The sequence below is a fragment of the Streptomyces sp. genome (assembly GCF_031181705.1).
Classification (GTDB): domain Bacteria; phylum Actinomycetota; class Actinomycetes; order Streptomycetales; family Streptomycetaceae; genus Streptomyces.
Window position 1 is genome coordinate 1 of sequence record NZ_JAPSKN010000021.1, and the last position, 40789, is coordinate 40789.

Annotated in this window: 38 protein-coding genes; 23 read left to right on the forward strand and 15 right to left on the reverse strand. The window is 73.1% G+C overall.

Features of this window, described 5'->3' with window-relative positions; genetic code table 11:
* The first annotated feature begins 279 nt into the window (after positions 1-279).
* Complete coding sequence (locus RIN80_RS06975) at positions 280-1329, forward strand: substrate-binding domain-containing protein (protein ID WP_309094617.1); 1050 nt, start codon at positions 280-282, stop codon at positions 1327-1329.
* A 155-nt stretch (positions 1330-1484) separates the two neighbouring features.
* Positions 1485-1907, forward strand: coding sequence for a Rid family hydrolase (locus RIN80_RS06980; RefSeq protein WP_309094618.1), 423 nt, complete (start codon positions 1485-1487; stop codon positions 1905-1907).
* Between the two features lie 106 nt (positions 1908-2013).
* Here RIN80_RS06980 and RIN80_RS06985 read toward each other — a convergent pair whose 3' ends face one another.
* The gene (locus tag RIN80_RS06985) at positions 2014-2667 is read right to left on the reverse strand and encodes a ThuA domain-containing protein (protein WP_309094619.1); all 654 of its coding nucleotides are present in this window, start codon (positions 2665-2667) and stop codon (positions 2014-2016) included.
* 87 nt (positions 2668-2754) lie between these two features.
* Positions 2755-3162, reverse strand: coding sequence for an SRPBCC family protein (locus RIN80_RS06990; RefSeq protein WP_309094620.1), 408 nt, complete (start codon positions 3160-3162; stop codon positions 2755-2757).
* Between the two features lie 113 nt (positions 3163-3275).
* Here RIN80_RS06990 and RIN80_RS06995 point away from each other — a divergent pair, with 113 nt between their 5' ends.
* Positions 3276-3680 (forward strand): VOC family protein, encoded by a 405-nt coding sequence (locus RIN80_RS06995; protein ID WP_309094621.1) that lies wholly within the window; start codon positions 3276-3278, stop codon positions 3678-3680.
* Here RIN80_RS06995 and RIN80_RS07000 read toward each other — a convergent pair.
* Together RIN80_RS07000 and RIN80_RS07005 are read right to left on the reverse strand one after the other, a co-directional pair.
* Positions 3660-4349: a helix-turn-helix domain-containing protein gene (locus RIN80_RS07000; protein WP_309094622.1), complete on the reverse strand. Its 690-nt coding sequence runs from the start codon at positions 4347-4349 to the stop codon at positions 3660-3662. The genes RIN80_RS06995 and RIN80_RS07000 overlap by 21 nt on opposite strands.
* Before the next feature lie 136 nt (positions 4350-4485).
* Positions 4486-5421: an AraC family transcriptional regulator gene (locus RIN80_RS07005; protein ID WP_309094623.1), complete on the reverse strand. Its 936-nt coding sequence runs from the start codon at positions 5419-5421 to the stop codon at positions 4486-4488.
* Positions 5422-5502: 81 nt separating this feature from the next.
* On the opposite strand from RIN80_RS07005, the gene RIN80_RS07010 reads away from it, so the two are divergent.
* The gene (locus tag RIN80_RS07010; RefSeq protein WP_309094624.1) at positions 5503-6378 is read left to right on the forward strand and encodes an NAD(P)H-binding protein; all 876 of its coding nucleotides are present in this window, start codon (positions 5503-5505) and stop codon (positions 6376-6378) included.
* Positions 6379-6423: 45 nt separating this feature from the next.
* On the opposite strand, the gene RIN80_RS07015 is transcribed toward RIN80_RS07010, so the two are convergent.
* Complete coding sequence (locus RIN80_RS07015) at positions 6424-7575, reverse strand: YihY/virulence factor BrkB family protein (RefSeq protein WP_309094625.1); 1152 nt, start codon at positions 7573-7575, stop codon at positions 6424-6426.
* Between the two features lie 110 nt (positions 7576-7685).
* Between RIN80_RS07015 and RIN80_RS07020 the strand changes: the two genes are divergently transcribed.
* The 15 genes from RIN80_RS07020 to RIN80_RS07085 all read left to right on the forward strand — a co-directional run bounded on the left by RIN80_RS07020 (position 7686) and on the right by RIN80_RS07085 (position 22485).
* Positions 7686-9332 carry an acyl-CoA dehydrogenase family protein gene (locus RIN80_RS07020; RefSeq protein WP_309094626.1) on the forward strand — a complete coding sequence of 549 codons (1647 nt, stop codon included), beginning with the start codon at positions 7686-7688 and terminating at the stop codon, positions 9330-9332.
* A 245-nt stretch (positions 9333-9577) separates the two neighbouring features.
* Entirely contained in the window at positions 9578-10855 is a 1278-nt protein-coding gene (locus RIN80_RS07025; RefSeq protein ID WP_309094627.1) for a GAF domain-containing protein, read from the forward strand.
* 175 nt (positions 10856-11030) lie between these two features.
* Complete coding sequence (locus tag RIN80_RS07030; RefSeq protein WP_309094628.1) at positions 11031-12347, forward strand: hypothetical protein; 1317 nt, start codon at positions 11031-11033, stop codon at positions 12345-12347.
* Positions 12348-12369: 22 nt separating this feature from the next.
* Positions 12370-12942 (forward strand): GNAT family N-acetyltransferase, encoded by a 573-nt coding sequence (locus RIN80_RS07035; RefSeq protein WP_309094629.1) that lies wholly within the window; start codon positions 12370-12372, stop codon positions 12940-12942.
* 126 nt (positions 12943-13068) lie between these two features.
* Positions 13069-13152 carry a putative leader peptide gene (locus RIN80_RS26545; protein ID WP_375141637.1) on the forward strand — a complete coding sequence of 28 codons (84 nt, stop codon included), beginning with the start codon at positions 13069-13071 and terminating at the stop codon, positions 13150-13152.
* A gap of 130 nt (positions 13153-13282) precedes the next feature.
* Complete coding sequence (locus RIN80_RS07040) at positions 13283-14980, forward strand: nitrite/sulfite reductase (protein WP_309094630.1); 1698 nt, start codon at positions 13283-13285, stop codon at positions 14978-14980.
* Positions 14977-15156 (forward strand): hypothetical protein, encoded by a 180-nt coding sequence (locus RIN80_RS07045; RefSeq protein WP_309094631.1) that lies wholly within the window; start codon positions 14977-14979, stop codon positions 15154-15156. The genes RIN80_RS07040 and RIN80_RS07045 overlap by 4 nt, the downstream gene beginning before the upstream one ends.
* On the forward strand, positions 15153-15863 hold the full coding sequence (locus RIN80_RS07050; protein ID WP_309094632.1) for a phosphoadenylyl-sulfate reductase: 711 nt from the start codon (positions 15153-15155) through the stop codon (positions 15861-15863). The genes RIN80_RS07045 and RIN80_RS07050 overlap by 4 nt, the downstream gene beginning before the upstream one ends.
* Positions 15864-15892: 29 nt before the next feature.
* Positions 15893-16429, forward strand: coding sequence for an adenylyl-sulfate kinase (gene cysC / locus RIN80_RS07055; RefSeq protein ID WP_375141634.1), 537 nt, complete (start codon positions 15893-15895; stop codon positions 16427-16429).
* Entirely contained in the window at positions 16426-17364 is a 939-nt protein-coding gene (gene cysD, locus RIN80_RS07060; protein WP_309094634.1) for a sulfate adenylyltransferase subunit CysD, read from the forward strand. The genes cysC and cysD overlap by 4 nt, the downstream gene beginning before the upstream one ends.
* Before the next feature lie 2 nt (positions 17365-17366).
* On the forward strand, positions 17367-18701 hold the full coding sequence (locus tag RIN80_RS07065) for a GTP-binding protein (protein ID WP_309094635.1): 1335 nt from the start codon (positions 17367-17369) through the stop codon (positions 18699-18701).
* Between the two features lie 223 nt (positions 18702-18924).
* Positions 18925-20028, forward strand: coding sequence for an aliphatic sulfonate ABC transporter substrate-binding protein (locus RIN80_RS07070; RefSeq protein ID WP_309094636.1), 1104 nt, complete (start codon positions 18925-18927; stop codon positions 20026-20028).
* A gap of 36 nt (positions 20029-20064) precedes the next feature.
* Positions 20065-20853: an ABC transporter ATP-binding protein gene (locus RIN80_RS07075; protein ID WP_309094637.1), complete on the forward strand. Its 789-nt coding sequence runs from the start codon at positions 20065-20067 to the stop codon at positions 20851-20853.
* Complete coding sequence (locus RIN80_RS07080; RefSeq protein ID WP_309094638.1) at positions 20840-21739, forward strand: ABC transporter permease; 900 nt, start codon at positions 20840-20842, stop codon at positions 21737-21739. The genes RIN80_RS07075 and RIN80_RS07080 overlap by 14 nt, the downstream gene beginning before the upstream one ends.
* Before the next feature lie 5 nt (positions 21740-21744).
* Positions 21745-22485 (forward strand): sirohydrochlorin chelatase, encoded by a 741-nt coding sequence (locus RIN80_RS07085; protein ID WP_309094639.1) that lies wholly within the window; start codon positions 21745-21747, stop codon positions 22483-22485.
* Between the two features lie 22 nt (positions 22486-22507).
* Here RIN80_RS07085 and RIN80_RS07090 read toward each other — a convergent pair whose 3' ends face one another.
* Positions 22508-23317 (reverse strand): GvpL/GvpF family gas vesicle protein, encoded by an 810-nt coding sequence (locus RIN80_RS07090; RefSeq protein ID WP_309094640.1) that lies wholly within the window; start codon positions 23315-23317, stop codon positions 22508-22510.
* A gap of 145 nt (positions 23318-23462) precedes the next feature.
* A complete protein-coding gene (locus RIN80_RS07095) occupies positions 23463-24017 on the reverse strand; it encodes a DUF1697 domain-containing protein (RefSeq protein ID WP_309094641.1) in 555 nt (184 codons plus the stop codon).
* A gap of 340 nt (positions 24018-24357) precedes the next feature.
* Between RIN80_RS07095 and RIN80_RS07100 the strand changes: the two genes are divergently transcribed.
* Entirely contained in the window at positions 24358-26607 is a 2250-nt protein-coding gene (locus RIN80_RS07100; RefSeq protein WP_309094642.1) for an MMPL family transporter, read from the forward strand.
* Between the two features lie 60 nt (positions 26608-26667).
* Here RIN80_RS07100 and mgt read toward each other — a convergent pair whose 3' ends face one another.
* The 5 genes from mgt to RIN80_RS07125 all read right to left on the reverse strand — a co-directional run bounded on the left by mgt (position 26668) and on the right by RIN80_RS07125 (position 32011).
* A complete protein-coding gene (mgt, locus tag RIN80_RS07105; protein WP_375141635.1) occupies positions 26668-27873 on the reverse strand; it encodes a macrolide-inactivating glycosyltransferase in 1206 nt (401 codons plus the stop codon).
* 50 nt (positions 27874-27923) lie between these two features.
* Positions 27924-28706, reverse strand: coding sequence for an ErmE/ErmH/ErmO/ErmR family 23S rRNA (adenine(2058)-N(6))-methyltransferase (gene erm / locus RIN80_RS07110; protein ID WP_309094643.1), 783 nt, complete (start codon positions 28704-28706; stop codon positions 27924-27926).
* Positions 28707-28971: 265 nt separating this feature from the next.
* Entirely contained in the window at positions 28972-30246 is a 1275-nt protein-coding gene (locus RIN80_RS07115; protein ID WP_309094644.1) for a sugar ABC transporter substrate-binding protein, read from the reverse strand.
* A complete protein-coding gene (locus tag RIN80_RS07120) occupies positions 30246-31079 on the reverse strand; it encodes a carbohydrate ABC transporter permease (protein WP_309094645.1) in 834 nt (277 codons plus the stop codon). The genes RIN80_RS07115 and RIN80_RS07120 overlap by 1 nt, the downstream gene beginning before the upstream one ends.
* Complete coding sequence (locus tag RIN80_RS07125) at positions 31076-32011, reverse strand: sugar ABC transporter permease (protein ID WP_309094659.1); 936 nt, start codon at positions 32009-32011, stop codon at positions 31076-31078. The genes RIN80_RS07120 and RIN80_RS07125 overlap by 4 nt, the downstream gene beginning before the upstream one ends.
* A 168-nt stretch (positions 32012-32179) precedes the next feature.
* On the opposite strand from RIN80_RS07125, the gene RIN80_RS07130 reads away from it, so the two are divergent.
* Positions 32180-33043 carry an aminoglycoside phosphotransferase family protein gene (locus RIN80_RS07130; RefSeq protein ID WP_309094646.1) on the forward strand — a complete coding sequence of 288 codons (864 nt, stop codon included), beginning with the start codon at positions 32180-32182 and terminating at the stop codon, positions 33041-33043.
* A 15-nt stretch (positions 33044-33058) separates the two neighbouring features.
* On the opposite strand, the gene RIN80_RS07135 is transcribed toward RIN80_RS07130, so the two are convergent.
* The 3 genes from RIN80_RS07135 to RIN80_RS07150 form a co-directional block, all read right to left on the reverse strand.
* A complete protein-coding gene (locus RIN80_RS07135; RefSeq protein ID WP_309094647.1) occupies positions 33059-33781 on the reverse strand; it encodes a 3'-5' exonuclease in 723 nt (240 codons plus the stop codon).
* 122 nt (positions 33782-33903) lie between these two features.
* Positions 33904-35175, reverse strand: coding sequence for an SAV2148 family HEPN domain-containing protein (locus RIN80_RS07140; RefSeq protein WP_309094660.1), 1272 nt, complete (start codon positions 35173-35175; stop codon positions 33904-33906).
* Positions 35176-35626: 451 nt separating this feature from the next.
* Complete coding sequence (locus tag RIN80_RS07150) at positions 35627-35902, reverse strand: hypothetical protein (protein WP_309094648.1); 276 nt, start codon at positions 35900-35902, stop codon at positions 35627-35629.
* Between the two features lie 181 nt (positions 35903-36083).
* Here RIN80_RS07150 and glgX point away from each other — a divergent pair, with 181 nt between their 5' ends.
* Together glgX and treY are read left to right on the forward strand one after the other, a co-directional pair.
* A complete protein-coding gene (glgX, locus tag RIN80_RS07155; RefSeq protein ID WP_309094649.1) occupies positions 36084-38210 on the forward strand; it encodes a glycogen debranching protein GlgX in 2127 nt (708 codons plus the stop codon).
* Positions 38211-38348: 138 nt separating this feature from the next.
* Positions 38349-40712 carry a malto-oligosyltrehalose synthase gene (treY, locus tag RIN80_RS07160; RefSeq protein WP_309094650.1) on the forward strand — a complete coding sequence of 788 codons (2364 nt, stop codon included), beginning with the start codon at positions 38349-38351 and terminating at the stop codon, positions 40710-40712.
* Positions 40713-40789 lie beyond the last annotated feature (77 nt).

Here is a 40789-nt window from a genome sequence, read left to right on the forward strand (position 1 = left end):
GGGACCGGTGGCGCCGGGGGTGACGGCCGACGCGACCGACGCCCGTTTCCGGCACGGACTTCGCCGGGTTCCGGCCGACTTGTACGCCCGGGTGCGGGGGTTGTTCGGGGTTTCGAAAGTTTTGCCCGGCGCGAGGCCGTGAATTCATCTGTCTTCCCGCCGTCCTGCGCCGCACCTACATTAGGAAGCGCTTTCTGCCGGGTCGGAGCCGAGCCGCGGCGGGCAGCGCTGGTCGAAACTTTCCACGGCCCTCGGGCGGGCCGGAGAGGTGGGTTCCCGATGGTGCGTACGGCGAGTGCGAGCGCGGCGGCCGGTCCGACGCTGGCGGTCGTGGCCCGCGAGGCGGGGGTCTCGGTGCCGACCGCCTCGAAGGTGGTCAACGGCCGCGAGGACGTCGCGCCCGAGACCCGTCGCCGCGTCACCGAGGCGCTGGACCGGCTCGGTTACGTGCGCAGACCCCGCTTCGACGCGACGAAGGCGCCCCGGCTCGTCGACCTGGTCGTGCACTCACTGGAGAGCTCCTGGTCGGGCGCCGTGCTGCACGGGGCGGAGGAGGCGGCGCACGACGCGGGCCTGGAGGTCGTGGTGTCGGCGGCGCTGACCCGCTCCCGGGCCGGGCGCCCCGAGCGGGGCTGGCTGGACAAGCTGGTCGCGCGGGGCTCCTCCGGGGTGCTGTTCAACCTGGCCGAGCTGAGCGCCTCTCAGTACGCCTGGCTGGAGCAGCACCGCATCCCGTTCGTGATGATCGACCCGGTGCAGGAGCCGCCGGAGGGTGTGGTGTCGGTGGGGGCGGCGAACTGGCAGGGCGGTGTGACGGCGACCGGGCACCTGCTCTCGCTGGGGCACGAGCGGATCGCCGTGGTCGCGGGATCCCGGCGCACGATGTGCAGCAGCGCCCGGGTCGCCGGCTACCGCTCGGCGCTCGCGTCGGCCGGGGTCCGGCAGCGCTCCGAGTACGTCCGGCACGCCGGGTTCGACGAGGGCCAGGCCCGGCGCCGCATGCTGGAACTCCTCGACCTGCCCGAGCCGCCGACGGCCGTGTTCGTGTGCTCGGACCGGATGGCCCTCGGGGTCTACGAGGCCCTGACCGAACGGGGGTTGCGGGTCCCGGACGATGTGAGCGTGGTCGGCTTCGACGACCTGCCCGAGGCGCGCTGGGCCTCCCCGGCGCTGACCACGGTCCGCCAGCCGCTGTCGGAGATGGCCGCGACGGCCCTGCGGTCGCTGCTGCGCATGATGGACGGACACCGCCCGGAGAGCACCCGGACGGAGCTGTCGACGCGCCTGGTGGAACGAGCGAGCACGGCAGCGCCCGGGACGCGGCGATAGGACCCCCTCCCCCGCAGCGCACGGCAGGCATCCTGACACGGGGGCGCCGAGAGCTCGCCGTACGCGGAATGCGCCTGCCGCCGCGAGGAGTTGGCAGGAAGGACAGGGCCGCCGCCGAAGCGGTGGCCGCGCTCGGCGGAAAGGACTGCCCGGTCATGACGCGCGACTCGCGCACGATCACCAATCCGGCCACGCTCCACGACCCCACCCCGTTCGGATACAGCCACGCCGTCTCGGCCCCCGGCGAGACCGTGTTCATCGCCGGCCAGTACGCCTCCGACGCCACCGGCGCGCCCGTGCCGGGGGACTTCGCGGCACAGGTGGACCTGGCCTTCGACCGGCTGCGGTCGGCGCTGGAGGGGGTGGGGCTGGGCTACGAACACGTCGTCCGGCTCGGCACGTTCGTCGTGGACCACGACCCCGGCAGGCTGGAGGTGCTCGGCAAGGCCCTGCACGCCCGCTTCGGCGACCGGCTCCCGGCACAGACCCTGAGCGGGGTAGCCGCGCTGGCCCTGCCGGGGATGCTGTTCGAGGTCGACGCGGTGGCGGTCCGCCCCACGGTGCCGGACGCCGACTGAGCTCCGCCGCCGGCCCCGGCCCGGGGCGGGTCGCCGGGGGACGGGCGTGGGACGGGCGGGGGACGGGCGGCATGCTCCGGCGGCCACCGGAGGCGGGGCGCGCTCCTCAGGGCAGGGGCAGTGCGGCCGCCCAGGAGACGCCGCCCAGCAGGTGCGCCCGGAAGGCGGGGTCCTCGTAGGCCTCCGGGGCGTGCCCCAGGGCCGTGTAGAAGACCCGGCCGCGGCCGTGGTCACGGCACCAGACCAGGGGGTGGTCCTCGCCCATGCCGCCGCCCTCGTAGGAGGACTCGTCGGCGGTGACCAGGACGCGGACCGTGCCGCGCGGGTTGGTGCGGAAGTCGTACCACTCGTCGGTGAAGTCCCAGACGGCGGGCAGGTGCCGGGTCGCCGGGTGGTCGTGGTCCTCGACGAGGGCCTGGCCGGGCTGGTGGCGCGGGTGCCGGTCGAACCAGGTGCCCAGCAGCTCGCCGTAGTACGGCCAGCCGTACTCCGTGCAGGCCGCCGCGTGCACGCCGACGAAGCCGCCGCCCGACTCCACGTACGCGGCGAGCCGCTCCCGCCCGGCCGGGGTGAGGATGTCGCCGCTGGTGGAGAGGAAGACGACGGCCGCGTAGCCGTCCAGGGGCTGTTCCAGGGCCGCCGGGTCCTCGGTGGCGTGGACCTCGAAGGCGCCGAGGGCGCGCAGGGCGGCGACACCGGCCGGGATGGAGTCGTGCCGGTATCCGGTGGTGCGGGTGTGGACGAGCAGTCGTGGTGCCATGGCATCCGAACCTAGAGGAGATCCGGGGGCGGCCGGGACGGTTCTCCGGCAGGTTCTCCGGCACCGAAAAGTTTCGCCGCCCCGGCCTCACCCCTCTTCCATCACCCGCCTGAGCGCGGCGAGGTCGGCGGACACCGCCTCCGCGTCGCGGCGGAACTCCTCGTCGCTCATCCACGGCTGCCGGCGCAGCGTGAACACCACCTCGCAGCCGGGCCCGTCGGCGATCACCCGCATCGGGTTGTGCACGGTGTGCCCCGAGGGCAACGTGACGTCGTGATCGAGCACGCCGAAGTCGTTCCTGGGCGTGAAGTCCACCACGATCCGCCCCATGGGCGACTCCCCCACCCACCGGCCGTCCACCAGGTGCAGGGAGCTCGCGAGACCGGGGGCCCAGGCGGGGACGTTGGCGGGGTCGCGGACGTAGTCGTAGACCTCGTTCAGCGGGCGGTCGACATGGACGCTCAGGTGCCTCGATGGCCGTGTCGTGGTCGTCATGGCGGCGACGCTACGGGGCCGCCGGGGCGGCGGTCTTGAACGGATCGGACAGGCGCGGGCCGGTGTCCGTTTCCTTCAAGACGGGCCGTCGCGGTCCTGCCTACGGTGGGCCCATGACCGCACGATTCGATGCCATCGGCCTGGTCGTCTCCGACATGGCCGCCTCCGTCGCCTTCTACCGCCGGCTCGGGTTCGCCTTCCCGGAGGACGCCGGGCAGCGGCCGCACACCGAGGCCCGGCTGCCCGGCGGGCTGCGGCTGATGCTCGACACCGAGGAGACGGTCCGCTCCTTCCTGCCCGGGTGGCGGCCGCCGACGGGCGGGGGCCGGACCTCGCTGGCCCTGCGGTGCGACGGGCCGGACGAGGTGGACGCGCTGTACGCGGAGCTGACGGACGCCGGGTACCACGGCGAGCTCAAGCCCTGGGACGCCTTCTGGGGGCAGCGGTACGCCGTGGTGCTCGACCCGGACGGCAACGGGGTGGACCTGTTCGCCCCGCTAGCCGGTGCGGCGGAGTAGTTCGCTCAGCGGCACGCCCGCCAGCTCCCGTACGTCGCGCGACAGATGAGCCTGGTCGGCGTAGCCGGCCCGGGCGGCCGTCTCCGCGAAGGGCGTGCCGGCCCGGGCCAGCGCGAGGGCGCGGCGCAGCCGCAGGATGCGGGCCAGGGTCTTGGGCCCGTAGCCGAAGGCGGCCAGGGAGCGCCGGTGCAACCGGCGTGCCCCGACGCCGAGTTCGTCGGCGGTGGCGGCGACCGGGCGGCCCGCGTCGAGGGCGGCGACGACCCGCCGCAGCAGCGGGTCAGGAGGCTCCGCGTCGGCCGCCCGGCGCAGCGCCAGTTCCTCCAGGCCGCTCACGGGGTCGGGGGCCGCCCGCACGCGGGCGGTCAGTCGCCGCACCTCGGAGGCCGGCCACAGGTCCGTGAGTTCCACCCGGCGGTCGCGCAGCTCGTGCGCGGGGACGCCGAGCAGCGCCGGGGCCGTGCCCGGGGGGAAGCGGATGCCCGACCAGGGGCCGCCCTCGCCGTCGGTGAGGTACGCCCGGGTGTCCGGTCCGGCGACCAGCAGCCGCCCGTCGTGCCACAGCAGGTCCATGCACCCGTCCGGCAGCACCCGAGCCGGCCCGGACCGCTCCGGGGTGTTGGTCCACAGGACCGCCCCGGCGAGCCGCGCCGCACGCTCCGCATACACGGGTGCCAGGCTACGCCGCCGGTGTACGGGACGCCGGTCCGCGTGTCCCACGCTCTACGAGGCGCACCGGGCCGGACGACAGGGACCTGGCCCACCCGGCACACGTCCGGGTCCGGTCCGGGTCCCGGCGACAGGCCTAGCCCACTCGCCCCCGGTACTCCGCCGGGCTCACCCCGTAGACCCGTTTGAACGCCGTGGACAGGGCGAACGCGCTGCCGTACCCCACCCGGCGGGCCACCGCGTCGAGCGTGTCGTCGCTCTCGCGCAGCCGGTCGGCGGCGAGGGCGAGGCGCCAGCCGGTGAGGTACGTCATCGGCGGTTCGCCGACCAGGCCGGTGAAGCGGCGGGCGAGGGCGGCCCGGGACACCCCCGCCTTGGCGGCGAGCTTGGCGACCGTCCACGGGTGGGCGGGATCGTCCTGGAGCAGGCGCAGCACCCCGCCGACGACCGGGTCGGCCAGCGCCCGGTACCAGGCCGGCGCCGCCGCCTGCGGTCGGGCGAACCAGGCCCGCAGCGCGGCGATGACCAGCAGGTCCAGCAGGCGGTCCAGGACGACCTCCTGGCCGGGCTGGTCCCGCACGATCTCCTGGCACAGGTACGGCGTGAGCGGGCAGTCCCACTCCTCGGGCGTCAGCGTGAGGAGCGGCGGCAGGGCGTCCAGCAGCCGCCCGCCGATCTCGCCCCGCAGCGGATACGTGCCGATCAGCAGGACGGTCCCGCCGTCGAGCCGGTCGCCCCAGGTGCGCACGCCGAGGTCCATCGAGCCGTTGAGGGGCCGTCCGTCGGGGTGGCGGCACTCCTGGCCGGGCAGGATCAGCGCCTGCGGTGCCGTATCGGGGGCGTCGGCGCAGGTGTACGGGTCGGGGCCGCGGGCGATGGCCAGGTCGCCGGCGCGCAGCCGCGTGCGTGCCCCCCGGTCGGGCAGGACCCACGCCTCGCCGCGCACGACGAGCATCACGGTGAGCGGCGCCCGGTCCTCCACCCGTACCGCCCAGGGCGGGTCGAAGCACGCCCTGATCATGAACGCGCCCCGTGCCCGGGGGCCGTCGAGCAGGCCTGCGAGAGCGTCCATACGGCCAGCGTAGACGCGGCCGCATGGGAACGCGCCGTTCAGCGATGGTTCCGTCCGCCGCACGGCAGTTGACTCGACGGCATGACGAACACGGCACGGAACACAGCGCGGGACGCGGCACAGAACACGGCAGGGAGCGCACGGGAGGTGACGCTGGTGGTGACGGGCGCCTCGGGCCGTACGGGCAGCCGGGTGGCGCGGGCCGCCGAGGCCGCCGGGCTGACCGTGCGGGCCGCGTCACGGGCGACGGGGTTCGACTGGTGGGACGCCTCGACCTGGGCGCAGGCCCTGCGCGGCGCCGACGCGGCCTACCTCGCCCTCCCCTCGGACGTCGGGGCGCCGGGCGCCGCGGAGGCGGTCGGGGCGCTCGCGCGGGAGGCGGTCGGACTCGGGGTGCGGCGGCTGGTGCTGCTGTCCGCGCGGGGCGAGGACCAGGCCCTGCCCACCGAGGAGGCGCTGCGCGCCTCGGGCGCGGACTGGACGGTGGTGCGGGCCGCGTGGTTCGCGCAGAACTTCAGCGAGGGCCCGCTGGCGGCGGAGCTGCGGGAGCGCGGCGAGCTGGTGTTCCCGGCCGGCGAGGTGCGCGAGCCGTTCGTCGACGTCCGGGACGTCGCGGACGTGGTGGTGACCGCGCTGACGGCCGCGGACCGGTACGTGGGCCGCACCCTCGCGCTGTCCGGCGGGCGGCTGCTGACCTTCGGCGAGGCGGTCGCGGAGATCGCCGCGGCGACCGGGCGGCCGCTGACCTACCGGACGGTCCCGACACGGGACTACGGGGAGTCTCTGGCCGCCTTCGGGGTGCCGCCGCTGGAGGCCGAGGCCCTGACGGGGATCTTCGGCACCCTCCTCGACGGCCGCAACTCCCACCTCTCGCACGGGGTGCGGGACGTACTGGGCCGGGCGCCCCGGGACTTTGCGGACTTCGTGCGGGAGGAGGCGGCGGCCGGCATCTGGTAGGCGTGAGACCGGCCGGCACCTGGAAGACCCGAGACCGGCGGCCCGTCACTTCTCGGCGGGCGGCTGCCCCTCCCCGGTGCCCTGGCCGTTCTTGGCGTGCGTGGACCTCACCTGGGTGCGCAGCCGGGCCGTGACGTCCTCCGGGGGCAGGAAGCGGGACCAGCGCTCGGGGAACTCGGACGGCATGTCCGGGTCGGACTCGCCCCGGGCGGCGGCGCGCGCCACGTACTCGGCGACCTGCGCCTGCCGCAGCCGCTCGTTGGCCTCGCGGGCCGCGGCCGTCGCGGCGGCCGGCCAGACCCGGTCGATGGCGGCGTTCACCGCGGCCCCGACGAGCACGGCGAACGCGGACACGCCGATCCACAGCAGCACGGCGACGGCGGCGGCGAGCGAGCCGTAGATCGTGGCGCCCTCGACGGTGTTCTGCAGGTAGATCCGCAGCAGGAAGCTGCCCAGCACCCACATGCCGAGCGCGACCAGCGCGCCGGGCACGTCCTCGATCCACGGGGAGCGCACCGGCACGGACACGTGGTAGAGCGTGGTGAGGAAGGCGATCGACAGCAGTATCACCACCGGCCAGTACAGGACCTGCACCACCGTCGTCGACCAGGGCAGGATGTCCACCACCGCGTCCGGGCCCGCCACCATCAGCGGCAGCGCGACCGAGCCGATCAGCAGGGCCACGATGAACAGCAGGAAGGCCAGCAGGCGGGTCTTGACGATGCCCCGGACGCCGTCGAGGCCGTACATCACGGTGATGGTGTCGATGAAGACGTTCACCGCGCGGGAGCCCGACCACAGCGCGATCAGGAAGCCGAGGGAGATGACGTCGACCCGGCCGCCCTTCATCACGTCGTGCAGGATCGGCTCGGCGATCTCGCGCACGCCGCGGTCGGACAGCACCGTCCGCGAGGCCTCCAGGAGGTTGGTGCGCAGGCTCTGGATGGTGTCGGCGCCGGTCCAGGCGTCGACGTAGCCGAGCAGCCCGATCATGCTCAGCAGCAGCGGCGGCACCGACAGCAGCGTGAAGAAGGCGGCCTCGGCCGCCAGACCCAGGATGCGGTACTCGATGCAGGAGTTGACGGTGTCCTTGAGCAACAGCCAGGCGGTCCTGCGCTTGGAGACGTTCCGGTAGAGGGCCCGCGCCCGGTGGAGGCGCCCGGAGGGCGTGTCGGGGGTTTCACTTGCTGGCTGCACCCCCTTACGGTATCCGTCGCGCCCGGCCCCACTCACCCACAGGCCGGGTCTTCGCGGGCCGGGCCGGGTCCGCTGGTGACCGAGGTGCTACCGCGGGGTACGTTCGCACCATGGCAGGCAGCACGCACCTCGTGACGAACCAGGTCCCGCCGCTGGTCGGGTACGACGTCTTCTCCGCGGACCGGGCCCTGGCCGCCGCGGTCGAACGGCATGTGGAGCCGGATCTGCGCCAGGAGGTGCTCGGCGAACTGTCGGCCCTCGGGCGGACCTCCGGCTCGGCCCAGGTGCAGGAGTGGGGCGCGCAGGCCAACGACAACCCGCCCCGGCTGCGCACGCACGACCGGTACGGCCACCGGATCGACGAGGTGGAGTTCCACCCGGCCTGGCACCGGCTGCTCGGCAAGGGCGTCTCGGCCGGTCTGACCGCGGCCTGGGGAAGGCCGGCGGGGCATCTGCGCCGGGCCGCCGCCTTCGTGGTGTGGACGCAGGTGGAGGCCGGCAACGGCTGCCCGCTGTCGATGACGCACGCGGCCGTGCCCGCCCTGCGCGCGGATCCGGACCTGGCCGCCGAGTGGGAGCCGCGGCTGACGTCCATGGTCTACGACCGTGAGCTGCGGCCCGCCGACCGGAAGGCCGGGGCCCTGTTCGGGATGGCCATGACGGAGAAGCAGGGCGGCAGCGACGTCCGGGCGAACACCACCGCCGCGCGGCCGCTCGCCGAGGCCGGGACGTACGAGCTGACCGGGCACAAGTGGTTCTGCTCGGCGCCGATGTCCGACGGTTTCCTGGTGCTGGCGCAGGCCCCGGAGGGGCTGACCTGCTTCCTGGTGCCGCGGGTGCTGGGGGACGGCACGCGCAACGTGTTCCGGATCCAGCGGCTCAAGGACAAGCTCGGCAACCGGTCGAACGCCTCGGCGGAGGTCGAGTTCGACGGGACCTGGGCGCGCCGGGTGGGCGAGGAGGGGCGCGGGGTGCGCACCATCCTCGAGATGGTCGCGGCGACCCGGCTCGACTGCGTGCTCGGCTCGGCCGGGCTGATGCGGCAGGCGGTGGCACAGGCCGTGCACCACTGCTCCTACCGCGAGGCGTTCGGCGGGAAGCTCGTCGACAAGCCGCTGATGCGCAACGTCCTCGCCGATCTGGCGATCGAGTCGGAGGCGGCCACGACGCTGGCGCTGCGGCTGGCGGCGGCCTGCGACGACGGCGGCGAGCACGAGCGGGCCCTGCTGCGGATCGCGGTGCCTGCCGCCAAGTACTGGGTGACCAAGCGGTGCCCGGCGGTCGCGGTGGAGGCGGCGGAGTGCCTGGGCGGCAACGGGTACGTCGAGGAGTCCGGGATGCCCCGGCTGGTGCGCGAGTCGCCGCTGAACTCGATCTGGGAGGGCGCGGGCAACGTGCAGGCGCTCGACGTGCTGCGGGCGCTTCGGCGCGAGCCGGGGGCGCTCGACGCCTATCTGCGGGAGGTCGGGCAGGCGCGCGGCGCCGATCACCGGCTGGACGGGGCCATCAAGAACCTGCTGACCGAACTGGCCGACCTGGAGGGCGTGGAGGGCCGGGCGCGGCGTCTGGCGGAGCGGCTCGCGCTGGTGCTCCAGGGGTCGTTGCTGGTCCGGTTCGCGCCACCACAGGTCGCCGACGCGTTCTGCGCGGCCCGGCTGGGCGGTGACGGGGGCGCGGCCTTCGGGACGCTGCCGCACACGCTCGACCTGGCGGCGGTGGTGGAGCGGGCCCGGCCGGAACACGACCCGGCGTCCTGACCGGCGCGGGAAGCGGAGGTGGTGCTGCGCCGACACGGCACCACCCCCGCCGCACTGGCCCGTTCGAGCCACTGAACGCCGCTCGGGACGGCGCCGCTCAAGTCTCGGTCAGGGCCGGGCCGTCCACCAGGGTTGCAGGGGGTTGCAACTTGCTGGTGACTGTGTGCGGACTGTGCGCATACCCCCGGGGCAGACGGCACTATGAGACAGACGGTCAAAAACTCAACTTCGGGGGGCGCACGCGTATGGACGTCACGCACCTGGCCGCTGTGGACACCACGCGTGCGGCCCGGCTCCTCAGCGAGGTCCGTTCCGCCCGGCTGTCCGGGCGGCGCGTCCCGGTGCCGCCGCGCCCCGTGATCGAGCAGTCCTGGGAGCGCATGCTGCGCGGCGGCGTCGACCCGGAGCGCGACGTGCGGGCCGACCCGCTGTCCCGGGAGGAGGTGCAGCGGCGGCGCGAGACGTCGGCGCTGCGCCATGTGCTGCCGGTGCTGCGGGAGGGCCTGCTGGCCGCGGCCGACGTCGCCCACCACATCATGGTGGTGGCCGACGAGGACGGCCGGGTGCTGTGGCGCGAGGGCAGCCCGCCGGTGCTGCGCCGGGCGGACGTGCTCGGCTTCGAACTGGGCGCGGACTGGCGGGAAAGCGTCGTCGGAACCAACGGTCTGGGCACTCCGGCGGTGGTGCGCCGGCCCGTCCAGGTCTTCGCCTCCGAGCACTTCGTGCGCTCCCAGGCCGGCTGGACCTGCGCCGGGGCTCCGCTGACGGATCCGCGGGACGGCCGGCTGCTGGGCGTGGTGGACGTCAGCGGGCCGCTGGAGACGATGCATCCGGCCACGCTGTCCTGGGTCGACTCGGTGGCCAAGCTCGCCGAGGCCCGGCTGCGGGAGATGCACCTGGAGTCGCTGGAGCGGCTGCGCGCGGTGGCGGCGCCGGTGCTGGCCCGGCTCGGCGGCCGCGCCCTGGCCGTCGACGCGGACGGCTGGACGGCCGCGGTGAGCGGGATGCCGTACACGCGGCGCGTGGCCCTGCCGAAGTCGCTGTCGGCGGGCTCGAGATGGCTCCCGGCGCTGGGGCTGTGCGCGGTGGAGCCGCTGGCCGGCGGCTGGTTGCTGCGGCCGGCGGCCGACGAACCCCTGCCGCACGGCGGGACCCGGATCGTGCTGGACCTCAGACACCCCCGCCGCTGGTCGGTGGAGGTGTCCGGCGGTGCGGGCACCTGGACCAGGGAACTGAGCCCGCGGCACGCCGAGTTGCTGTGCCTCCTCGCCGTCCACCGCTCCGGCCGCAGCGCCTCGGGGCTGGCCGCCGACGTGTTCGGCGACCCGGAGCGCACGGTGACGGTGCGCGCCGAGATGTCCCGGGTGCGGCGGTACCTGGGGGCGTTCCTGGAGCACCGGCCGTACCGGTTCGCCGAGGGCGCGGAGGTCGAGGTGCTGCTGCCGGACGACCCGGGTGATCTGCTGCCGCACTCGACCGCTCCGGCGGTGGCGCGGCTGCGCCCCTCCGCGGTGACGCCCTGAGGTTCACGCTCCGTGGCGTCCGGGCCGCCCCGAGGGGTGCGTCTTTCGCATATTTGCGGGGTCTTCGTCCGCCACCCCCTCCCCCTGCCGTAGCATCGCGGTACGGGCCACCCCACCTGCTCCTCCGTCAACGTACGGATCACACGGCGCAGTTGGTCCGCCTCGGGAGGACGTTATGAAGCATCGCGGCAGACACCGGCGGCGCAGGCGGGGAAGGGCGCTGCGCGCGACCCTGGCCGGGACGGCCCTCGCGCTCACCGCCGCGGCCACCGTGATCAGCGCCTCACAGGCCACCGTCGCCGACGACCCCGGGGCCCTGCGGCCGGTCGGGGCCTCGACCGGCCGGCTGCCCCTGGCGGAGCAGCGGGTGCCCGGGCCGTGGCTGGACCGGCTCGCGTCAAAGATGGGCCGGCCGGTCGGTGTCGGCGCGGTGCTGGAGGGCGCCGACCTGCCGCTGCGGAACGCGGCGGACTGCGCGGGCCCCGAGAAGCACGGCCTGCCGGTCGAGCCGGCGGCCACGCGCGCCTACTGCTTCGGCGCCTCCGACACCCGGGGCTGGCGGCCCGGCGCGGTCACCACCTCGGGCGACGCGGACGACGACGGCCACTGGGCCGGGAACCGCGTGGTCCTGTCCGGCTGGAGCCGCGGCGCCGAGGGCGGCTCCCTCGACGGCCCGGATCCCGGGCAGGGTCTCGCCAAGGTCGCCTTCGTCGACGCGAACGACCCCGCGCGGCTGCGCTACACCTGGGCCCTGCTGGCCGTCCCGGTGGACGGCGGACGGGACTACCGGGGCCTGGTCTCCCCTCTGTCCGGCATGGTCTGGTACCAGGACAAACTGCTGGTGACGACCCGCGAGGGCGACCGGGACGCGCTGTACGTGTACGACCTGGACCGCATCCAGCGCGCCACCGTCGACGCCGACGCGGTCGGCCGGGTGCGGGGCGGCTGGGCGGCGCACGGCTCCCGGTACGTGTTGCCCGCCGTCGGCTCCTACACCCTGCCCGGCGGGGATGCGCCGCGTCCGGCCGCCGTGTCCCTGGACCGCAGCACGGCCCCGGACAGCCTGGTCGCGAGCGAGTGGGTGCCGGCGGACGGCGACCGCCCGACCCGGTTGTGGCGCTACGCCCTCAGCCGCGACCCGTCCCGCTCGGGTCTGCTCAGCACCGACTCGGCGGGACGCGCCCAGCCGGTCGAGGCGTACGAGACGAAGACGGCCGATGTGCGAGGGGTGCTGGCGTACCGCTCGGCCTGGTACCTGGACCGCGCGGCGGGCTCACCGGGCGGGCACGGAACGCTGTGGCGTCAGGACGCGGACGGGGCCCGGGCGACGGAGTGCGGGACGGACGGGACCCGGCACTGCTGGAGCGGCCGGTCGGGTTCGCTGTCGTACTGGGAGGAGAGCGGCGAGGTGTGGTCGCAGTCCGGACGGATGCTGTTCGCGCTGCCGCTGGCCTCCGTCGAGCGGGCGCTGGGCCGATCGACAGACCGGTAGGCCGGATGGTTTTCTGGCCCGCATGACCACCATCGCCGTGACCACCTGGTCCCTGGAGCAGACCGCGCCGACCGATCTGCTGCCTGCCGCCGCACCGGAGGGGGACGTGCGGATCGTCCGCTCCGAGGTGCCCTCCCCGGAGTTCAGCCGTTTCCTGTACGCCTCGGTGGGCGGCGACATCCGCTGGACGGACCGGTTGAGCTGGTCGTACGCCCGCTGGCGCGAGCACCTGCAGCGGCCGGGCGTGGAGACGTGGGTGGCGTACGACCGGGGCACGCCCGCCGGGTACGTGGAACTGGAGGCGCAGGACGACGCGGTCGTGGAGATCGTCTACTTCGGGCTGCTGCCGGCGTTCCGCGGCCGGCGCATCGGCGGGCACCTGCTGTCCTACGGCACCGCCCGGGCCTGGGACCTCGCCGACCGCTGGGCGGGACTGGCCCCGACGAAGCGGGTCTGGCTGCACACCTGCAGCAAGGACGGGGAGCACGCGATGGGCAACTACCAGCGCCGCGGCTTCAAGCTGTTCGACACCAAGGTCGAGGAGGAACCGGAGGTCAGCGCTCCGGGACCGTGGCCTGGAGCTTTCCCCGGCTGACCTGGACGGACACCGCGGCGTCGCCCGATGTGACCAAGGACACCCTTGTCTCGCAGTTCGAGACAAGGGTGTCCGCATCTCGGACAAAGCTGGACTGTGTCCAGATCGCCGTGACACGCTTCCGCCATGTCTGGAACTGGAGTCGCCTTGGTGAGTCGACGGCACGTCGACCTCGGCCGCATGTCCAGCGCCATCTGTCCGGCGCACTGAGAGCACTCAGCACGCGCCCGGCATCCCCCTTTCTCGTCTCGTTCCCGCGCAATGACGCGCACGTATGCCCATGCGCCCGCACGCGCAGGTCAGAGCCGCATTCCCGCCTGTCCCGAAGGACGTATCCACCATGGCCGCCACCCCGCAGAACCCTGCCGCCGCGACTCCCCGCCGCAAGGTGAGCCGTCACCGCGGTGAGGGTCAGTGGGCCGCGGGGCACTTCACCCCGCTGAACGGCAACGAGCAGTTCAAGAAGGACGACGACGGTCTCAATGTGCGGACACGCATTGAGACGATCTACTCCAAGCGGGGCTTCGACTCGATCGACCCGAACGACCTGCGCGGCCGGATGCGCTGGTGGGGTCTGTACACCCAGCGCAAGCCCGGCATCGACGGCGGCAAGACCGCGGTGCTGGAGCCGGAGGAGCTGGACGACGAGTACTTCATGCTGCGGGTCCGCATCGACGGCGGGGCGCTGACCACCCGCCAGCTGCGGGTCATCGGCGAGGTCTCGCAGGAGTTCGCGCGCGGGACGGCCGACATCACCGACCGGCAGAACGTCCAGTACCACTGGATCCGCATCGAGGACGTGCCCGAGATCTGGAACCGGCTGGAGGGCGTGGGCCTGTCCACGGTCACCGCCTGCGGCGACACCCCGCGCGTGATGATCGGCTCCCCGGTGGCGGGCATCGCCGAGGACGAGATCATCGACGCCACCCCGGCCCTTGAGGAGATGAAGCGCCGGGTGCTGAACAACCCGGCGTACTCGAACCTCCCCCGCAAGTTCAAGACGGCCATCTCGGGCTCGCCGCTGCTGGACGTGGTGCACGAGATCAACGACGTCGCGTTCGTCGGCGTGACCCACCCCGAGCACGGCCCCGGCTTCGACGTGTGGGTCGGCGGCGGCCTGTCCACCAACCCCAAGCTGGGCGTGCGGCTGGGCGCCTGGGTGTCGATCGACGACGTGCCGGACGTCTACGAGGGCGTCATCTCGATCTTCCGCGACTACGGCTACCGGCGGCTGCGCAACCGCGCCCGCCTGAAGTTCCTCGTCGCCGACTGGGGCGCGGAGAAGTTCCGGCAGGTGCTGGAGGACGAGTACCTCAAGCGCAAGCTGACCGACGGGCCCGCCCCGGAGCAGCCGTCCAGCCAGTGGCGTGACCACATCGGTGTGCACCGGCAGAAGGACGGCCGCTTCTACGTCGGCTTCGCCCCGCGCGTGGGACGCGTCGACGGCGCGACGCTCACGAAGATCGCCGACCTCGCCGAGGCCCACGGCTCGGGCCGGGTGCGCACCACCGTCGAGCAGAAGATGATCGTCCTCGACGTCGAGCAGGACCGGGTCGACTCGCTCGTCGAGGGTCTGGAGGCGCTCGACCTCACGGCCCGGCCCTCCTCGTTCCGGCGGGGCACCATGGCCTGCACCGGCATCGAGTTCTGCAAGCTCGCCATCGTCGAGACCAAGCAGCGCGGCGCGCAGCTCATCGACGAACTGGAGCGCCGCCTGCCGGACTTCGACGAGCCGCTCACCATCAACCTCAACGGCTGCCCGAACGCCTGCGCCCGTATCCAGGTCGCGGACATCGGTCTCAAGGGCCAGCTGGTCCTGAACGACCGGGGCGAGCAGGTCGAGGGCTACCAGGTGCACCTGGGCGGCGCGCTGGGCCTGGAGGCCGGGTTCGGCCGCAAGGTGCGCGGCCTGAAGGTCACCTCCGACGAGCTGCCGGACTACATCGAGCGCGTGCTGAAGCGGTTCCAGGCCGAGCGCGAGGCCGGCGAGCGGTTCGCCGCGTGGGCCGCCCGGGCCGGCGAGGAGGCGCTGTCGTGAGCGAGCGGATGGCCCCGTTCTACTGCCCGTACTGCGGGGACGAGGACCTGCGGCCGAGCGAGGAGGGGCACGGCGCGTGGGAATGCGCGGCGTGCAGCCGGGCCTTCCAGCTGAAGTTCCTCGGGCTGCTGGCCCAGGGGCTGAAGCGATCCGACTCCGGAGGGGGACAGATATGACGACCGCTCAGCGAGAGCGCACCTCGGAAGAGTTGAAGGCGCTCGCCGAACAGGCGGGCCGTGACCTGGAGGACGCCTCCGCGCTGGAGATCCTCCGGTGGGCGGCCGAGACGTTCGGCAAGCGCTTCTGCGTGACCTCCTCCATGGAGGACGCGGTGGTCGCCCACCTCGCCTCCCGCGCGATGCCCGGCGTCGACGTCGTCTTCCTCGACACCGGCTACCACTTCGAGGAGACCATCGGCACCCGTGACGCGGTCGACGCCGTGATGGACGTCAACGTCATCACGCTCACTCCCCGTCAGACGGTCGCCGAGCAGGACGCCGAGTACGGTCCCAAGCTGCACGAGCGCGATCCCGACCTGTGCTGCAGGCTGCGCAAGGTCCAGCCGCTGGAAGAGGGCCTCGAGGGCTACCAGGCCTGGGCGACCGGCCTGCGCCGCGACGAGTCCCCGACCCGGGCGAACACCCCGGTGGTCGGCTGGGACGAGAAGCGGCAGAAGGTCAAGATCTCCCCCATCGCCCGCTGGACCCAGGACGACGTGGACGCCTACGTCACCGAACACGGCGTGCTGACCAACCCGCTGCTGACGGACGGCTACGCCTCCGTGGGCTGCGCACCCTGCACCCGCCGGGTCCTGGCGGGCGAGGACGCCCGGGCCGGCCGCTGGGCGGGCCGGGCCAAGACCGAGTGCGGGCTGCACGGATGACGACGACTCAGACGATTCAGGAGACCGACGTGACGACCGGAGCCACCGTCTGGCTCACGGGTCTGCCGAGTGCGGGCAAGACCACCATCGCCCACGAACTGGCCGGCCGGCTGCGCGAGCAGGGCCGCCGGGTCGAGGTGCTCGACGGCGACGAGATCCGCGAGTTCCTCTCGGCGGGCCTCGGCTTCAGCCGCGAGGACCGGCACACCAACGTGCAGCGCATCGGCTTCGTCGCCGAACTGCTCGCCCGCAACGGCGTGCTGGCGCTCGTCCCGGTGATCGCGCCGTACCAGGACAGCCGCGAGGCGGTCCGCAAGCGTCACCAGGCGAACGGCACGGCGTACGTCGAGGTGCACGTGGCGACCCCGGTCGAGGTGTGCAGCGAGCGGGACGTGAAGGGCCTGTACGCCAAGCAGGCCGCGGGCGAGCTCACCGGGCTCACCGGGGTCGACGACCCGTACGAGGAGCCCGCCTCGCCCGATCTGCGCATCGAGTCGCAGCACCAGACCGTGCAGGAGTCCGCGGCGTCGGTGTACGCCCTGCTGACCGAAAGGGGACTGGCATGACGACGACCGTCGCCACCGTGTCCGAGGAGACCGGCAGCCCGTACGCGCTGTCGCACCTCGACGCCCTCGAGTCCGAGGCGGTGCACATCTTCCGCGAGGTGGCGGGCGAGTTCGAGCGGCCGGTGATCCTCTTCTCCGGCGGCAAGGACTCCATCGTCATGCTGCACCTGGCGCTGAAGGCGTTCCGCCCGGCGGCGGTGCCGTTCTCGCTGCTGCACGTCGACACCGGGCACAACTTCCCCGAGGTCCTCGCCTACCGCGACCGCACGGTCGCCGAGCACGGGCTGCGGCTGCACGTGGCCTCCGTGCAGGACTACATCGACCGCGGGGTGCTCAAGGAGCGCCCCGACGGCACCCGCAACCCGCTGCAGACGCTGCCGCTGACCGAGAAGATCCAGGCGGAGAGGTTCGACGCCGTCTTCGGCGGCGGGCGCCGCGACGAGGAGAAGGCCCGGGCCAAGGAGCGGGTGTTCTCGCTGCGCGACGAGTTCTCCCAGTGGGACCCGCGCCGCCAGCGCCCCGAGCTGTGGAACCTGTACAACGGCCGCCACGCGCCCGGCGAGCACGTGCGCGTCTTCCCGCTGTCCAACTGGACCGAGCTGGACGTGTGGCAGTACATCGCCCGCGAGGGCATCGAGCTGCCGGAGATCTACTACGCGCACGAGCGCGAGGTGTTCCGGCGCGGCGGCATGTGGCTGACCGCCGGCGAGTGGGGCGGGCCGAAGGACGGCGAGAGGGTCGAGAAGCGGCTGGTGCGCTACCGGACCGTCGGTGACATGTCCTGCACCGGCGCGGTGGACTCCGACGCCGACACGATCGAGAAGGTGATCGTGGAGATCGCCGCCTCCCGCCTGACCGAGCGCGGCGCCACGCGCGCCGACGACAAGATGTCCGAGGCCGCGATGGAAGACCGCAAGCGCGAGGGGTACTTCTAGAGATGAGCACGATCACGACCGAGGAGCTCTCGGCCACCACCCTGCTGCGGTTCGCCACCGCCGGTTCCGTCGACGACGGCAAGTCCACCCTGGTGGGCCGGCTGCTGCACGACTCCAAGTCGGTCCTCACCGACCAGCTGGAGGCCGTGGAGCGCGCCTCGGCGAGCCGGGGCCAGGACGCGCCGGACCTGGCGCTGCTGACGGACGGCCTGCGGGCCGAGCGGGAGCAGGGCATCACCATCGACGTGGCCTACCGCTACTTCGCCACGCCCCGGCGGCGGTTCATCCTCGCCGACACCCCCGGGCACGTGCAGTACACGCGGAACATGGTCACCGGCGCCTCCACGGCCGAGCTGACGGTGGTCCTGGTCGACGCCCGCAACGGCGTCGTCGAGCAGACCCGCCGGCACGCCGCCATCGCCGCCCTGCTGCGCGTCCCGCACGTGGTCCTCGCGGTCAACAAGATGGACCTCGTCGGCTACGAGGAGAAGGTGTTCGCTGCCATCGCCGAGGAGTTCACGGCGTACGCGACCGAGCTGGGCGTCCCCGACGTCACCGCGATCCCGATCTCCGCGCTGGCCGGCGACAACGTGGTGGACCCGTCCTCCCACATGGACTGGTACGGCGGCCCGACCGTGCTGGAGCACCTGGAGACGGTGCCGGTCAGCCACGACCTGAGCCACTGCCACGCCCGGCTGCCCGTGCAGTACGTGATCCGGCCGCAGAGCGCGGACCACCCCGACTACCGGGGGTACGCCGGCCAGATCGCGGCCGGTTCGTTCCGCGTGGGCGAGCAGGTCACCGTGCTGCCGTCGGGCCGCTCCACGAAGATCTCCGGCATCGACCTGCTCGGCGAGCCGGTCGACGTCGCCTGGACCACCCAGTCGGTGACCCTCCTGCTGGAGGACGACATCGACATCTCGCGCGGCGACCTGATCGTGCCCAGCAAGGACGCGCCGCCCACCACCCAGGACATCGAGGCGACCGTCTGCCATGTCGCGGACGCCCCGCTGACCGTCGGGCACCGGGTGCTGCTCAAGCACGGCACGCGCACGGTCAAGGCGATCGTCAAGGACATCCCGTCCCGGCTCACGCTCGACGACCTGTCCCTGCACCCGCACCCGGGGCAGCTCCTCGCCAACGACATCGGCCGGGTGAAGATCCGTACCGCCGAGCCGCTGCCGGTCGACTCCTACGCCGACTCGCGGCGCACCGGCTCGTTCATCCTGATCGACCCGAACGACGGCACGACCCTGACCGCGGGCATGGTCGGCGAGTCCTTCGCCGCCCCCGAGCCGGTCAAGGACGAGTCCGGCGACGACGGGTGGGACTTCTGACATGAGCTCCCCCGACTTCTACTCCACGTTCGCGAAGGAGGGCGGCCGGGTCGGCAGCGGTGCGCTCGGCAGCGGGCAGGGCGGAGTGGCGCGATGTGTGCGCTGACGTACGCGCACCGCATGCGCGCCCGCACCCCCCACCGCCGTAGACGAAAACCTGCCGACCTCCCGGCCACGACCTGAAAGACCGTGACCGCCGGGCCTGGCGAGAGGACCACCTCCCGTGCCTGCTTCATCCGTTCCGCGCCGCAGCCTCGCGGTCGTCGCCGCACTTCCCCTGCTCACCCTCGCCGCCTGCGGCTACGGCTCCCAGGCGCAGGACGACGGCGCCGCCAAGGTGGCCGCCGGAGCGAAGAAGATCGACGGTCTCGACTCCGTCAAGATCGGCTACTTCGGCAACCTCACCCACGGCACCGCGCTGGTGGGCGTGCGGAAGGGCTTCTTCCAGAAGGAGCTCGGCGCCACCAAGGTCGAGTCGGCCGTGTTCAACGCCGGCCCCTCGGAGATCGAGGCGCTCAACTCCGGTTCCATCGACATCGGCTGGATCGGCCCCTCCCCCGCCATCAACGGCTTCACCAAGTCCGGCGGCAAGAACCTGCGCATCATCGGCGGTTCGGCGTCCGGCGGGGTGAAGCTCGTGGTGAACCCGGACAAGATCAAGTCCCTGAAGGACGTCAAGGGCAAGCGGATCGCGACCCCGCAGCTGGGCAACACGCAGGACGTGGCGTTCCTCAACTGGGCCGCCGAGCAGGGCTGGAAGGTCGACCCGCAGAGCGGCACGGGCGATGTCACGGTCGTCCGCAGCGACAACAAGGTCACCCCGGACGCCTTCAAGGCCGGGTCGATCGACGGCGCGTGGGTGCCGGAGCCGACCGCGTCGAAGCTGGTCGCCGAGGGCGGCAAGGAACTGCTCGACGAGGCGACGCTGTGGCCGGACGGGAAGTTCGTGATCACGAACATCATCGTGCGGCAGGAGTTCCTGAAGAAGCACCCGAAAGTCGTCGAGGCCGTGCTCAAGGCCTCGGTCACCACCAACAAGTGGATCAACGCCAACCCGGACGCGGCCAAGGAGGCGGCGAACGAGCTCCTGGAGAAGGAGACCGGCAAGGCGCTGCCCGCCGAGGTGCTCGACCCGGCGTGGAAGTCGATCCGGTTCACCGACGACCCGCTGGCCGCCACCCTCAACGCCGAGGCGGAGCACGCCGTGAAGGCCGGGCTGCTCCAGAAGCCGAACCTGAAGGGCATCTACGACCTCGCGCCGCTGAACGAGGTCCTCAAGGCCGAGGGCGAGCCCACGGTCGACGACGCCGGTCTCGGCGTCAAGTAAGCCCGGATCCCCAAGAGTTCCCAGGAGGTGACGACCATGGCCACGACCCTCGCCAAGGCCGCCGACGGCACCGAGGCGGCCACGCACGCCGCCCGGATCGAGCACGTCTCGAAGTCGTTCGCGGGCCCCGCCGGGCAGCAGCTCGTCCTCGACGACATCACCCTCGATGTCGCGCCGGGCGAGTTCGTCACCCTCCTGGGGGCCTCGGGATGCGGCAAGTCCACCCTGCTCAATCTGGTGGCGGGCCTGGACCGGCCCAGCGCCGGCGAGATCAGCACGGACGGCCGCCCGGCGCTGATGTTCCAGGAGCACGCGCTGTTCCCGTGGCTGACCGCGGGCAAGAACATCGAACTCGCCCTGAAGCTGCGGGGCGTGCCGAAGGCCGAGCGCCGCGAGCGGGCGGAGGAGCTGCTCGAACTGGTCCGGCTCAAGGGCGCCTTCGGCAAGCGGGTGCACGAGTTGTCGGGCGGGATGCGCCAGCGGGTCGCGCTGGCGCGGGCGCTCGCCCAGGAGAGCCGGCTGCTGCTGATGGACGAGCCGTTCGCGGCGCTGGACGCCATCACGCGGGACGTGCTGCACGACGAGCTGACCCGCATCTGGCGCGAGACGCGGGTGTCCGTCCTGTTCGTCACGCACAACGTGCGCGAGGCGGTCCGGCTCGCGCAGCGCGTGGTGCTGCTGTCCTCCCGCCCGGGCCGGATCGCCCGCGAGTGGACCGTCGGCATCCCGCATCCGCGCCGCATCGAGGACACCGCCGTCGCGGAGCTGTCCGTCGAGATCACCGAAGAACTGCGTGGGGAGATCCGCCGTCATGGCCAGCACTGACTCGACGACGACCGTCGACAAGGACGGCAACGATCTCGCCGGTCTCGAGGCGGGCCTCGACGCGCTGGAGACGCGGCAGACGTCCCGCAGGCCGTTCCGGCAGACCTTCACCGAGAAGATCCTGCCGCCCGTCCTCGCCGTCGCGCTGGTGCTGGCGGTCTGGCAGGCTCTCGTCTCGTTCAGGATCGTCGACGACCCCACCAAGCTGCCCTCGCCCGGGGCCGTCTGGGACGTCGTCCACACGGCGTGGCTCCAGGGCGAGCTGCTCGGCTACATCTGGACCAGCGTCTCGCGCGGCCTGCTCGGCTTCTGCTTCGCGCTGGCGATCGGCACGCCGCTGGGCCTGATCGTGGCCCGGGTGAAGTTCGTCCGCGCGGCGATCGGCCCGATCCTGTCGGGTCTGCAGTCCCTGCCGTCGGTCGCCTGGGTGCCGCCGGCGGTGATCTGGCTGGGTCTGAACAACTCGATGATGTACGCGGTGATCCTGCTCGGCGCAGTCCCGTCGATCGCCAACGGCCTGGTGTCGGGCGTCGACCAGGTGCCGCCGCTGTTCCTGCGCGCGGGCCGCACGCTCGGCGCGACGGGTCTGAGGGGCACCTGGCACATCGTGCTGCCCGCAGCCCTGCCCGGTTACGTGGCCGGTCTGAAGCAGGGCTGGGCCTTCTCCTGGCGTTCCCTGATGGCCGCCGAGATCATCGCGTCCTTCCCCGACCTCGGCGTCGGCCTCGGCCAGTTGCTGGAGAACGGCCGCAACGCCAGCGACATGGCGATGGTCTTCGAGGCGATCCTGCTCATCCTCATCGTCGGCATCGCGATCGACCTGCTGATCTTCAGCCCGCTGGAGCGGTGGGTGCTGCGCAGTCGCGGCCTGCTGGTGAAGGGCTGAGTTCCATGACGAACAGGCCCGTTCTCCTCGTCATCGCCCACGGCAGCCGCGACCCGCGGCACGCCGCGACGGTGCACGCCCTGGTGCGCCGGGTGCGCGCGCTGCGCCCCGACGTCCGGGTGGAGACCGGGTTCCTGGACTTCAACGTGCCGTCGGTGCAGGGCGTGCTGGAGTCCCTGGCGGTCCAGGGCGTGCGTGACGTGGTCGCCCTGCCGCTCCTGCTCACCCGCGCCTTCCACGCGAAGGCCGACATCCCGGCGGTCCTGGCGGACGCGCCCCCGCGGCTGCGCATCCGCCAGGCGGAGGTCCTGGGCCCCTCGCCGCTGCTGCTCGCGGCCCTGGAACGGCGCCTGTACGAGGCGGGTCTGACGCCCGCCGACAAGTCCTCGACCGGGGTCGTGCTGGCCTCGGCGGGGTCCACCGACCCGGAGGCGATCGCAGTGATCGCAGACATCGCGCGGGAGTGGCGGCACACCGGTTGGTGCGCCGTGCGGCCTGCGTTCGCCTCCGCGTCCCTCCCGCGCACCGAGGACGCGGTCCGTGAACTCCGCGCCCTCGGCTGCGCCCGCGTCGCCGTCGCCCCCTACGTCCTGGCCCCCGGTTTCCTGCCCGACCGCATCGCCCGGGGCGCGGCCCGGGCCGACGTCCTCGCGGACGTCCTGGGTGCGGCGCCGGAGGTGGCGCGGGTGGTGCTGGAGCGGTACGAGGCGGCACGGAAGCCGGCGCTGGCGGCCGTGAGCGCCTGAACACCGGTCGGCCGCACGCGGGTCACGGTGCCGGTTCCGGCTGGAGGGCGAAGGAGTACGGGGCCCAGGGGCCGGTGACCTCCACGCGGAGGCCGGGGGTGGCGCGTGCGGCCGCCAGGACGCCCGTGCGGAAGACGTCTACGCGGTCCCTGGGGACGAGGTAGGCGTCGTTGCCCATGTTGGTGCCGGGGGCGGAGCCGGCCAGGCTGCCGCGTTCGGGGGTGTGGGCGACGCGGTCGACGGCGAGGGCGCCGGCCGTCTCGGTGAGGCGGGCTGCGGCCTGGACGACCGTGCGCCAGGCCTCCTCGTTCCTGCGGTGTCTGCGACGGCGGATCGCCAGGTAGGCGCGTCCGACCCCGAGGCCGGGGGCCGGGTCCCGGTCCGGGGCGTGGGCGGCTTCGGGCGGGGTGATGTCGGGGGTGGCGTAGATCTTGACGCCGAGTTCGACGTGGCCGGTGAGGCGGTCCAGCAGGGACAGGAAGTAGGCGCGGCGGGTGTCGAGGGCCTCGCGGGCGCGGGCCTCGTCCCGGTAGACGGTGGCGAGGCGCAGCGGGAGGACGGCGGCGCCGGAGGCGACCAGGGCGGCCACCACCGCGTGGTGGGAGCGGACGGTGGACTCCATCCAGTCCAGGTCCTCGAGGTGGGCCCGCAGCGGCGCGTCGTCGTAGTCGGCGGGCGGGACGTGGCCGACGGCGAAGGCCAGGGGGCCGGTGGCGGGTTCGACCAGGTGGATCGGTTCTCCGGCGACGCCGCGCAGGTGTGCGGCCGCCGCGGTGGCCTCGGGGGTGCGGCGCAGGACCGCGTAGGCGTAGACGAGGTTGGTGTCGGTCATGGATCCGGGCTCCTGTCGCTGGCCGTGCGCGTCCTCTCGCGAGACTCCGTTCTCGTACCGTTCGTCCGACCGTAGGTACGCGGGTGGGGGCCGTGGTGTTCACGCGAGACACCGGCCGGGTCGGCCCGCGGGCGTCACCCGGGGGTCACGCCGCGGGCGCCGTCAGCTCCACGAGTTTGACCACCGTGTTCCAGTTGCGGGTCGTGGCGATCACGCCCTTGGTGAGGCGCGGCTTCGCCAGGTGCTCGGCCAGTCCGGAGCGGCCCAGGCCGTTCGGTGCGTACAGGTACAGGGCGCGGTCGCCGAGGCGGAACTCCTCGGGGAGGAACGCGGCCTGGTCGATCTCCGCGAAGCGGCCGGGCGTGACGGGCGCGGAGAAGTAGGTGACGTGGAGCTGCTTGGGCTCCAGGTCGGCGGCCGGGAAGGGGCAGGCGTCGGCGACCGCCCGCAGATAGGCGTGGTCGCGCACGATCACGTCGACGCCGAAGCCGAAGTGCCGCTCGATGCCCTGAGCGAGCTCGGCGGCCAGTGCGTCCTCGTCGCCGCGCCCGCTGGAGAACACCGCCTGGCCGCTCCGCAGGTGGGTGCGGACGTCGTCGTAGCCGAGGTTCTCCATGAGCGCGCGCAGCTCGGCCATGGGGACCTTCCTGCTGCCACCCACGTTGATCCCGCGCAGCAGGGCCGCGTACATCGTCGTCATCCGCTCACCTTAGAGCGGCCGTCGTGCCCCGTGGGGGTGGGCACGACGGCCGCGGCGGGCGGCTGCCCGGCCCCGTAAATTACTCACCGGTCATCGCGGCGCACAACCCTCTGCTCCGGATCCCCACACCCGCGGCGCCCGGGACGTCTCCCGATAGGTGTAAGGGACCACAGTCGGTGGGGGTCCTCCCCAGTGGGGAGGGAGCCAGGTCCATGGGGATGAGTTCCGGCCGCGCGGCTTCACCGGGCAGCACGACGAGACGGCTTTATCCAGCCCCTACCTTCGACAGGAGAGGGGGCGGCAGGCGGCCGCCGCCGCATCACGAGGGGGCAAGCCCGTCATGGGGAACGGAGAAGCACGGGTGCGGGGTCTCGCCGCCCGGGCCGGCGGCTGGAGCGCCCGGCACCGATGGGCTGCCGTCGGCATCTGGGTACTGTTCGTCGTCCTGGCGATGGGGCTCGGTTCGGCGGCCGGCCGGGTCGACGTCAAGGACAGCGACCAGCTCAAGGGGGAGACGCACACCGCCGCCCGGATCATCGAGGACGCCGGGATCGAGGAGCCGGCCAGTGAGACGGTCCTGATCCAGGCCAAGGGAAGCGGACTGAAGGCGACGGACCCCGAGTTCCGGGACGCCGTCGCCGCGGTCGTCCGGGCCGTCGAGAAGACCGGCCGGGTCACCGACGTGACCTCGCCGTACGACGCGAAGACGATCTCAAAGGACGGGCGCAGCGCGCTCGTGCAGTTCGACATGCGGGGTGACTCCGACACCGCGGGCGAGCGGGTCGAGCCGGTGCTGGAGGCCGTCGAGGGCGTCCAGCAGGAGCACGAGGCGCTGCTGATCGAGGAGATCGGCGGCGCCAGCATGATGAAGACGTTCGACGACGCGTTCGGGGACGACTTCAAGAAGGCCGAGTACTCCGCGGTGCCGGTGGCGCTGGGCATTCTGCTGATCGCGTTCGGCGCGCTGGTGGCGGCGCTGCTGCCGGTGGCGCTGGCGGTCACCGCGATCATGGCGACGATGGGCCTGATGGGCGTCGTCAGCCATGTCATGCCGATGAGCGACACCGCCAACTCCGTGATGCTGCTGGTGGGTCTGGCGGTCGGCGTCGACTACTGCCTGTTCTACCTGCGCCGTGAGCGTGAGGAGCGCGAGGCCGGGCGGGACGCGCAGACGGCGCTCAGGATCGCCGCCGCGACCAGTGGCCGCGCGATCGTCGTCTCCGGTGTCACGGTGTGCGTGGCCATGGCGGGCATGCTGTTCACCGGGCTCGCCGAGTTCGAGGCGATGGGTCTGGCCTCGCTGATGGTGGTCGCGGTGGCGATGGTGGGGTCGGTGACCGTGCTGCCCGCGCTGCTGTCGCTGCTGGGCGAGCGCGTGGAGAAGGGCCGCATACCGTTCCTGCGACGGCGCAAGCGGGGCACGGGTCAGGACAGCCGGTTCTGGACGGCCGTGCTGCGGCGCGTCCTGGCCCGGCCGGTGATCTCGGTGGTGGTGGCGGCCGGTGCGCTGCTGGCCGTCGCGGCACCCGCGCTCGGCATGAAGACGCAACAGCTCACGCTGGACCAGGAGTTCGGGGACTCGCTGCCGATCGTGCAGACGTACAACCGGCTCAACGAGGCGTTCCCGGGCGGCTCGGAGCCTGCCGAGGTGGTCGTCAGGGCCGACGACATCAACGCGCCGCGGGTGCAGGCCGCGCTCGCCGACTTCCGTGAGCGGGCGATCAGTTCGGGCGCCTCGCGCGGCCCGGTGGAGATCAAGCTGCACGACGCGCAGGACGTGGCGTTCGTCTACGTGCCGCTGGTGGGCGGCTCCGACCAGGACAAGGCCGGGGTGAGCCTGGACAAGCTGCGCGACGAGGTGCGTCCGGCCACGCTCGGCAGGGTCGACGGGCTGGAGGCGCCGATCACCGGGCAGGTGGCCGGGTCGAAGGACTTCAACGACCAGCTGGCCGGAGCCGTCGTGCCGGTGTTCGCGTTCGTCGTGGTGTTCGCCTTCGCCCTGATGCTCCTGTCGTTCCGCTCGCTGACCATCGCGCTCACGTCGATCGTGCTGAACCTGCTGTCGGTGGGCGCGGCCTACGGCATCCTCGTCGCGGTGTTCCAGCACGGCTGGGGCGCGTCCCTGGTGGGCGCGGAGGGCGTCGGCGCGATCATCACCTGGCTGCCGCTGTTCCTGTTCGTGATCCTGTTCGGGCTGTCGATGGACTACCACGTGTTCGTGGTGTCCCGGATCCGCGAGGCCCGGCTGCGGGGCCTGGAGACCGGGGACGCGATCCGGCACGGCGTGGTCACCACGGCCGGGGTCGTCACCAGCGCCGCGGTCATCATGGTCGCCGTGTTCGCGATCTTCGGGACGCTGTCGATGCAGTCCATGAAGCAGATGGGCGTCGGCCTGGCGGCCGCGGTGCTCATCGACGCGACGATCATCCGCGGGGTGCTGCTGCCGGCGGTGATGGCACTGCTCGGCGAGCGCAACTGGTACCTGCCGAGGTGGCTGCACCGGCTGCCGGACCTCACCCACGACGAGACGCCGCAGGCGATCGCGCAGCCGGCGGCACGCGACGACGAGGGCGAGCCCGTCAAGGTCTGAGCGTCTCCCCGGGTGGCGGGGCCCGCCGGTTGCGACAGCACCGGCGGGCCCCGCCGCACGTCATGCGGCGGTCCGAGCCCGAAGTTCGGCCTCGATGAGGTCGGCGGCGCGGCGCGTGCCGCCCTCCTGGAGCGTCTGCGCCTGGATCTCCTTCAGGCGGCGCGCGACCTCCGGGTCGTCGACGAGGGCGAGCGCCGCCTCGCGCAGGGCCTCGCCGGTCGCCTCCTGCGTCGTCAGGCACCGGGCGATCCCGAGGCCCCGGAGCGTCTCGGCGTTGCCGAACTGGTCCGCCGCCTGCGGTACGGCGATCATCGGTGTGGCCGTCGCCAGGCCCTCCTGGCTGCCGCCCGCGCCGGCGTGCGTGACGAACAGGTCGGCCTGCCTCAGCACGGCCAGCTGGGGGACCCAGGACCGCACCTCCACGTTTGCGGGGACCTCGCCGAGTTCGGCCGGGTCGACGTGCTTGCCGATCGAGAGCACCAGGTGCCAGCCGGGCAGGTCGCCGAAGGCCCGCACGCACTCCCGGTAGAAGGCCGGCTGCTTGGTGAAGGCGGACCCGAGGGAGACGAGCACGACCCGCTCCGCGCCGGCCGGCCGCCGCCAGTCGCCCTCGGCGGCGCGGTCGCCCTGGCAGGCGCCGACGAAGGAGTACACGCGCTCGTCGACCCGGTCCGCGTTCGGCTGGAGCGCCTTGGGGATCAGGACGATCGAGCGGTCGGGCCGGCCCCCGAAGGCGTCGGGGTGCAGGGTGATGCCGTTCTCCTCCAGCCAGGCGCGGAAGCGGGCGTAGTAGGCGCGCCCGCGTTCGGTCTTCCTCGGCTCCTCCCACATGGGCTCGGCGACCTCCTTCTCGTACCCCTCCCAGGCGACCATGGCCGGCGAGAGGGAGACGGCGGGCACGCCCCACCGGTGGGCCAGGACGCGGCCCGGGTAGGAGGCGATGTCGTGCAGCACGAGGTCCGGCTCGTCGCCCTCGTACGCCGCGATCAGTTGCGGGAGGGCCTGGATCGCGTCGTCGAGGAACGGCTCCACGTTGTCCAGCAGCGTGCTCCCCCACGCCCGCGGGTCGTCGTCGGGCGAGGGCAGGGTCGACGTCCAGGGCTTCACCTCGGCGCCGGTGACCGCGACCTTCTCCGCGAAGACCGGCGGGATCGCGTAGGTCACCCGGTGGCCGCGCGCCACGAGCTCGCGGATCACCTCCAGGCTCGGGTTCACATGGCCGTGGGCGGCGATGGAGAACATGGCGATGTGTGCGCGACGGGTCATGCCGGAGACCCTAGACGAGACGATACGTCTCGTGCAACATGTCAGGTGGGTCACGGGCTCAGCACCTCGTGCAGCCGCAGCCACCGCCCCGGGTCCACCTCGCCCACCAGCGCGTCCCGGTCCAGGCCCGCCGCACGGAACGCGGCGTCGACCCGCCGCCGCGGATGGGCCCGGCGCAGCGAGGCGTACAGGGAGCCGCCCACGCCGGAGAAGCCGAGTCCGACCAGGGACTGCCAGCCGGCCAGGGCGCTGGCGTCCAGCAGCGGGGCGGCGCGCCGCTCGATCCGCAGCACCCCGGCGTCCACGCGCGGCACGGGCCGGAAACCGCGCCGGCCGATCCGGCCGAGCAGCCGCCATGTGAAGCGGGGCCAGGTACGGACCGTCAGCAGTGTCCAGTTGCCGTAGTCGCCGGTGCGCTTGCGGGCGTACTCGAGCTGGGTGATCAGGGTGGCGTCGGTGAGGGCGGGGGCGCGCAGGCACCAGTCGATGATGTCGGCGGTCCGGGAGAACGGCACGTTCCCGGCGACCGAGAAGTCCGTGCGCGGCGCCCGCGCGGTCAGGAAGTCCCCTTCGACGACGTGCACGTGCCGGGTGCCGGAGAACCGGGCGCGCAGCACGGGCACGAGCCGCGAGTCGATCTCGTACGCGCGCAGCTCGTGGCAGCGGCGGGCGAGGGGTGCGGTCAACGCGCCCTTCCCGGCTCCCACTTCGAGCAGGAGCGGGACGGTACCGGCCCGCGGGACGGCGAGCCGGGCGAAGCGTTCGGCGGCGGCGCGGTCGGTGAGGAAGTTCTGCGAGAGTGCGCGGGAAGCGGCGGTGGCGGGGCGGCCCATGGGCTGCGGTCCTTGTCGTTCCGGAGGGAAGAGGGCAGACGAGGGCCCTGACCGGAAGACAGGTGGGTAAGGAGCGCGAAGCCGGGCTCAGTGGCTCAACGGCGGCGGGCGGTGCTCCCCGGGCCGGTCAGGGCTCCGGGGCGGCGGCGCATCCTGAGGGCGTGCACCGGGCCCCGGCCGTGACCGGAGATGTAGATCGCGTTGATACCCACGGGCGGCACACTAGGCGGTGCCGGCGGGGGCGGGCAACGGGTTTTCCCGGGGGTCAGCGCTGGTAGCGAGCGAGGACCAGGTTGCCGTCCTCCTCCAGCCGCTCGCGCAGGGCGCCGAGGCCGATGGCTCCGCTGTAGTACTCCTGCAGGGCCGGTGTCGCCACCTTGTCCTTCCACTCGGGGTAGCCCCGGACCGTCTGGGCGGGTGCCGGGCGCAGATGGGCGGCCAGCGCAGTGCCGGTGGCCCAGCCGTGGCGTGCGGTGTGCAGGGCCGGATCCTTCAGCGCCTGGGTGCCGGTGGGCAGCATCCAGTCGCCGAGGGCCAGACGGACCATGTTCTCCGGGCGCAGCAGGAAGCCGAGGAAGGCGGCGGCCTCCTTCTTGTGCGGGCAGTCCTCGGCGAGGGAGAGGGTCTGCGGGCTGACGCCCTGGGCGAGTCCGCCGGCGCCGGCCGGGGCGGGCAGCACCCGCCAGTCGAAGCCCTCCGGGGCCTGCTGCACGATCTGCTGCCGGTAGGAGAAGCCCAGCGGCACCATCGCGTAGCGGCCCCCGAAGAAGCCCGGCAGGGTGTCGGAGCCGCCGCTGCCCAGGGTCGTGGGCGAGGCGCTGCGGTCGGTGCCGACCTGGGCGCGGATGGTGCGCGGCACGACCTGGTCGACCGCCTCGAACCGGACCGTCACCTTGCCGTCCGCCCCGCGGTGGAACAGCTGTCCGCCCGCCGACAGGGAGAGGTTGAGCGTGGCGGAGACGGGTTCCTTCAGCGGCCAGGCGACGCCGTACCGCCCGCTCCCGCTGAGCCGGTCGGTGATCCTGCGGAACTCGCCCCAGCTCCACGGCTTCTGAGGGGTCGGGATCCGTACGCCGGACTCCCTCAGCCAGGTCGCGTTGGCGATCAGCACGCGCGGTTCCTGGAGGAACGGCACGCCGTAGACGCCGTCGCCGAACGTCGTGGTCCGCCAACTGCGCTGTGGGATGTCCGACTTGAGCTCGGCCGGCAGCAGGCCGGTGAGGTCGGCGAGGTAGCCGCCGTAGGCGAAGTCGGCGAGGTCGTCGGAGGCGTCGTGGATGACGTCGGGTGCCTCGCCGCCCTCGAAGGCGGTGAGGAGCTGGTCGTGGACGCTGTCCCAGGAGCCCTGGACGTACTCGACGCGGACCTCCGGGTGGCTGGCGTTCCACTCGGCCACCAGGTCCTTGGTCACCTCTACGGACTCCTCCTGCCAGGCCAGGGACTGGAAGCGGAGGGTGATCCGGCCGTCGTCGCGGGTGCCGTCCGGGGAGCAGCCGGCGAGGAGCAGCAGCAGGACGAGGGCCAGCAGACGCGCCCGCATCAGCTCTTCACCGCCCCGGTGAGAAGGTTGCCCGTGATGCGCCGCTGGATGAGCGCGAAGACGACGAGGGAGGGCAGGGTCGCGAGGAACGCGGCCGCCGCGAGCGGGCCGAGGTCGGCGACGCCCTCGGCGCCGATGAAGTGCGTGAGCACCACCGGCAGCGTCTGCTTCTCGGGCGTCTTGAGCAGCACGAGCGCGAAGAAGAACTCGTTCCACGCGGTGATGAACGCGAACAGCCCGGTCGCCGCGATGCCCGGCGCGAGCAGCGGAGCGGTCACCGACACCAGGGTCCGCACCCGCCCGGCCCCGTCGACCGCCGCGGCCTCCTCCAGCTCGCGCGGCACGGCCCGTACGTACCCGGCGAGCATCCACAGCGCGAACGGCAGTGCCCACACCACGTACACCAGCACCAGCCCGGGCAGGGAGTCGATCATTCTCAGGTGCTTCAGCACGAGGAACAGCGGGATGATCAGCAGTACGAACGGGAACGCCTGGCTGACCACCACCCAGCCCGTCACCGCCCTGGCGAGCCGGGTACGGCGCCGGGCGACGGCGTAGGCCGCCGGCGTGGCGATCAGCACCGCGAGGAGTGCCGATGCGAGCGCGGCGAGCAGGGAGTTGAGGGCGGCCCGCAGCAGCGGCTGTTCCTCGAAGGCCTGCCGGAAGCCGGCGAGGGTGGGGTCCTCCGGGAGCCAGGTCGGGTGCAGGCTGCTCAGCTCGCGCGGCGGCTTGAACGCGGTGGACAGCAGCCAGACGAACGGGAAGGCCAGGAAGACCAGATACGCGAGCAGCGCGGTGTACTGGCCGACGCGGGCCGGGGTGCCGGTCCTCACGTGTCGTCACCTCCCCGCAGGCGCCCGGCGAGGAACACGGCCAGGGCGATCGAGATCCCGGCGACCATGACGCAGCCCATGGCCGCCGCGTAGCCGAACTGACCGTAGCGGAAGGCCTCTTCGTAGGCGAAGAGCATGGGCAGGCGGGTCCGGCCGCCGGGACCGCCGCTGGTGAGCACGTAGACCAGGGCGAAGGAGTTGAAGTTCCAGATGAGGTTGAGCGCCGTGACGGCCAGGGCGACGGGCCGCAGGGCCGGCCAGGTGACCGTGCGGAAGCGGCGCCAGGCGCCCGCCCCGTCGACCGCCGCCGCCTCGTGCAGCTCGCGCGGGGTGTTCTGCAGCCCGGCGAGCAGGGCCACCGTCGTCTGGGGCATGCCCGCCCAGACGCCGACGACGATCACGGCGGGCAGCGCGGTGGCCAGACCGCTCAGCCAGTCCCGGCCGCTGCCGAGACCCAGGTCGCGCAGGGTCTCGTTCAGCAGGCCCGCGTCGGGATGGTAGACCAGCCGCCACATGATGCCGACGACGACCTCCGGCATCGCCCAGGGGACGATCGCGAGGGCGCGGGCGAGCCAGCGCAGCCGGAGGTCCTGGTTCAGCAGCAGGGCGAGGCCGAGGGCGAGCAGGAACTGCGGCACGGTCACCCCGACCGCCCACACCAGGCCGATCCGGAACGACTCCCAGAACAGCGTGTCGTGCAGCAGGTCCCGGAAGTTGAGCCCGCCGATCCACTCGGTGGGCTCGGTCCGGCCCGCCTGGGCGTCGGTGAAGGCCAGCAGGATCCCGTACAGCAGCGGGCCGACGCTGAGGACGAGGATGGGGAGCAGGGCGGGCAGCACCAGGAACCAGGCGCCGTGATCGACGGGCCGGCGGGGCCGGCCGTCGCCGGGCCGACGGCCGGCCGGTCTCCTCGGTGGCGACGTCCCGGTCACCGATGTCACGGAATCACCCCTTCGCACGGCTCGGCCGGCCACGTCATGGCCGTGAAGGCGGTCTGCCTCGCCGAGGCACCGCCTATGCCCCGCCACCTGTGCCGATGCGACACTGACCGGAGGATGGCCGGAACCCGACGGCAGTGGTGCGGACGACGGAGGCGGACGATGGACGAGGCACGGGCACGGGACGTACTGGCGGCGGCGCGGGTGCTGCCCGGCGCGGCCCGCGAGGCACGGCTGCTCGGCCTGGGCGAGAACGCGGTGTTCGCCGCCGGCGACCTGGTCGTCAAGGTCGGCCGCGACGCCGAACTCCTCGACCGGGCGCGCCGCGAGCTGGACGTGGCGGTGTGGCTCGCGGAGGCCGGGGTGCCCGCCGTGCGGGCGGCCGAGCCGAAGGCGCTGCTGGTGGACGGCCACCCGGTGACCGTGTGGCACCGGCTGCCGGATGCCGTACGGCCCGCCGAGCCGCGGGATTTGGCCGGACTGCTGCGGATCGTGCACGCCACGCCCCCTCCTCCCTTCGCGCTTGCCGGGCGCGATCTGCTGGGTGGTGTCGAGCGCTGGCTGCGGCTCGCGGGGGACGCGGTCGATCCCGCGGACGCGGCGTATCTGCGCGAGCGGCGGGACGCGTTCGCCGCGCAGGCCGCCACACTGACGCCGCACCTGCCGCCCGGGGTGATCCACGGCGACGCGCTGCCGCGCAATGTGCACGTCGGTCCGGACGGTCCGGTCCTGGTCGACCTGGAGACGGTCTCCTCGGACCTGCGCGAGCACGATCTGGTGGTGATGGTCCTCTCCCACGACCGGTACGGGCTCCCCGACGAGGCGTACGCGTCCTTCACGCGGGCCTACGGCTGGGACGTCCGGGCGTGGGAGGGCTGTTCGGTGCTGCGCGGCGCGCGGGAGACCGCCAGTTGTGCGTGGGTGGCGCAGCACGCGCCGGGCAATCCCAAAGCGCTGGCCGAGTTCGAGCGGCGGGTGGCGTCCCTCAGGGACGGCGACGAGACCGTGCGCTGGTATCCGTTCTGAGGGCGGGCGCCCCGGTCAGACCCGGTCGTCCGCCAACTCCCGCAGCGGCCAGGCCCCGTCGACGAGCGCCGTGGCGTCGCCCTTGCCGCGCAGGAAGTTCTGGAAGTCCGCCGCCCACTGCGCGTACCACTCGATCTGGCGGTGGTGCAGCTCCGCCGGGCCGAGCGTGGCGATCTTGGGGTGGCGGTCGGCTATCGCGCAGGCCAGACGGGCCGCCGCCAGGGCGTCGGCCAGCGCGTCGTGCGCCGAGTCGAGGACGACGCCGTACTCCGCGCAGACCGCTTCGAGGTTGCGTTTGCCGCGGCGGTAGCGGTCGACCCGGCGGTCGATGGTGTACGGGTCGATGACCGGGGCCGGGTCCACGCCGCCCAGACGGTCGCGCAGGGACGGCAGGCCGTGGCGGCGCAGCTCGGCGGAGAGCAGGGTCAGGTCGAAGGCGGCGTTGTAGGCGACGACCGGTACGCCCGTCGTCCAGTAGGAAGTCAGGACGTCGGCGAGGGCGTCGGCCACCCGGTCGGCCGGTCTGCCCTCGGCGGCCGCCCGTTCGCTGCTGATGCCGTGCACCGCCACCGCGTCCTCGGGGATCGGCACCCCGGGGTCGGCCAGCCACTCCCGGCGCCCCATCGGCTCGCCGCCCCTGACCTCGATCACGGCCGCCGTGACGATGCGCGCCTCGCGCGGATCCGTGCCCGTCGTCTCCAGGTCGAAGCCGATCAGCAGCTCCCGGTGCCAGCCCATGGGCGGGCCCCCCTTCTTGTGGTGCGTTCCCCCAGTGGTCCCCACCTTCCCATGCACCACTGACAATCAGAGGACCGCGTTCCGCCCGGCGGGGGCGGAACCACCCGGTGGCCGGGCGCCGTTCACGACACGGGCCGCGAATCCGCCCACATCACCTCGAACTCCTCGCGATACGTGGGGAAGAGGCCGCTTTCGTCGTGCTCGCCCGACTTGACCACCTTGCTGCCGTTGCGCAGGACGAACACCGGCGCCTCCATGCCGCGCGTCCGGCGCAGGTAGTTCTGCACGACCGCGATGCCGTCGGCGCCGTCGCCGTCGACCAGGTACGCCGTGAAGCGGGGCGTCTCGTCGAAGACCTGGATCTCGAAGGCACCCGGGTCGCGCAGCCGGGCCCGCACCCGGCGCATGTGCAGGATGTTCATCTCGACGGCCCGGCTGAGCTCGCCGCGCTTGATGCCGAGCTCCCGCTCACGCCGTTTGACCGCGCTGGAGGCGGGGTTGAGGAACAGCAGCCGCACCCGGCAGCCGGACTCGGCGAGCCGCACCAGGCGGCGGCCGGAGAAGTTCTGCACGAGCAGGTTGAGCCCGATGCCGATGGCGTCCAGCCGGCGGGCACCGCCGAAGATGTCCTCGGCCGGGAACTGCCGCATCAGCCGCACCCGGTCCGGGTGGACGGCGACCACGTCGGCGTACCGGTCGCCGATCAGGTCCTCGACCGCGTCGACGGGCAGCCGGCGCGCGGAGGGCACGTCACCGCCCGCGCCGAGCATCTCCAGCAGCCTGGCCGAGGCCCGCTCGGCCTGGTTCAGCACGGCCTCGGACAGGGCCCGGTTGCGGGAGACGACGTTCCGGGTGACCTCCAGCTCGTCCAGGGCGAGTTCGACGTCGCGGCGGTCGTCGAAGTAGGGCTCGAAGCAGGGCCAGTGCTGCACCATCAGCTCGCGCAGCTGCGGCAGGGTGAGGAACGACAGCACGTTGTCGTCGGCCGGGTCCAGCAGATAGCCCTTGCGGCGGCTGACCTCGCGCACGGCGACCGCGCGCTGCACCCACTCCTGGCCGGCGGGCCCGGCGGCGGCCACCACCCAGTCGTCGCCGTGGACCGGTTCGTAGATCGGCCGCAGCACGGCGGCCACGACGGCGCGCAGCCGCTGCTCGACGAGGTTCAGCCAGATGTAGGCCCGGCCGGCCCGCTGGGCGCGGGTGCGCACCTCGCGCCAGGCGTCGGCGTCCCAGTCCAGTTCCGGACCGATCGAGCCCGACGCGTCCATCGGCCGTGCCAGGGACACGGCACCGGTCGGGACGTCTGCGGAGTTCCCCTCGTGACCCTCGTCACCAGGGGGCAGCTCCAGCCCTCCCGAGCCCACCCGCGCACCGCCTTCCGCTCCCCTGAGCACTCCCCTTGTCAACGATCAAGGAAGGGTACTCCGGGAGCGGTCGGCGGTGCAGCCCGATGGGCAGCATCGCTCCCAACGGCGCGGCCACCAGTGCCCGTTCCGCCGTCCGAGCCCGTCGGGAGTGGGCGGATTCATGGCGGTGGAACCGTTCGCACGCGTCTGACCGCGTGACGTACGGATCGTGCTTGGCGCGGCCGCGTCCCGGGTACCTGGTGGATCCCGGGACGATCTCGTAGGAGCGCGTGTGTCCGTCCTTGTTCTCGCCGGTCGCACTGGCGACGCACCACGGGCGGTGGTTCCCGCCCGGTCCCGCGCCCAGCGGGCCGGCGATCAGCGGTGCCGCCCCGGCCGTCACGGCGGCACTCCGGGGCGGCTGGACGCCGCCCCGGGTGCCGGCGCGCACCAGCGTGCCGGCGGCCCGGGTGACGAGCGGGTCGTCCCGGTGGTCCTGTCACGTCACGTCGGCGGGACGCGGCGCGGCCGGGTCGCCGGCCTCCCCGGAACCGGCTTCGGCGAGGCCGACGCCGAGGCGCTGCGGGCCGCGCCCGCCGTCCACGTGCTCGCCGGACCGGGAGCGCCGCCGGCTCAGGGCGCCTCGCTCGGTCCGCCGCGGCCCGCCCCCGGCCGGCGGGGCGCGGCCCGTGCCCCGCTCCCCCTCGGCCGCCGGCCGCTCGACGACGCCCGGGGGAACGGCCTGGTCCGGGGGGCGGTGCACTATGGTGCGCACATCTTCCACCTGCTCCCCCACAGCCCCGGGAGTACGTCTTGGCCCCATTGGTTCGGCATACCTCGTCCGCAGTGGTCACTCGGTAGGAGGGAGATAAGTCATAGGGGGTCCCCCCACTTCCGGGGAGACTCGGGGGCCGAGGCGTCCCCACCGGCGCCGCACACCTGAAAGAGTCGTATCCATGCAGGTCTGGCCTGGCGAGGCGTATCCACTCGGTGCCACGTACGACGGCGCCGGTACCAACTTCGCGGTCTTCACGGAGGCCGCGGACCGAGTAGAGCTGTGTCTGCTGCACGACGACGGCTCGGAGACGGCGATCGAGCTCCGCGAGAGCGACGCGTTCGTGCGGCACGCGTACCTGCCGGGCATCATGCCCGGGCAGCGGTACGGGTTCCGCGTGCACGGTCCGTACGCACCGGAGCACGGACTGCGGTGCAACTCCGCGAAACTGCTGCTCGACCCGTACGCGCGTGCGATCAGCGGTTCGATCCGCTGGGGCGAGGAGGTCTACGGCTACCACTTCGACGATCCCGACCGGCGCAACGATCTCGACTCGGCGCCGCACATGATGACCTCGGTCGTCGTCAATCCCTACTTCGACTGGGGCGACGACCGGCGTCCGCGCACCGAGTACCACCACACCGTGCTGTACGAGGCCCACGTCAAGGGCCTCACCATGCGCCACCCGGGGCTCCCGGAGGAGCTGCGCGGCACCTACGCGGCCCTGGCGCACCCGGCGATCATCGAGCACCTCACCGAGCTCGGGGTCACCGCCCTGGAGCTGATGCCCGTGCACCAGTTCGTGAACGATCACCGTCTGGTCGACATGGGCCTGAACAACTACTGGGGCTACAACACGATCGGCTTCTTCGCCCCACACAACGCCTACGCGTCCTGGGGCGACCGGGGCCAGCAGGTGCTGGAGTTCAAGTCGGCGGTGAAGGCGCTGCACGAGGCGGGGATCGAGGTGATCCTCGACGTGGTCTACAACCACACGGCCGAGGGCAACCACCTGGGCCCGACCCTGTCCTTCAAGGGCCTGGACAACCCGCGCTACTACCGGCTGACCGACGACCCCCGCTACTACATGGACACGACAGGGACCGGGAACTCCCTGCTCATGCGGTCCCCGCACGTGCTCCAGCTGATCATGGACTCGCTGCGGTACTGGGTCACGGACATGCACGTGGACGGGTTCCGCTTCGACCTGGCGGCGACGCTCGCCCGGCAGTTCCACGAGGTGGACCGGCTGTCGTCGTTCTTCGACCTGGTGCAGCAGGACCCGGTGGTCTCCCAGGTGAAGCTGATCGCCGAGCCGTGGGACGTGGGCGAGGGCGGCTACCAGGTGGGCAATTTCCCGCCGCTGTGGACCGAGTGGAACGGCAAGTACCGGGACACCGTGCGGGACCTGTGGCGGGGCGAGCAGCGCACCCTCGCGGAGTTCGCCTCACGGCTGACCGGCTCCTCCGACCTCTACCAGGACGACGGGCGCCGCCCTCTGGCCTCGATCAACTTCGTGACCTGCCACGACGGCTTCACCCTGCACGACCTGGTGGCCTACAACGACAAGCACAACGAGGCCAACGGCGAGGACAACCGGGACGGCGAGAGCCACAACCGGTCCTGGAACTGCGGCGCCGAGGGCGAGACGGACGACCCGGACGTGCTGGCGCTGCGGGCCCGGCAGATGCGGAACTTCATCGCGACGCTGATGCTGTCCCAGGGCGTGCCCATGATCAGCCACGGTGACGAGTTCGCCCGCACCCAGCGCGGCAACAACAACGCCTACTGCCAGGACAACGAGCTGGCCTGGGTGGAGTGGCCCGAGGAGGACGCCGAGGGGGGCCTGAGCAGGGAGCTGCTCGGCTTCACGCGCGCGATGGTGTGGCTGCGCCGCAACCACCCGGTCTTCCGCCGCCGGCGCTTCTTCCACGGGCGGCCCGTGGAGGGCACGCACGACGACCTGTCCGACATCGCCTGGTTCACCCCGGACGGCCGGGAGATGACCCAGCGGGACTGGGACTCGGCGCAGGCGTCGGCGCTGACCGTGTTCCTCAACGGCAACGCCATCTCGGAGCCGGGAGCGCGCGGCGAGCGCATCACGGACGACTCGTTCCTGCTGATGTTCAACGCCTCGCCCAAGCCGCTGGAGTTCGTCGTCCCGGTCAACCACGGGCGGCAGTGGGAGGTCGTGGTCGACACGGCGCTCCCGGAGGGCGTGCCGTCGGACACCGGCCCGAAGGTGCAGGCCGGGGACCGGCTGACCCTCGCCGACCGGAGCATGACCGTGCTCCAGCGGCCCGTGTAGCCGCCCCGCGCACACGCGCCCCCGCGGTCTCGACGCGGCGGCGCGTCGCCCGGCGAGAGCCACTCGTCCGGGCGACGCGCGGCGCACCCGGAGGGACCGGGGGGCACGAACCGCCGCGGGACGGGTACGTACGTTTCCATGACACCTGAGCGACCTGACCCCGTGGCGCCCACGGCCACGTACCGGCTGCAGCTGCAGCCCGACTTCCCGTTCGGAGCAGCCGCGGCCGTCGTGCCGTACCTGGCCTCGCTCGGCGTCTCGCACCTGCACCTGTCCCCCGTCCTGGAGGCGGTGCCCGGCTCGACGCACGGCTACGACGTGGTCGACCACGCGCGCGTGCGTGAGGAGCTGGGCGGCGAGGACGGGCTGCGGGCGCTGGCGCGCACGGCGGACGAGCACGGGCTCGGCCTGGTGGTGGACATCGTCCCGAACCACATGGCCATGTCCCCGCGTCACAACCGGGCCCTGTGGGAGGTGCTGCGCGAGGGCCCGAAGTCGCCGTACGCGCGCTGGTTCGACATCGACTGGGAGGCCCAGGACGGCCAGGTGCTGCTGCCGGTGCTCGGCGGACCCGTGGGCGAGGTGCTCGACGATCTGCGCGTCGACGGGGACGTCCTGCGCTACCACGACCACGTCTTCCCGCTGCGCGAGGGCACCGAGGACCTGCCGCTGCCGCACCTGCTGGACGCGCAGTGGTACCGGCCGGTGTGGTGGCGGCTGGCCCGGACCGAGCTCAACTACCGGCGCTTCTTCAGCATCTCCGAGCTCATCGGGGTGCGGGTGGAGGACCCGGAGGTCTTCGAGGCCACCCACGGCAAGATCCTGAAGCTGCTGCACGAGGGCGTGATCGACGGGCTGCGCATCGACCACCCCGACGGGCTCGCCGACCCCGACGGCTACCTCACCCGGCTGCACGAGGCGACCGGCGGGCGCTGGACGGTCGTGGAGAAGATCCTGGCCGACGGCGAGCACCTGCCGGCCTCCTGGCCCGTGGCGGGCACGACCGGCTACGACGCCCTGCGGCACGTGGACGGGGTCTTCACCGACCCGGCCGGCTTCGGGGAGCTGCTCGGCCGGTACCGGCGCTTCGCGGCCCCGCAGACGGACCGGGGCGGGCAGTGGGACGCGACGGTGCGGCGGGCGGCGTACAAGGTGCTCACGCACGAGCTGGCGACCGAGACGGAGCGTCTGACGCGGGTGGCGACCCGGCTGTGCGCGACCGCGCCGGAGCCGGCACTGCGCGACCGCGCGCCCTGGGCGCTGCGCACCGCGCTGCGGGAGCTGCTGGTCCGCATGGAGGTCTACCGGCCGTACGAGTCCGTCGACGCGGCGTCCGTGGTCACCGAGGAGGCCGCGGCCGAGGCCCGGATCGCCTTCGCGGTGCCGGAGGAGGCCGGCGCGGTGGACGTCGTGCGCGACCTGGTGCTGGGGCGGTACGGCGACGGACCGGCGCAGGTGGAGTTCCGGACCCGGTTCGCGCAGACCTCGTCGGCGCTGCGGGCGAAGTCGGTCGAGGACACGGCGTTCTACCGGTACGTGCCGCTGCTGTCGGCGACCGAGGTGGGCGGGAACCCGGGAGCGCCCGCGCTGTCGCCGCAGGAGTTCCACGCCTACTGCGCGCGCCTGCAGCGGGACTGGCCGCTGACCGGCACGGTGGCCTCGACGCACGACACCAAGCGCAGTGCGGACGTCCGGGCGGCGCTGCACGTGCTCACCGAGTGCCCGGACCGCTGGGCGGACGTCCTCGCGGAGGTGACCCGCTCCGGCGAGGGCGTGCCGGACGCGCAGCTGGCGTGGGCGGCCTGGCAGACGGTGTTCGGGCTGGGGCCGGCGGAGCCGGAACGGGTGCAGGGCGCGCTGCTGAAGCACGTGCGGGAGGCGGGCCTGTTCACCAGCTGGACCGAGCAGGAGCCGACGTACGAGGAGGCGGTGGCGCGGTTCGTGGCGGCCGGGCCGTGCGGGGCGCCGGGTGAGCGGGTCGCCGCGTTCCGCGAGTCGCTCGCCCCGCACATCCGGGCCAACGTGCTGGGCACGGCCCTGGTGCAGCTGACGATGCCGGGCGTCCCGGACGTCTACCAGGGCACGGAGACCGAGTACCGGGCCCTGGTCGACCCCGACAACCGGCGGGCGGTGGACTTCCCGCCCGCGGACTTCGGCGGCACGTCCGGCGAGAAGGCCGCGCTGACGCGGGCGGCGCTGGGGCTGCGGACCCGGCGGCCCGGCGCGTTCGGCGACACGGCCACCTACATGGCGCTGCCGGCCGAGGGCCCGGCGGCCGGGCACTGCCTGGCGTTCGCCCGGTCCGGTGAGGTGGTGACGGCCGTGACGCGTCTGTCGCTGCGGCTCGCCGAGGCGGGCGGCTGGCGGGAGACCCGGCTGCCGCTGCCGCCGGGGCGCTGGGCGGACGTGCTGGAGCCGGACCGGGAGTTCACCGGGCACGCGCGCGTGGCGGAGCTGTTCGCCGGGCTGCCGGTGGCACTGCTGGAACGGGTGGGCGACTAGGCCCGGGCCCGCGTGGCCCCTCCGTCCGCCCGGAGGGCGGGGTCACGGCGTCCAGGGCGTGCTCTCGGCGTGCCGGA

Bases quoted from the DNA above. Each gene is read 5' to 3' on its own strand.
- RIN80_RS07040 (WP_309094630.1), top strand. From the start codon at position 13,283: ATGGCCGCCACCCCGCAGAACCCTGCCGCCGCGACTCCCCGCCGCAAG.
- RIN80_RS07115 (WP_309094644.1), bottom strand. From the start codon at position 30,246: ATGCGGGCGCGTCTGCTGGCCCTCGTCCTGCTGCTGCTCCTCGCCGGC.
- RIN80_RS07050 (WP_309094632.1), top strand. From the start codon at position 15,153: ATGACGACCGCTCAGCGAGAGCGCACCTCGGAAGAGTTGAAGGCGCTC.
- RIN80_RS07080 (WP_309094638.1), top strand. From the start codon at position 20,840: ATGGCCAGCACTGACTCGACGACGACCGTCGACAAGGACGGCAACGAT.
- RIN80_RS07075 (WP_309094637.1), top strand. From the start codon at position 20,065: ATGGCCACGACCCTCGCCAAGGCCGCCGACGGCACCGAGGCGGCCACG.
- treY (WP_309094650.1), top strand. From the start codon at position 38,349: ATGACACCTGAGCGACCTGACCCCGTGGCGCCCACGGCCACGTACCGG.
- RIN80_RS07005 (WP_309094623.1), bottom strand. From the start codon at position 5,421: ATGGACGCTCTCGCAGGCCTGCTCGACGGCCCCCGGGCACGGGGCGCG.
- RIN80_RS06990 (WP_309094620.1), bottom strand. From the start codon at position 3,162: ATGACGACCACGACACGGCCATCGAGGCACCTGAGCGTCCATGTCGAC.
- RIN80_RS07100 (WP_309094642.1), top strand. From the start codon at position 24,358: ATGGGGAACGGAGAAGCACGGGTGCGGGGTCTCGCCGCCCGGGCCGGC.
- RIN80_RS07020 (WP_309094626.1), top strand. From the start codon at position 7,686: ATGGCAGGCAGCACGCACCTCGTGACGAACCAGGTCCCGCCGCTGGTC.
- RIN80_RS07035 (WP_309094629.1), top strand. From the start codon at position 12,370: ATGACCACCATCGCCGTGACCACCTGGTCCCTGGAGCAGACCGCGCCG.
- RIN80_RS07085 (WP_309094639.1), top strand. From the start codon at position 21,745: ATGACGAACAGGCCCGTTCTCCTCGTCATCGCCCACGGCAGCCGCGAC.
- erm (WP_309094643.1), bottom strand. From the start codon at position 28,706: ATGGGCCGCCCCGCCACCGCCGCTTCCCGCGCACTCTCGCAGAACTTC.
- RIN80_RS07030 (WP_309094628.1), top strand. From the start codon at position 11,031: ATGAAGCATCGCGGCAGACACCGGCGGCGCAGGCGGGGAAGGGCGCTG.
- cysD (WP_309094634.1), top strand. From the start codon at position 16,426: ATGACGACGACCGTCGCCACCGTGTCCGAGGAGACCGGCAGCCCGTAC.
- RIN80_RS07010 (WP_309094624.1), top strand. From the start codon at position 5,503: ATGACGAACACGGCACGGAACACAGCGCGGGACGCGGCACAGAACACG.
- RIN80_RS07025 (WP_309094627.1), top strand. From the start codon at position 9,578: ATGGACGTCACGCACCTGGCCGCTGTGGACACCACGCGTGCGGCCCGG.
- glgX (WP_309094649.1), top strand. From the start codon at position 36,084: ATGCAGGTCTGGCCTGGCGAGGCGTATCCACTCGGTGCCACGTACGAC.
- RIN80_RS26545 (WP_375141637.1), top strand. From the start codon at position 13,069: ATGTCTGGAACTGGAGTCGCCTTGGTGAGTCGACGGCACGTCGACCTC.
- RIN80_RS07135 (WP_309094647.1), bottom strand. From the start codon at position 33,781: ATGGGCTGGCACCGGGAGCTGCTGATCGGCTTCGACCTGGAGACGACG.
- RIN80_RS06985 (WP_309094619.1), bottom strand. From the start codon at position 2,667: ATGGCACCACGACTGCTCGTCCACACCCGCACCACCGGATACCGGCAC.
- RIN80_RS06995 (WP_309094621.1), top strand. From the start codon at position 3,276: ATGACCGCACGATTCGATGCCATCGGCCTGGTCGTCTCCGACATGGCC.
- mgt (WP_375141635.1), bottom strand. From the start codon at position 27,873: ATGACCCGTCGCGCACACATCGCCATGTTCTCCATCGCCGCCCACGGC.
- RIN80_RS07065 (WP_309094635.1), top strand. From the start codon at position 17,367: ATGAGCACGATCACGACCGAGGAGCTCTCGGCCACCACCCTGCTGCGG.
- RIN80_RS06980 (WP_309094618.1), top strand. From the start codon at position 1,485: ATGACGCGCGACTCGCGCACGATCACCAATCCGGCCACGCTCCACGAC.
- RIN80_RS07095 (WP_309094641.1), bottom strand. From the start codon at position 24,017: ATGACGACGATGTACGCGGCCCTGCTGCGCGGGATCAACGTGGGTGGC.
- RIN80_RS06975 (WP_309094617.1), top strand. From the start codon at position 280: ATGGTGCGTACGGCGAGTGCGAGCGCGGCGGCCGGTCCGACGCTGGCG.
- RIN80_RS07130 (WP_309094646.1), top strand. From the start codon at position 32,180: ATGGACGAGGCACGGGCACGGGACGTACTGGCGGCGGCGCGGGTGCTG.
- RIN80_RS07090 (WP_309094640.1), bottom strand. From the start codon at position 23,317: ATGACCGACACCAACCTCGTCTACGCCTACGCGGTCCTGCGCCGCACC.